Below are 55,659 nucleotides of genomic sequence, written 5' to 3'. Positions count from 1 at the left end.
GAACAGGTGGTCGAAGAAGTCGTTGCTCCAGCGCGCCGGCGTGGTGGTCCAGGTGACTTCCAGACCGCTGGAGACGGTGTCCTTGCCGTGGCCGCTGCCGAAGCTGCTGTGCCAGCCCAGACCTTGCGCCTCGAGCGGCGCGCCTTCGGGCTCGGGGCCCTTGTGCGATTCGGGCGCGGCGCCGTGCGCCTTGCCAAAGGTGTGGCCGCCGGCGATCAGCGCCACGATCTCCTCGTCGTCCATCGCCATGCGGCCGAAGGTCGCGCGGATGTCCTTGGCGGCGGCGACCGGATCGCCACTGGCGTTGGGCCCTTCGGGGTTGACGTAGATCAGGCCCATGTGGGTGGCGGCCAGCGGCTGGTCCAGGTCGCGGTCGCCGGTGAAGCGCTGGTCGGTGGCCAGCCAGGTGGTCTCGCTGCCCCAGTTCACGTCGTTGTCGGGTTCCCACACGTCCTCGCGGCCGCCGGCGAAACCGAAGGTGCGAAAGCCCATCGATTCCAGCGCCACGTTGCCGGTCAGGATCAGCAGGTCGGCCCAGCTGATGCGCAGTCCGTACTTCTGCTTGATCGGCCACAGCAGGCGGCGCGACTTGTCGATGTTCACGTTGTCGGGCCAGCTGTTGAGCGGCGCGAAGCGCTGCTGTCCGCGGCCGCCGCCGCCGCGGCCATCGGCCGTGCGGTAGGTGCCGGCGGCATGCCAGGCCATGCGGATGAACTGCGGGCCGTAGTGGCCGAAGTCGGCCGGCCACCAGTCCTGCGAATCGGTCATCAGCGCCAGCAGGTCCTTCTTGAGCGCGAAGTAGTCGAGCTTCTTGAACTCCTCGGCGTAGTCGAAGCCGGCGCCCAGCGGATCGGATTTGCTCGAGTGCTGGCTCAGCAGCTCCAGCCGCAGCTGGCTGGGCCACCAGTCCTTGTTCGTCGCGCCGCCGGCGGCGGCGTGGTTGAACGGGCACTGGGATTCGGTCGCCATGTCGGTCTCCTGAGGTTGTCCACGATGAGTCGAGGGCAGTTTAGGAGCCGGGTTCCGCCCGATCAATGACGGTGCGGCAATGGCGTCGATAGCCGCGGGGGTGGTTCGGCGCGGCCGGGCCCGGTGCGGTTCAGGCGGTCAGGCGGGTGACGCCCGGCAGCTCGCAGGCATAGACCGCATTGCGCAAGGCGGCGATCGCCTCGTAGCGCGTGAAGGTGCGGCGCCACGCCAGCACCACGCGCCGGGTCGGGAGCGGCGCAGTGAAAGGGACGTAGCGCAGGTGCGTTTGCATTTCCTTCGGCACGCTGAGCTGGGGTACGACGGTCACGCCCATGCCCGAGGCCACCATGTGCTTGATGGTTTCGAGCGAGGAGCCCTCGAAGCTCTTGCGGATGCCTTCCGCGTCGCTGGAGAAGCGCGCGAATTCGGGGCAGACCTCGAGCACGTGGTCGCGGAAGCAGTGGCCGGTGCCGAGCAGCAGCATCGTCTCCTTCTTCAGCTCTTCCGACGAGATGCTCTCGCGCTTCGCGAGCGGGTGGGTCGCGGGCGTGGCCACGACGAAGGGCTCGTCGTAGAGCGGTGCGATCGCCAGGCCGGTGTCGGGAAAGGGCTCGGCCATGATCGCGCAATCCAGCTCGCCGGTGCGCAGCATCTCGAGCAGCTTGACGGTGAAGTTCTCCTGCAGCATCAGCGGCATCTGCGGGAACATCTCGATCGCGTGCTTCACCAGGTCGGGCAGCAGGTAAGGCCCGATGGTGTAGATGATGCCCAGCCGCAGCGCACCGGCCAGCGGGTCCTGGCCGCGTTTGGCGATCTCCTTGATCGCTTGCGCCTGCTCGATCACGGCCTGGGCCTGGCGCACGATCTCCTCGCCCAGTGGTGTCATCGAGATCTCGCTGCTGCCGCGCTCGAAGATCTTCACGTCGAGTTCGTCCTCGAGCTTCTTGATCGCGACGCTGAGCGTCGGCTGAGAGACGAAGCAGGCCTCGGCCGCGCGCCCGAAGTGCCGTTCGCGCGCCACGGCGACGATGTAGCGAAGTTCGGTCAGCGTCATGGCGGGGCGTTGGGTCCGGCGGGTCCGTCGATCAAGGAAGGGGCAGGGTTCGGGGTGATGAACCCGTGCCTTGATTCTGGGGGCATTTCGCCGCGGCGACACGCGCGCGCAAGCGCGGGCGCTGCGCTCGGGTCAGCCGCGGCCGGCCGGGTTGCCCCGCGGCGCCGCCGATGCGGTCGCCAGGGCCTGCGCCTTCCACCGCAGCGCGCAGGCCAGCGCGACGGTGGCCAGCAGCGCCAAGACCACTGCCACCAGGTAGGCGCTACCCGATTCGCCCAGGTGCACATACAGCAAGGCGCCCGAATAGGTCAGGCCCACGCCTGCGGCGAACACCGGCAGCGGGTGCTCGCCGACGGTCTGCAGCAGTCGGCCCGGTCGGCTTCGAGCGAGCGAGGGGAAGGCCCACATCGCCGTGAAGAACGTGGAGATGACGACCAGCGTGTGCAGGATCCGGGTCGGGCCCAGCGTCGGTTGGTCAATGCCCGGCATGGTCGTGAAGAATGGGTCGAGCCACCGGGTGCGCGTGTCGACAAGGAACAGCAGCGTGACCGCGCCCATCGTGCCGGCGGCGACGGCGAAGGCGCGCACGCTGCCGGCGAGCCGCGTCTTCAGCGTGCGCAGCAGCGTGGCATTGCCCGCCGTCAGGCCGCCGAAGAACAGCACCGACCAGGCGAGTTTGTTCCAGCGCCCGGCCAAGGCGTCGTCGCCATAGCCCATGCCCAGGTAGCCGAACTCGGGGGCGACCTGAGACATCACGTACGCGATGACCGGCAGCAGGATTGCCGATCGCGGGGCCGCTTTCAGCACGGCGATGAAGGCCGGTGCGGCCATCAGATAGAGGACATAAGTGAAAAGAATGTCGAGCAGAGGCGGCCAGCGCAGCATCCACACGAAGTCCCAGGCGGCCTGGGTCGGCGCGCGAACCAGTGCGGCGATGCGCAAGCGGTCCAGTTGCTCGGGAGTCAGCACCCCGGCTGCGGCAACGGCGAAAACGAAGGCGTACAGCAGCAGCGACACCAGGTAGAGCTGGGCCGCTCGCCGCAGCAGGTGGCCCGTCGTGCGCCACCAGCGGTAGTCGGGCTTGTGGGGCCCGTAGATGTACCCGACCAGATAGCCCGACAACAGGAAGAACAGCTCGGCCGACGACGAGTAGCCGAAGCGCGACAAGGTCGGCACGCTGTGCCCGACGTAGCCGAGGTTCATGCAGAACCACGTCAGGTGATTGATGAGAATCGAGACCAGCGCAACGCCGCGCAGGATGTCGATCGACACGTCGCGTGCCGTGGGCGGGGCCGCTGTCGGTTGGTGAGCGGAGTGGGAGGTCGCCATCGAGAAGGTGTGAACAAGCGGCATCGTGGCTCGGCCGTATGGACTGTGTGCCCCATTGTCGTGCCATCGCCGTCCCGCGGATCTTCAGGCCAGCGTCAAACGTGGGTCAAGCCTTCAGGTACTCGGCCTTGCTGCCGAGCCAGCGATCCACGTGCGCCTGCGCCGCGCGCGGGTCGCGGTCGAGCAACTGCGGCGCGAGCTGGCGTGCGCGTTCGAGCAGCGCGCCGTCCTCGGTCAGGTCGGCGAAGCGCAGCAGCGCCGCGCCGCTCTGGCGCGCGCCCATGAACTCGCCGGGGCCGCGGATCTCGAGGTCGCGGCGCGCGATCTCGAAGCCGTCGCCGGTCTCGGCCATCGCGCGCAGGCGCGCCTTGCCGGTGTCCGACAGCGGCGGCGTGTAGAGCAGCACGCACACGCTCGCGACGCTGCCGCGGCCGACGCGCCCGCGCAGCTGGTGCAGCTGCGACAGGCCGAAGCGCTCGGCATGCTCGATCACCATCAGGCCGGCGTTCGGCACGTCGACGCCGACCTCGATCACCGTGGTCGACACCAGCACCGCCATCTGGCCGCCGGTGAACAGCGACATCACCGCTGCCTTCTCGGCGGCCGGCAGGCGGCCATGCAGCAGGCCGACCCTCGCGCCGGGCAGCGCCTCGCTGAGCAGGGCGTGCGTTTCGGTCGCGTTCTGCAGGTCCAGCGTCTCCGATTCCTCGATCAGCGGGCACACCCAATAGACCTGCCGGCCTTTCGCGACCTCGCCCTGGATGCGTGCGATCACGCTGTCGCGCCGGCCATCGGCGAATACCTTGGTGACGATCGGCGTGCGCCCCGGCGGCAACTCGTCGATGGTGCTCACGTCGAGATCGGCGAAGTAGGTCATGGCCAGCGTGCGCGGGATCGGCGTCGCGCTCATCATGAGGAGGTGCGGCTCGAGCGGACTGTCTTCGAGCTTGCGGCGCAGGGCGAGCCGCTGCGCGACGCCGAAGCGGTGCTGCTCGTCGATGACCGCCAGTCCGAGGCGCTCGAACTCGACGCGGTCCTGGATCACCGCGTGCGTGCCGACGATCAGCCGCGCTTCGCCGCTGGCCACGCGCTCGAGCATGCGCGTGCGCGCCTTGCCCTTGCGGCTGCCGGTGAGCCAGGCGATCTGCAGGCCCAGCGGTGCCAGCCAGCCGACCAGCTTGCGGAAATGCTGCTCGGCGAGGATCTCGGTCGGTGCCATCAAAGCGCACTGCCAGCCGGCATCGATGGCGATCGCCGCGGCCAGCGCCGCGACCACCGTCTTGCCCGAACCCACATCGCCCTGCAGCAGCCGGTTCATGGGTTGCGGGCGCGCCAGGTCGCGCGCGATCTCCTCGGCCACGCGCCGCTGTGCGGCGGTCAGCTGGAAGGGCAGCACCGCGAGCAGCTGCTCGTGCAGTCCGCCGGCCTGCGCCCGCAGCGCCGGCGCGCGCAGCCTCGCCCGCTCGCGCTGCGCCAGCCGCTGCGACAGCTGCTGCGCCAGCAGCTCGTCGAACTTCAGTCGTTGCCAGGCCGGGTGGCTGTGGTCTTCGAGCGTCGCGAGCATCACCTCGGGCGCCGGGTGGTGCAGGAACTGCAGCGCCTGCTTCAGGCCCGGCAGGCCGGTCGGCACGCTGCCCGCGGGCAGCAGCTCGTCGAGCGGAGCACGGTTCAGCGCCGAGGCCACGACCTTGCGCAGGTAGGCCTGCGGCAGCTGGGCACTCGTCGGGTAGACCGGTGTCAGCGCGGTCGCCAGCGGCGTATCGTCGCTCACCGCCCTGAAGGTCGGGTGCACCATCTCGCGGCCGAGGAAGCCGCCGCGCAGCTCGCCGCGCACGCGCAGCCGCGTGCCGACGGCGAGCGTTTTCTGGTGCGAGGGGTAGAAGTGCAGGAAGCGCAGCACCAGCTCGCCGCTGCCGTCGTCGAGCCGCACGACGAGCTGGCGGCGCGGCCGCAGCTCGACACGGCTGTCGCGCACCGTGCCTTCGATCTGCACGGTCTCGCCTTCGCGGGTGTCGGCGAGGCGTGCCACGCGGGTTTCGTCCTCGTAGCGCAGTGGCAGGTGCAGCGCGAGATCGATGTCGCGCACCAGTCCGAGCTTTTCCATGGCGCGCGCCGGGCCCGATTTCGTCGCCGGTGCCGCGGCCGCCGAGCCGGCGACGGACGGTGCGGAGCGCGAGGCGGGGCGCGGGGCCTGGGGCATGGAACAATTCTGCCTGCTGCCTCTCGTTTCGCATCAGGCCGGTCCAGCCTGTCCGCCATGTCCACCGCACCCGCTCGCTTCACCGCCGCCGATTTCGACTTCGCCCTGCCGCCGGAGCTGATCGCCCAGCATCCGGCGCCCGAGCGCAGCGGCTCGCGCCTGCTCGACGGCCGCGGCGATGCACCGCTCGACCGGCGCTTTCGCGAACTGCCCGCACTGCTGGCGCCGGGCGACCTGCTGGTGTTCAACGACACGCGCGTCATCAAGGCGCGGCTGTACGGCCACAAGGCCAGCGGCGGCAGCGTCGAGGCGCTGGTCGAGCGCGTGCTGCCCGGCACGCACGAGGTCTGGGCGCACCTGCGCGCGAGCAAGTCGCCCAAGCCCGGCAGCCGCGTGCGCTTCGCCGGCCGCGACGCGCACGCGGCCTTCGACGCCGAGGTGCTGGGCCGCTGCGGCCCGGACGGTTCGCTGTTCCACCTGCGCCTGCCGGGCGAGCCGTTCGCGCTGCTCGAACGACACGGGCACGTGCCGCTGCCGCCCTACATCACGCACACCGACGACGCCGACGACGAGCGCCGCTACCAGACCGTGTTCGCGCGCAGGCCCGGTGCCGTGGCTGCACCGACGGCCGCGCTGCATTTCGACGCGGACGTGCTGGCGGCGCTGCAGGCGCGCGGCGTCGGCAGCGCGAGCGTGACGCTGCACGTCGGTGCCGGCACCTTCCAGCCGGTGCGCGTCGAGAACCTGGCCGAGCACCGCATGCACAGCGAGTGGTTCGAGCTGCCGCAGGCCACGGTCGATGCGGTCGCGCGCACGCACCGCGAGGGCGGGCGCATCGTCGCGGTCGGCACGACCACGCTGCGAGCGCTCGAGTCGGCCGCACGGGGCGGCGCGCTGCGCGCCGGGGCGCGCGACACCGACATCTTCATCACGCCCGGCTTCGAATTCCGCGTGGTCGACCGGCTGCTCACCAACTTCCACCTGCCGCGCAGCACGCTGATGATGCTGGTCTGCGCCTTCGCCGGTTTCGATCGCATCCGGGCGCTGTATGCGCATGCGATCCGCGAGCGCTATCGCTTCTTCAGCTACGGCGACGCGATGCTGCTGGACCGGCGCTGAGCGACCGCGGCGCGTGCATTGCTTCAGGCGGGAGCAGGGCGTCGCGCCCGTGCCGCGTCACCGCTGCTCCCGCCTGCTCCATCGGGGCAAAACGCGGGTCTGCCTTGATATGGCTCAAGCGGTCCGGTGCGCAACTCCCTATCGTGACGGTCAAGGCCCCTCGTTTCAAGGAGAACACACCATGACCGTCCCCACCATTCGCAGCCTCTTGCTGGCCCTGGGCCTCGTCGCCGTCGCCGCGCCAGCCCTGGCCGCTGCAAAGGACGATGCGATGCTCAAGCTGGCCACCGGCAGCGGCTGCATGACCTGCCACCACGTCGAGCCCGGCGCCAAGGGTCCCGACGGGCTCGCGCCGATCGGCCCGGCCTGGCGTGACGTGTCGGCCAAGTACAAGGGTCAGGCGGGCGCCGAGAACCAGCTCACCGCCACCGTGCTGTCCGGCTCCAATCCCTACGACAGCCACTGGAAGGGCAAGGCCAGCGGCCTGGCGATGCCGCCCAACCGGGTCGCGATCACCGAGCCGGATGCGCGCAAGCTGGTGCAGTGGATCCTGAGCCTGGACGCGAAGAAGTAGGCATCGCGCCGGGCGCGTCCGGCGGCCCGGCGTCCGGCTCTGGTGCACCAACGGTGACCCCCGCAGTGCCGACGTGATCGCGGAGTGGCCGCTGCGACAATTCGGCATGCTCCGCTTCGAACTGCTGCACACCGAGGGCCACGCGCGCCGTGGCCGCCTCACGCTCAACCACGGCGTCGTCGAGACGCCGATCTTCATGCCGGTGGGCACCTACGGCACCGTCAAGGGCGTGATGCCGAGTTCGCTCGACGCCATGGGCGCGCAGATCATCCTCGGCAACACCTTCCACCTGTGGCTGCGTCCAGGGCTGGACGTGCTGCGCCGGTTCGGCGGCCTGCACCGCTTCGAGCACTGGCCCAAGCCCATCCTCACCGACAGCGGCGGCTTCCAGGTCTGGTCGCTCGGCGCAATGCGCAAGATCAGCGAGGAGGGCGTGAAGTTCGCGTCACCGGTCAACGGCGACAAGCTCTTCCTGACGCCCGAGACCAGCATGCAGATCCAGACGGTGCTGAACTCCGACATCGTGATGCAGTTCGACGAGTGCACGCCCTACGAGACCGCGGGCCATCTGACGACCGAGCAGGAAGCGCGGGCGTCGATGGCGCTGAGCCTGCGCTGGGCGGCGCGCTGCCAGGCCGAGTTCGCGCGGCTGGAGAACCCGAACGCGTTGTTCGGCATCGTGCAGGGGGGCATGTTCGAGAACCTGCGCGAGGCTTCGCTCGACGCGCTGGTGGCGATGGACCTGCCGGGCTACGCGGTGGGCGGTGTCAGCGTCGGCGAACCGAAGGACGAGATGCTGCGCATCATGGCGCACACGCCGCAGCGCCTGCCGGCGCACAAGCCGCGCTACCTGATGGGCGTGGGCACGCCGGAGGACCTGGTCGAGGGCGTGGCCTGCGGCGTCGACATGTTCGACTGTGTGATGCCCACGCGCAACGCCCGCAACGGCCACCTGTTCACCCGCCACGGCGACTTGCGGCTGCGCAACGCGCGCTACAAGACCGACGAGCGGCCGATCGACGAGAGCTGCAGCTGCACCGCCTGTGCCGGCTTCAGCCGCGCCTACCTGCACCACCTCGACCGCTGCGGCGAGATGCTCGGGCCGATGCTCGCCAGCATCCACAACCTGCACTACTTCCTGAACCTGATGCGCGAGGTGCGCGAGGCGCTCGACGCGGAGCGCTTCGAGGCCTGGCGCGCGCAGTTCGCGGCCGACCGCGCGCGCGGCGTCTGATGCCCCGCGCGTTCACGCCGCCAGCATCGCCGCCACGCGCTCGCGCAGTCGGTCCGGCGTGACCTCGGCCGCCGCCAGCGGCGCGCCGGCGCTCAGGCCGACGCGGCTCCACAGCCCACGCCGGAACGGCTGCGTCATCGCGGCACCGCTGGCGCGCGAGAAGAACGAACCCCACAGGTCGTGCAGCGCCAGCGGCACCACCGGCACCGGGTGCGTTGCCAGGATATTCATCACGCCGCCCTTGAAGGGCTGCAGCGTGCCGTCCCGGGTGATGCCCCCTTCGGGGAAGATGCACAGCAGCTCGCCCTCGCCCAGCACCTTGCGGGCTTCGGCGAAGGCGCGCTCGTAGGTCGCCGGGTCGTCCTTCTGCGGCGCGATGGGGATCGCCTTGGCCAGGCGGAACAGCCAGCCGAGCACCGGCGCCGCGAAGATGCGGTGGTCCATGACGAAGCGGATCGGCCGCGGGCTCGCCGCCATCAGCAGGATCGGGTCGACGAAGCTGACGTGGTTGCACACCAGCACCGCCGCGCCCTCGGTCGGGATGTGCTCGTCACCGCGAATGCGGAAGCGGTACATCAGGCGCGTCGCGATCAGCGCGATGAAGCGCAGCAGGTACTCCGGCACCAGCAGGAAGATGTAGGCCGCGACCACGGCGTTCAGCAGCCCGGTGACGAGGAAGATCTGCGGGATCGTGCAGCCTGCCTTCAGCAGCGCCCCGGCCATCACGCTGCTGGCGATGATGAACAGCGCGTTGAGGATGTTGTTGGCGGCGATGATGCGCGCGCGGTGCGTGGGCGGCGAGCGCAGCTGGATCAGCGCATACATCGGCACGCTGTACAGGCCGGCGAACAGCGCGAGCAGCGCCAGGTCGGCCATCACGTGCCAGTGCCAGGGCTCGCGCACGAAAGCGCTCACCGTGGCGATGCTGCCGGTCGGCGCATGGCCTCTTGTCGCGAAGTAGAGGTCGATCGCGAACACGCTCATGCCGATCGCGCCGAACGGCACGAGGCCGATCTCCACGTGCCGGCGGCTCAGCATTTCGCACAGCAGCGAGCCGATGCCGATGCCGACCGAGAACACCACCAGCAGCAGCGAGGCGACGCGTTCGTCGCCGCCCATCACGTCCTTTGCGAACGACGGGAACTGGCTCAGGAACACCGCCCCGAAGAACCACATCCACGAGATGCCGAGCAGCGAGCGGAACACCACCGGGCTGCGGCGCGCGAGCATCAGGTTGCGCCAGGTCTCGGTGACCGGGTTCCAGTTGATCACCAGGCCCGGGTCGGTGGGCTTCGATGCCGGCACGAACTGCGCCGCCAGGCGTCCGAGCAGTGCGACGCCGATGCAGCCGAACGCCACCTGGTGCCGTCCGACCTCGGGCACCGCGATCAGCAAGCCGCCCACCACGTTGCCGAGCAGGATCGCGACGAAGGTGCCCATCTCCACCATGCCGTTGCCGCCGGTCAGCTCGCGCTCGCCCAGGTGCTGTGGCAGGTAGGCGAACTTGACCGGCCCGAACAGCGTGGAGTGCAGGCCCATCAGCACCACGCAGGCCAGCAGCACCGGCACGTTCGCGACCCAGAAGCCCCAGGCCGCCAGCGCCATGATCGCGATCTCCAGCGTCTTGACGAAGCGGATCACGCGCGTCTTGTCGAACTTGTCGGCCAACTGGCCCGAGGTGGCCGAGAACAGCAGGAAGGGCAGGATGAAGAGCGCGCCGATCACCAGCCCGGCCAGCGCCGGCGGCAGCCACTCGACCTGCAACTGGTAGGTCACCAGCACGGTGAAGGCGAACTTGAACAGGTTGTCGTTGCCGGCGCCGAGGAACTGGGTCCAGAAGAACGGCGCGAAGCGTCGCTGCGTTAGCAGCGCGAACTGGTTCGGCGGGTGCAGGGTGTCGCTCAAGCGGGCTCCGGGTCGGGCGGTGGCGACGCGCAGCTTAACGGTTGCCAATCGGCGGCACCGGCGCAACGCCCAGGAAACGGCGCCTGCAGGAAGATGCCGCCAGCACGGCCCTCGCCGGGGGGGCGCCGCACCGGAACGAGCAGACTTTACGTCTCGTGATTGATAGTGATTCGCATTTAATGGCTTACACTGAGCTGCAACTTTCGCGGAGGTCATGCTGCGGTCCGAAGACCGGCCGCAGTGCATGGCCCCCGGTGCGACGAGACCCGGATGCATGCGCAAGACCGACACCCCCCAGCGCGCCTACTGGCTGAAGACGCTGCACCAATGGCACTGGATCAGCTCGGCGATCTGCCTGCTGGGCATGCTGCTGTTCAGCGTCACCGGCATCACGCTCAACCATGCCGCGCAGATCGGCGCTCAGCCGCAGGTCATGACGCGCGCGGTGCAGCTCCCGGCCGGTCTGCGGGCCCTGCTGGCCGAGGGCGCGCCGGCAGGCGACCACCAGCAAGTGCCGCTGTCGGCCGCCCTGGTGCGCTGGCTGTCCGAGCAGCTGGCCGTCGACGTGGACGGGAGTGACGCCGAGTGGTCGTCCGAGGAGGTCTACGTGTCGCTGCCGCGCCCCGGCGGCGACGCCTGGCTGCGCATCGACCGCGAGAGCGGCGCGGTCGAGTACGAGCGCACCGACCGCGGCTGGATCTCCTACCTCAACGACCTGCACAAGGGGCGCCACACCGGCCTCGCGTGGTCGTGGTTCATCGACCTGTTCGCCGTGGCCTGCCTGATGTTCTCGGTCACCGGCCTGTTCATCCTGAAGCTGCATGCGGCCAACCGGCCGACCACCTGGCCGCTCGTCGGCCTGGGGCTGGTGATCCCGCTGCTGCTCGCCCTGCTGTTCATCCACTGAAGAAGGCCCTGCCATGCACTTGCGTTACTCCATCGCGCTGAGCGCCGCGGCGCTCGGTGCCCCCCCGCTGTTCGCGGCCGATCTGGCGGTCGGCGTCGAAGTGCCGCGCCTGAGCGTTGCCGAGTACCACCGTCCCTACGTGTCCGTCTGGATCGCGCGGCCGGACCAGAGCACCGCCGCCAACCTGGCCGTGTGGTTCGAGCAGAAGAAGCCCAATGCCGAGGGCCGCAAGTGGCTGAAGGACCTGCGCCAGTGGTGGCGCCGCAGCGGCCGCGAGCTGCAGCTGCCGGTGGACGGCGTGACCAGCGCGACGCGCCCCGTGGGCAAGCACAAGCTCGCCTTCAGCGACGGCGCCGCGCCGCTGGGCACGCTGGCGGCCGGCGACTACCAGCTGATGGTCGAGGCTGCGCGCGAAGACGGTGGCCGCGAGCTGCTGGCCATCCCGTTCCAGTGGCCCCCCGCCAAGCTGCAGCAGCTCACGGTCCAGGGCAAGAGCGAGCTCGGCGAGATCAGTCTCGAGCTCAAGCCCTGAGCGCCGGGCACCCCAGCGCCGCCCACCCTTTCCAGGAGAGATGTCCATGCTTCGTTCCCCGTTCCCACGCGCCGTGGCCGCGGCCCTCGCGTTTGGCCTGAGCGTGTCGCTCGTGCACGCCCACAGCGCCTTCCTGCTGCCGTCCAGTACCGTGCTGTCCAAGCCGCAATGGATCACGGTCGACGGCGGTGTCGGCACCGACATGTTCTTCTTCAACCACGCGCCGCTGCGGCTCGACGGCCTCGCCGTCACCGCGCCCGATGGCAGTGCGGTGACGCCGGAGAACCTGCTGGTCGGCAAGCTGCGCAGCGTGTTCGACCTGAACCTGACCCAGGCTGGCACCTACCGCATCGCCAACGGCTTCAGCGGCGTGACCGCGCGCTACAAGGACAAGGCCACCGGCCAGAACAAGGGCTTCCGTGGCAGCGCAGCGAGCTTCGCGACGGACGTGCCGGCCGATGCCGAGGAGCTGCAGGCCAGCGAGTCGGTCAGCCGCGTGGAGACCTTCGTCACCGTCGGCAAGCCCAGCGCGATCAAACCGACGGGCGCGGGCCTCGAACTCGTCGCGCTCACGCACCCGAACGACCTGTACAGCGGCGAGCAGGCCACCTTCGCATTCCACATCGACGGCAAGCCGGCGGCCGATGTGGACATCGAACTCGTCCCCGGCGGCAAGCGCTATCGCGACAAGCTCGGCGAAACCACGCTGAAGACCGACGCCCAGGGCCGGGTCACGGTCCAGTGGCCGCAGCCCGGTCTGTACCGCCTCGAGGCCAGCGCGCGGGACAACCGGACCACGCTCAAGCAGGCCAAGGAGCGCCGGCTGCTGTACGCCGTCGTGCTGGAAGTGCTGCCGCAGTAAGGCACGCCTCGATCGCCGCATGACCCGCATGTCCTTCGCCGAGCCCCTGCCGCTGGCCTACCGCTACGGTGCGCCCGCGCGCCCGATGCCGGCCGTGCAGGAACTGGGCGGCCCGACGATGGGCACGATCTGGAGCGTGAAGTACTGGCGCCCGCTGTCCGCGCTGGCCCCGGCGCGCCGCGAGGTCCGCGAGGCGGCCGAGGCCGCGCTGGCAACCGTGGTCCGCCAGATGAGCACCTGGGAGACGGACTCGGACTTGAGCCGCTTCAACCGCGCCGCGCCCGGCCGCTGGCAGAAGCTGCCGCAGGCGTTCTTCACCGTGCTGCACTGCGCGCTCGAACTGGCGCGCGACACCGGCGGTGCCTACGACCCGACGGTGGGCCCGGCCGTCAACCTGTGGGGCTTCGGTCCCGACCCGGTGCGGCGCACCGCGCCGTCGGACGCCGACCTGCAGGCCGCGCGCGCGCGCATCGGCTGGCAGCGCGTGCTGCTCGACCCGGTCCAGCGGCGGGCGCGGCAGGCAGGCGGCAGCTACCTCGACCTCTCGTCGATTGCGAAGGGCCATGCGGTCGACGCGGTCGGGCAGGCGCTGCGGGGCCTGGGCTGCGTCAACGCGCTCATCGAGGTCGGCGGCGAGTTGCTCGGTCTGGGCCGACGGCCCGACGGCCAGCCATGGCGGGTGGCGGTCAAGCTGCCCGGGTTGGCGCGGGGCGAGGGCCCGGTGCTGGCGCTGCCCGGTCTCGCGGTCGCGACCTCGGGCGACGACTTCCGCCGCTTCATGGCCGACGATGGCCAGCACCATTCGCACACCATCGATCCGCGCACCGGCCGGCCGGTGCGGCATGCGCTGGCGTCGGTGACGGTCGTCCATCCGCAGTGCATGCAGGCCGATGCGCTGGCCACTGCGCTGACCGTGCTCGGCCCCGACGCGGGCTGGACCTACGCCGAACGGCGCGGGCTGGCGGCGCTCTTCATCCGCCGCGCCGCGGACGGCCACGAGCTGCGCCCGACCGCCGGCTTCGAAGCGCTGCTGGCATGACGCTGCCCGACGATGCGCTGCGCTCGCTCGCGGCAGGCGGCGTGGCGCTGTCCTACCTCGGCCTGTGCGCCGGCACCTGGCGGGCCCACCGGGCGCGGCGCTCGCAGGCCGAACGCGCAGCGGTGGCGCTGACACCCGCGGCGGCCGGCGTGCGACCGGTGCTGGTCGTGCACGCGAGCCAGACCGGTACCGCCGAGCAGATCGCCTGGCAGACGGCGCGCGCGCTGCACACGGCCGGCGTGCCGGCACGCATCGCCAGCCTGTCGCAGCTGCAGGCCGACGAGTTGCGTGCGGCCGAACGCGCGCTGTTCATCGTCAGCACCTACGGCGAAGGCGACCCGCCCGATGCCGCGGCCGCGTTCGCCCGCCGCGTGATGACCAGCGACATCGCGCTCGACGGTCTGCATTGCGGCGTGCTCGCGCTCGGCGACTGCGGCTACCAGCACTTCTGCGGCTTCGGCCGCGCGCTCGATGCCTGGCTGCGGCAACGCGCCGCGCAAGCGATGTTCGAGCGCATCGACGTCGACAAGAGCGACGCCGCCGCGCTGCTGCAGTGGCAGCGCCACGTCGCGCGCCTGGCCGGCACCAGCGACCTGCCGGACTGGCAGCTCGCGGCCGCGTTCGAGCCGTGGCGGCTCGCGGTGCGGCGGCGGCTCAACCCGGGCAGTGCCGGCGGCCCCTGTTTCCACCTCGAACTCGAACCGCCGGCCGGCGCCGCGCCGCCGGACTGGCAGTCGGGCGATCTCGTGCAGGTGCTGCCGCCCGGCGATGCGCAGCGCCCGCGCGAGTACTCGGTCGCCTCACTGCCGACCGACGGCCGCGTGCACCTGCTGGTGCGCCAGGAGCGGCACGCCGACGGCGGGCTGGGTGTGGCCTCGGGCTGGCTCACCGAACAGGCAGCGCCGGGCGACGAGATTGCGCTCAGGCTGCGCGCGCACGGCAACTTCCGCCTCGGCGACAACGCCCGGCGGCCGCTGATCCTGGTCGGCAACGGCACCGGCCTGGCCGGGCTGCGCGCTCACCTCAAGGCACGGGCCGCGGCCGGGATCGGTGCGAACTGGCTGGTGTTCGGCGAACGCCAGGCCGCGCACGATGCCTACTACCGCGACGAGATCGCGGTCTGGCAGGCCGGCGGCGTGCTGGAGCGCGCGGACCTCGTGTTCTCGCGCGACCAGCCCGGCAAGCGCTATGTGCAGGACTGCCTGCGCGAGCAGGCCGGCCTGCTGCGCGACTGGCTCGCGCGTGGCGCGGCGCTGTACGTCTGCGGCAGTCTGGTCGGCATGGCGTCCGGCGTGGAGGCAGCGTTGGCCGACACGATCGGCCGCGAGGGCGTCGACCGCCTCATCGAAGACGGCAGGCTGCGGCGAGACGTGTACTGATGCGGCAACCCCCACCCATCGAACACGAACGACCGCAACGAGTCGAAGGAAGCCGGGCCTGCCGCCGTCACACCTCGGCCCACTGCCGCAGCAGGTTGTGATAGTGCCCGGTCAGGCTCACCACCTCGTCGCAATCGCCCAGTTTCTCGCGCAGCTTCTGCACGTCCTGGTCGAGTTCGAACAGCAGCTGGCGCTGCCAGTCGTCGCGCACCATGCTCTGCGTCCAGAAGAACGAGCACACGCGCGCACCGCGCGTGACCGGTTCCACGCGGTGCAGGCTGGTCGACGGGTAGAGGATCAGGTCGCCCGCCGGCAGCTTCACTTCGTGGGTGCCGTAGGTGTCCACGACCACCAACTCGCCGCCGTCGTAGTCGTCGGGGTCGCTGAGGAACAGCGTGCTCGACAGGTCGGTGCGCAGCCGCAGGTTCGTGCCCGGTACCGAGCGCACCGAGCCGTCGATGTGCAGCCCGTAGTGCTCGCCGCCTTCGTAGCGGTTGAACAGCGGCGGCACGCTGCGCAGCGGCAGCGCGGCCGAGACGAACAGCGGGTGGTCGAGCAGTGCCTTCAGGATGAGCTCGCCGAGCTCGCGGCCCACCGGCGACAGCTCGGGCAGCTGGCGGTTCTGCTTGACCTGGGCGCCCTGCGGGCCCACGGTGGCGCGGCCGTCGACCCAGTCCGCGGTGTCGAGCCGGGCGCGGATCTCGGCGACCTGCGCGCGTGTCAGGACCTCGGGCACGTGCAGCATCATGATCGCTGGCCTTTCAATGAAGCGAGCCTCTCCGGGGAGAGGCTCGCGAGTGTCGCATCCCGCCGGGATACGTCGGTGGCTGCAGCCGCTCAGAAGCTGAAGTTCGCGGTCAGCAGCGCGTTGCGTTCAGCGCCCGGCACGTAGCGCGAGCCGCCGTTGTTGAGCGCGGCGATGTACTCCTTGTCGAACAGGTTGTAGACATTGAGCTGCAGCGAGAAGTTCTTCGTCACGTCGTAGGCCAGCATCGCATCGGCCACCCAGTAGTCGGGCGTGGTGACCAGATTGCTGGTGACGACGAGGTTGCTGCTGCGCGCCACGGTGTCGACATAGCGCGCACCGCCGCCGACGGTCAGGCCGAAGGGCAGCTTGTAGGTCACCCAGGAGGTGAACGTGAGCTTGGGCGAGAAGACGATCACGCCGCCCTGGTTGGCACCCGTGCCGGCCGGCACGCCCTGGATGATCTGCGGGTCCATGTAGGCCAGACCGGCGCTGAGGCTGAGGGCCGGCGTGATCTGACCGATCAGTCCCAGCTCGGCGCCGTCGACGCGGCGCTTGCCGACCTGCGAGAAGCTCGCGGGCGTGGCGCCGTCGGACACCAGTTCGTTCTTGTTCTCGCTGCGGTAGACCGCGGCGACCGCCGACAGCCGGCCGTCGAGCAGGTCCCACTTGCTGCCGACCTCGATGTTGCTGCCTTCCTGCGGGTCGAGGTCCGGCCGGTTCGCGCTGTTGGCCGTGCTGGCCAGCGAGAAGTTGCTGCCGCCCGGCGGCTGGTAGGAATTGGACACCGTGACATAGACGCTGCCGTTCGGCGCCGGCTTGAAGACCGCGCCCACCTTCCAGCTCAGCAGGGTGTCGGTCAGGCCCAGCTGCGGGTTCTGCACCAGCGATTCAGGCGAGGTGTTCGTCTGGGCCGTGAAGGTGGAGCTGTTGGTCTCGGTGTGGAACTTCTCCCAGCGCACACCGCCGTTGAGCAGCCACTGCTCCGACAGCTTGAGCGTGTCGAAGGCGTAGACCGCCGCGCTCAGCGTGCTGCCGTTGGCGTAGGCGCCCTTGTAGGGTGGCGTCAGGAACACGTCGCCGACGCTCGGCGCGTACAGATTGGCCTGCGGCTGCCGCAGCGAGGCCGGCAGGGTGGTGTTGGTCAAGGTCTGCGGTGTCGCGGTGCGCTGGCGTTCGTAGATCAGTTCGAAGCCGGTCGACAGCGAATGCTGCACCGCGCCGGTCGCGAACTCGGCGTTCAGGTTGGTCTGGTTCGTCAGGATCTCGTTGTTCTGGTGCTTGCCCTGGCGCGTGCGGGCGACCGTGTAGGTCGCCGGGTTGCCGCTGGTGGTGGTCACCGCGTTGACGCCGGTCACGAGCAAGTCTTGCTCGGAGCGGCCGAGCCGGGTCGTGTTGCGCAGCGTGTAACCCGGCGCGATGTCGTGCTCGATGCGCGCGGTGAACTGGTCCACACTCACCTCGTCGAAGTCGTTCAGCGAGCCGTAGTAATTCTTGGAGTTCACGGCCGGGCCGGTGGCGGCGGAGATGTAGCCAGGCAGGCCGAAGGTCGACACGCCGCCATCGGGCCGGTTGTCGTGCTCGACGTGCAGGTAGCTCAGCACGGTGCGCGTCGGCGTGCCCAGCCCGAAAGCCAGCGAGGGTGCGAAGCCCCAGCGCTTGCTCTTCACCTCGTCGCGGCCGGGGGTGCCGTAGTCCTGTGCCATGACGTTCAGGCGCAGCGCCGAGCCCGGGACCGCCAGGTCGAGTGCACGGTTCAGGTCGACAGTTGCGCGCTTGCGGTCATCGGTGCCGAGCGAGACGCTGGCGTTGCCGAAGTTCTGGAGCTGCGGCGACTTGGAGATCAGGTTGACGTAGCCGGACGACGCGCCGCGGCCGTTGTCGGAGCCGGACGGGCCCTTGATCACTTCCACCTGTTCGATGTTGAATGTATCGCGCGAGATGCTGCCCAGGTCGCGGATGCCGTCGACGAAGATGCTGGCCGAGGTGTCGAAGCCGCGCAGGAAGATCGCGTCGCCGGTCTGCGTGTTGCCGTTCTCGCCCATCTGCAGCGTGATGCCGGGGGTGTTGCGCAGCGCCTCGGTCAGCGAGGTGGCGCCCTGCTGCTGCAGCACTTCCTTCTTGATGACGGTGATGGTCTGCGGCGTGTCCACCAGCGGCTGGGTGAACTTCGGCGAAGCCGACACGTCGGCCTTGATGCCGTTGTCGGCAGCCGACTTCGCCTTGATCTCGGGCAGCACCTGGGTGCTGGCGGGCGCCGCGGCCGCCTCGGCGGGTGCCGCGGCCTGTTGAGCGTGCACCGCAGCCGGAATGGCCAGCGCGGCGAAGGCGGCGGCGGCCGACTGGGTCCGGCGCAGGGGGTGGGCGTGTTTGCGGGCCTGGATGTAAGCCATGGGTTCTCCTCGGTGGGTATCGAAAGGGCGCAGGAGGCTGGCTCTCTGCAGCGATCTCGACCGCGGTTCGACGCGAGGAGAAGCAGATGGCTGACCGGCATGCAGTCAGCGTTCGACTGCAATCAGATAGTTATGATAATTATTCTCATTAAGATTTGTCAAATTGTTGTCAAGTCATGTGACCGGCATCCGACAGTCGGGACCGACCGGCATCTGGAACAGCCACGCCAAGATGTCAACTTGAAAGTTGGCGGTCACTCATTGACCAGCCGCCGCCCAGCGCCTTGAAGAGGTCCAGCGCCGCAGTCAGCCGTGACAGCCGCAGCTGCGCCAGCTGGTCCAGCGAAGAGAACAGCGTGCGTTGCGCGTCGAGCACGCTGGTCAGGTCGTCGGCGCCTTCGCGGTAGCGCAACTCGGCCAGCCGCAGCGAGCGCTGTGCCTCGTCGCGGATCGCCAGCTGGGCCTGCTCCTGCCCGCGGTTGCGCACGGCGTTGCCGAGGGCGTCCTCCACTTCCTTGAGCGCGGTGTAGATCGCGCTGCGGTAACCCTCGACCAGCTGCCGGCGCGCCGACTCGCCGAGGGCGACCTGGTTGCGCAGCTGCCCGCCATCGAACAGCGTCTGCACGATCGACGCGGTCAGGCCGATGCTGGACGACGGGTTGGCCAACGACAGCAGGGCGGTGCTCGCCAGTCCGGCCGAGCCGGACAGCGACACGCTGGGCAGCAGGGCGGCGCGGGCTGCCGCCACGTCGGCAGCGGCCGTGGCCAGCTGGGCCTCGGCGCTGGCCAGGTCGGGGCGGCGCACCAGCAACGCGGAGGGCAGGCCGACACCCACCGCGGGGATCGCGAAACGGTCGAAGCTGCGGGTCTCGACCTGCAGCGTTTGTGGCGGTCGGCCGAGCAGGATGGCGAGCGCGGTGACCGTCTGGCGCTCCTGGACTTCCAGCGGCTCCAGCGTGGCGCGCTGCGACAGCACCGTGATGCGCTGGCGGCTCACGTCCAGCGCCGAGGCCGCGCCGTTGCGATAGCGGGATTCGACGATGCCGAACACGCGCTCGGCAATGGCGAGGTTGTCGTGCGCGATCTCGAGGCGCATGCGCAGCGCGAGCACCTGGAAATAGGCGCTGGCGACGCCGGTGGTGAGCGACAGCCGGGCGGTCTCGAGGTCGTAGCGGCTCGCCGCCAGCGAGGCCTCGGCGCCCTTTACGCCGGCGGCGAGCCGGCCCCACAGGTCGATCTCGTAGCTGACGCCGAGCGACACGCTCGACGACTTGGCTGTGCTCGCGTCGAACCCCGGTCCCGGATCGGCGCGCCGGGCGCCGGTGCTGCCGGCCACGCTGACCGACGGGAACAGCGTCGCGCCCGCACTGCGCACCGCGATCTCGGCCTGCTGCACGCGCTCGGCGGCGATCGCCAGCGTCGGGCTGCCGGCCTGGGCGGCGTCGATCAACTGCGCCAGCTCGTCGGACTGGAAGCCGCGCCACCAGTCGTGCTGCAGGGTGCTGTCGCCGCTGGCGACTTCGTTCCAGCGCGACGGCATGTCGAGCGTGGGCCGGGTGTTGTCGATGGCCGTCGCGCAGCCGGCCAGGGCCAGCGCCATCAGCAAGGCGGCGGCGCGCGCACCGGGTACGGGGAAGGAAGAATGGGAGGGCATGGGTCGGGGCGGGATCATTCGGCGGCCAGCGCGACCACCGGGTCGAGCTGCGCGGCCTTGCGCGCCGGCAGCCAGCCGAACACCAGGCCGGTGCCGAAGGCGCAGCCGAAGGCCAGCAGCACCGGTGCGAGCGAGTACTGGACCGGCGTGCCGAAGGCGCCGATCACGGCGGCCGTGGCCAGCCCACCGACCACGCCGACGCCGCCCCCGATCGCCGACACGACCACGGCCTCAATCAGGAACTGCTGCATGATGTTGCGCTCGCGCGCGCCGGTGGCCATGCGGATGCCGATCTCGCGGGTGCGCTCGGTCACCGACACCAGCATGATGTTCATCACGCCGATGCCGCCCACCAGCAGCGAGATCGCCGCGATCGAGCCGAGCAGGATGGTCAGCGTGTTCTGGGTCTGCTCGGTTGCCTCGATGATCGAGGCCATGTTGCGGATCTGGAAGTCGACCACGCCGTGGCGGTCGAGCAGCAGCGATTCGACCGCTGCCTGCGTCTCGTCGATGCGTGATACGTCGTCGACCGCCACCGTCACGTTGCGCAGGTAGCGCTGGCCCGACAGCCGCAGGCTGCTGGTCGCATAGGGCACGAACACGATGTCGTCCTGGTCCGAACCCATCGGCGAGGCACCGCGCGCCGTCATCACGCCGACCACCTGGAACAGCAGGTTGTTGACCAGCACGTACTGGCCCACCGGGTCGCCGCCGTCGGGAAACAGCGCTTTCGCGACCGTCTGGCCGAGCACGGCCACCGTGGCGTAGCTCGCCTCGTCCTCGGCGCCGAAGAACGTGCCCTGCGCGACCGGCCACTGGCGTGCCAGCGGGAACTTCGACGAGGTGCCGTTGATGCTGGTGCTGTAGTCGGCGCCGCCGTAGCGCACCGTCGCGCTGCTGTTCTGTTCGGGTACCGCCGCGAGCACGTTGGAAACCTGGTCGATCGCCGCGACGTCCGCGATGACCAGTGTGGCCGTGCTGTTGAAGCCGCGCTGGTTCGGCGCGCCGGGTCGCACCAGCATCAGGTTGGAGCCCATCGCGCTGATGCGGTCGATGACCTCCTGCTTCGCGCCGTCGCCGATCGCGAGCATCGCGATCACCGAGCCGACGCCGATCACGATGCCGAGCAGCGTGAGCACCGAGCGGAACAGGTTCGCGCGCAGCGAGCGCAGTGCCATCTTGGCCGCCTCCACCACGTCGGCCAGATGCGAGCCTTCGTGGCTGATGGCCGGCGGCACGTAGTCGGCCTGGTCCGGCGCCGGTGGGGCCGAGCCGGGGTCGCAGACGATGCGGCCGTCCTTGATCTCGATCAGCCGGTCGGCGTGGTCCGCCACTTCCTTCGCGTGCGTGATCAGCAGCACCGTGTGGCCGCGTGCCGACAGATCGGCCAGCAGCCGCATCACGTCGGCGCCGCTCTTGCTGTCGAGCGCACCGGTCGGCTCGTCGGCCAGGATGATGCGGCCGCCGTTCATCAGCGCCCGCGAGATCGACACGCGCTGCTGCTGGCCACCCGACAGCTGGTTCGGGCGGTGCTCGAGGCGGTCCGCGAGACCCAGCTCGGTCAGCAGGGCTGCAGCGCGAGCGTGCCGCTGCACCGGCGGCAGCCCCGAGTAGATGGCGGGCACCTCGACGTTCTCGGCCGCGCTGGCGGTGGCGATCAGGTGGTAACTCTGGAACACGAAGCCGAAGTCGTCGCGTCGCAGCAGCGCGAGCTCGTCGCGGGCGAGCGAGGACACGTCGCGGCCGCGGAAGTGGTAGCTGCCGCTGGTGGGTTTGTCGAGGCAGCCGAGGAGGTTCATCAGCGTCGACTTGCCCGAGCCCGAAGCGCCCATGATGGCCACGAACTCGCCCTCGTAGATCGTCAGGTCGATGCCGTGCAGCACCTGTACCGCGAGGTCGCCGTTGCGGTAGGTCTTGGTGACGCCGCGCAGCTCGATCAGCGGCGTCTCGCCCGGGCGCAGTCCGGCGGCGACGGCAGGTGCGGGGTCGCGTTGCATCAACGCCCTCGCGGCGCCTGTCCGATGCCCGGCGGCAGGCCGGCCGGCCCCTGCTGCAGGCCGCCCTGCTGGCTGGTGGCGCGTTGCGTCGGCGCCGCCTGCTTGATGCCGGCGACGACCTGCTCGCCTTCGCTCAGGCCGGACAGGACCTGCACCTGCACGCGGTTGCTCACGCCGAGTTCGACGGCGCGCTCTTCGAGCGTGCCGGCCGCGGTCAGCAGCTTGACGCTCGCGCGGCGCGGGCCGCGGGCCCGCTCGGCCGTCGCGAAGCCGCCGGTGGCCGGAATGGTCGGTCCGCTGGCGGCCGAAGCCGGCGCTGAAGCGAGGCCAGCTGCCGCGCGTGCGGCCTCACCGCCCGCGGCGTTCAGGCGCTGCTCGCGCAGGGCCCGGCGCTCCTCGGGCGACATGGCTTCGAGGGCGGCGCGGCGCTCTTCGCGGCTCATCGCGGCGAAGCGCTCCGGCAGCGGCCCGCCGCGAGGGGTCGACGTGCCGGTGCCGCGAGCCGGCGACGCGGCGGCGCTCGCCGACATGGCGGCTGTGGCACGGCCCGTTCCGCTTCCACTGGTGCTCTCGGCGGGCGCCGACGCGGCGCGTTCGCCTTCGGCCCGTTGCTCGCGGCGTGCACCGGTCCGCCCGGCCCCGCCGCTGCCGATCGCCGCGACCGGCACGAGCAGCGTGTCCTTGGCGGCGGCCGCGATGAAGAACACCTGCGCGGTCATGTTGGTCATCAACGCCTGGTTCGCGTTGGGCACGTCGAACAGTGCGTTGTAGAGCACCACGTTGTTGGTCACCGTCGGTGTCGGCTCGACCTTGCGCAGCGTGCCGTACCAGCGCCGGCCCTGGCTGCCCAGCGTCGTGAAGTAGACCTCCATGTCCTGGCTCAGCTTGCTGACGTCGGCCTCGGAGACCTGGGTCTGCACCGTCATCGTCGACAGGTCGGCGATGCGCAGGATGGTCGGCGCCGACTGGTTCGCGTTGAGGGTCTGGCCCTGGCGCGCGGTGACGCTCACCACCGTGCCGGCCAGCGGTGCGTAGATCTTCGCGTAGTTGAGGTTGGCCTCGTCGGCGCGCAGGGTCGATTCGGTCTGTTCGATCGAGGCCTTGACGGCGTCGATCTGGGCCTTCGCGGCGAGTGCCGTCGCTTCGGCCTGCTGGAACGATTCGGTGGTGGTCGCGTCGTCCTTCACCAGGTTGCGCTGGCGCGTCAGCAGCAGCTGCGCGAGGGCGTACTGCGACTCGCGTTCGGCCAGCGTCGCACGCTGGTTGCGCAGGCCGGCGCGGCGGGCGTCGACCGTGGCGGTCAGCACCGTCGGGTCGATCTCGGCCAGCAGGTCGCCGGCCTTCACCACCGAGCCCACGTCGACATGCAGCTTCTTCAGCTGCCCCGAAACCTGCGCGCCGACATCGACGTAGTCGCGCGGCTGCACGGTACCGGTCGCGGTCACGAGGTCCTGGATGTCGCCGCGCTGCACGGTGGCGAACTGGTACTGGTCGCGCAGGTTCGGCTTGCCGTAGACCATGCGCCAGGCAGCGTAGCCGCTGGCGGCGATCAGCAGCAGTCCGAGCAGCATCCAGGGGGTGCGGTGGGAGAGGAGGCGGCGCCAGCGCGGGCGCGTTGCGGTGTCTTGGGCGGTCATGTCGTGAGGATGCGATCGTCCTGTGGCTCGCGTGCGGCTTGCGGTTCAGCGCCGGCTGCGGACGAATTCCGAGTCTGCCCGTCCACCGGTTAAGCAATGGGGCGCGATTGTGGCGGCTTTGTAAAGCCCGGCGCGACGAAGGCCGCCCAGGGCGGCCTCGTGCAGGCGAACAGGGCCCGGCGGCCCCGATGTCACGTCAGTGCGCGTCCGGCTCGCTGACGAATCCGAGCTTGCTCAGCCCGGCCTTCGACGCATCGGCCAGCGTCTCGGCGACGTGGCGGTAGGCCACCGCCTGGTCGGCGCGCAGGTGCACCTCGGGCTGCGGCTGCTTCTTGCCGGCGTCGGCGAAGCGCTGCACCGCTTCCTCGCGCGTCACCGTCTCGCCGTTCCAGAAGCGCGTGCCGGCACCGTCGATCGCGAACTCGATCTTGTCGGGCTTGAGCTCGTTGACCTGGCTGCTCGCCTTCGGCAGATCGAGCTTGACGGCGTGGGTGAGCAGCGGCGCGGTGACGATGAAGATCACCAGCAGCACCAGCATCACGTCGATCAGCGGCACCATGTTGATCTCGGACACCGGGGCGGCCGAGGATTTGCGGTCGAAGCTGGCGAAGGCCATGGCTTGCTCCTGCGTGGGAAGGGTGGGCTCAGGCGCCGTGCGCCGCCGGTGTCAGCTTGCCGGGCAGGGCGCGCACGTTGTCGGCGCCGTTCTTCGCGGCGTCGGCCAGTGGCGAGCCCATCGACAGGAAGGTCATCAGCTCGAACGCGAAGGCGTCGAGCCGGGCGCTGAGCACGCGGTTGCTGCGGGTGATGGCGTTGTAGGCCATCACGGCGGGGATCGCGACCGCGAGGCCGATGCCGGTCATGATCAGCGCCTCGCCCACCGGGCCGGCAACCTTGTCGAGCGTGCCCGAGCCGCTCATGCCGATCGCCACCAGCGCGTGGTACACCCCCCAGACCGTGCCGAACAGGCCGACGAAGGGCGCGGTGGCGCCGATCGTCGCGAGCCAGGTCAGGCCGTTCTCGAGCCGCGTGGTTTCCTCGTCGAGCACCTTCTTGATGGTGCGGGTGACGAAATCCTGCGCGCTGCCGGCTTCCTCGAGCTTGGCGGCGCCGTACTTCGCGTGGTGGGCCTGCGCGTTCATCGCATGGGCGGTCAGGTGCGCGAACGGTTCCTGCACGCCGTGCGTCGAGATCTCGGCGCTCACCTCCTGGAGCGAGCGCGCGTTCCAGAAGAAGTTCAGGAACTTCTCGCTGCGCCGCGTGCGCAGCAATTGGCCCAGGCCCTTGACGGCGATCAGCGTCCACGAGATCGCCGACATCACGATCAGGATGACGAGCAGCGATCTGCCCACGAAGTCGCTCTGGGCGATGAAATGGGCGAAGCCCATCGAAGCATTCACGTCGTTCACGGTCATCTCTCCATTTCAAAGACCAGGGGCATCACGACCCAGAAGGGCTGGGCCACGCCGTTCTCGGTGTAGGGCTTGAAGCGCGTCGCCTCCACGGTGGCGAGCGCGGCGTCGTCGAGGCGCGTGAAGCCGGACGAGCGTTGCAGGACCATCTGGCGCGGCAGGCCCTTGTCGTCGACCAGCACGCGCACCTGCACACGGCCCGATTCGCCCAGCCGCTTCGAGGCGGTCGGGTAGGCCAGGCTCGGCGGCGTCAGGTACTCGACCTGGGTGATCGCCACGGTGCGCGGCTGCGGCGGCGGCGCGGGAGGTGCGGGCGGCGCCGGTGGCGGCTCCACCGCCACGATGAGCGGCGGCTCGGGCGGCGGCGGGGGCGCGACGAACAGCGGGGGCTCGGGCGTCGGCGCCGGCTCGCTGACGATGATCGGCGCGGGCGGCGGTGGTGTCTTGGGCACCGACCGTGGCGGTGGGGGGGGCGGAGGTGGCGGGATCGGCACCGGCGGCGCCGGTGGCGCGATCAGGTCGACCATGATCGGCGCGGCCGCCTGCACCGCCTGGCGCACCGAGTCGATCTGCAGCAGACCCCAGCCGCCCGCCAGATGGGCGGCCAGCACGCCGAGCACGAGCCCGCGCCGCGCACCCGGTGTCAGACCCTCCGACGAGGCGGTGGGCAGCGGCGGTGGCGTGACACCGTTCGGCAGTGAGGGAGAGCCGGCACTCATGAAGTGTTTGCGGTGGCGAGGGGCCGCACGGGAGAAAGGGGACGGGCATCGAGGCCCACGGTGCGTCATTTTAATGCGAATCATTCGCATTATTCAAGAGACCGAGGAAGGTGCTTGGCGATACTTCGCCGATGCGACTCCCGGCTCGGGCCGGTTGACCGGTGCGTGCGGCCCGTCTGCGCCAGTCAGCCGACCGGCGACACACTCACACCACGCGCTGTTCGAGCAGGTGGCTCGGCGTGTCGACCTGGGCCAGCGTCTGGGCCAGGAAGGGCAGCGCCTCGCGCAACTGGGCGTGCAGCGTCCAGGGGGGGTTGATCACGACCATGCCGCTGCCGGCCAGACCGAAGCCCTGCACGTCGAGCGGCTGCACCGTGAGCCGGGCATGCAGCCAGCCCTTGGGCGCGAGGTTCTGCAGGCGCTTGGGCAGTTGCGCGGCCTCCAGCCGGCTGACCTGCGGGTACCAGACCAGGATCACCGCTTCGGCGAAGCGCTGCAAGGCCTCGCGCACCGTCGCGACCAGCTTGCCGTAGTCGGTCTTCAGCTCATAGGACGGATCGATCAGCACCACCGCGCGGCGCGACGGCGGCGGCAGCTGGCTTCGCAGGCCGGTGAAGCCGTCTTCATGATGCACTTCGGTGTGCGGCCGGTCGGCGTGGTGGGCCGCGAGCGTGTGCAGGTCCGCGGGATGCAGCTCGAACAGGCGCAGCTCGTCCTGCGGGCGCAGCAGCCGGCGCTCGAACTCGGGCGAGCCGGGGTAGCGGCCCAGGCCGCCGTCGGGGTTGAAGTCGCGCACCAGCTGCACGTAGTCGGCGACCAGCGCAGGCAGGTCGTTGCGCTCCATCAGCCGCGCGATGCCGTGCTCGAACTCGCCCTTCTTGAGCGCCTCGGGCGTGCCCAGCGAATAGCCGCCCGCGCCGGCGTGGGTGTCGATCAGGCGGTAGGGCTTGTCCTTCTGTGCCATGTGGCGCAGCACCTGCACGAGCACGCTGTGTTTCAGGACGTCGGCATGGTTGCCCGCGTGGAAGGCGTGTCGGTAGGCGAGCATGCCGCGATTGTCGCGCCCCGCGCGGCCGCGGCCGGGGGCCGTCAATCAGCGATGCTTGCCCATCACCGAACGGAACAGCTCCGGGATACCGACTTCGCGCGGTCCGAGCAGCAGCTCGCCGGCCTCGCCGGCGGCGATCGTGCCGGGCACGCGCACCGCGAGGTAGTAGCCGCAATAGCCCGACTGCACCATCAGCTTCGCAGCCTGGTTGAAGCCCATCACCGCGTTGAACTTGAAGCAAGGCTGGCGCGGTGCGGCGACCGCGAGTTCGCAGTGCGGGAAGCGCAGCAGGTCGCCGACCCAGACCTGGCCCTCCAGTAGGCCGGCGAGCGTGAGGTTCTCCCCCATGAAACCGTGCGGCAGCGTTTCGCCCCAGGGCGCAACGCGGGCCTGCGCGCGCACGGTCTGCCAGAACGCGTAGTGCTCGCCCGGGTAGGCGTAGACGGCCTTGTCGAGGCCGCCATGCACGCTGGGATCGGCCTGCTCGTCGCCGGCGAGGCCGAGCGGGCGCACGGCCACCTTGCCGCTCACGCCGCGCTTGCCGATCGCACTCAGCACGCTGCGCCCGCCGATATCCAGCGCGCGGGCGGTTGCCACATTGACGCTGAGCACCTGCGCGATGGCGCTCATGGCTGCGCCCTGCGCACTTCGTGCGGTCTCGCCGAGCGGGAGCCTTCGCAGCGGGCCGCGAAGGGGGCCCTCCGTGGCCCTTGAAGGCCCGGCGAGTTCATGCCGCACGCACCGGCGACGTGATGTGCCAGTGGTAGCCATAGGGGTCGCGCACGCTGCCGCTGCGGCCGTAGTCGCGGTCGGCCACCGCATAGACGAGTCGCGCGCCCTGCACCAACGCACGCTCGACGGTGGCATCGGCATCGTCGACCTCGAGGAACAGGCTCATCGGCGAGTGCTCGCAGTCCTCGACCGCCGGCATCTCCGGGAAGGCCGGGTTGGCCTGCGAGACCATCAACAGCGAGTCGCCGATCTGCAGCTGCGCATGGGCGATGCGGCCGTCGGGCTCGACATGGCGCATCCGCTCGGTCGCGCCGAAAGCGGCGATGCAGAAGGCGATGCCGCCGGCCGCGTCGCGGTACATTAGGTAAGGCGTGACGTTGTGCAAGGCGCCGGAGGCGCGGGTGCTGCTCATCGGGGAGGCTCCGTTTCGGTGGGGACGGCAGCGCGCCCTTCGACCGCCACCGTCTCGAAGCTTGCCACCACCGCCTGACTCGGTCCTACCGCAAGGGCATCCACCGAGCGCTGCGTTGCCAGCGCCCGCCCGTTTGCCGGCGGCCTCCCTGCTGCCGGGCGGCGCCCCAGGCGGGCGTCAGTCGATCAGGGCGCGGTGCCGCGCGATGGCCGCCCCGACCACCTCATGCAGGCTCGCACTGCCCTGCTGGTCGACATGCGCGAGCAAGGCCCGCCGCATGCGCGGCTCCCAGTAGCGTTTGATGTGCTGGGCCACGCCCTCCAGCGCCTCGCCGCGGTCGGGCATGGCCTCGAAGAACTGGCCGATGCGGTTGGCCATGCGCACCAGGTTGTCAACGTCCATCGATCGTCTCCGGGAAGCTCAGCCGCTCCGCGCCGGCGTAGACCACCACGCCCTGCGGCCGCACGAAGCCGGCCAGCCCGAGCTGCAGGCGCTGCGCCAGGTCGACCGCCAGCGTGGTCGCGGCCGATACCGCGGCCAGCAATGGCACGCGCGCGGCCACGGTCTTCTGCACCATCTCGAAACTGGCGCGGCTGGTCACGGCGATGAAGCCCTGCGTGGCCGGCACGCCGGTGCGGCTCATGGCCCCGATCAGCTTGTCGAGCGCGTTGTGGCGGCCGACATCCTCGCGCAGCAGCTGCACCTCGCCGGCGGCGGAGCACCAGCCGGCTGCGTGCACCGAGCCGGTGGCGTGCTGCAGGGCCTGCAGCGCCTGCAGCTCGCGCATCGCGCGCAGCAGCGCGTCGTGCGGCACGGCCGGCCCCGGCGGCAGCGGCGTCAACGGCCGTTCGACCTGCGTCAGGCTCTCGGCACCGCACAGGCCGCAGCCGGTGCGGCCGGCCAGGTTGCGCCGGCGGGCCTTCAGGCCGGCCATGCAGCGCGCGGCGATCTGGAGGCGCAGCGTGCTGCCGTCGGCGGCGGACTCGACGTCGATGCCATGCAAATCGCGGGCGGAGTCGACGATGCCCTCGCTCAGCGAGAAGCCGAGCGCGAAGTCTTCCAGATCCAGCGGCGTCGCCAGCATCACCGCGTGCGACACGCCGTTGTATTCCAGCGCGATCGGACGTTCCTCGGCCACCCAGTCGTCCGCCGCGAAGGCACGGCCGTCCCGCACGCCGCTGACCGCGAGGCGTTGCGCGCCGCCGGCGTGGAGTGCCGCGTCCGCCACCTTCACTTCGGGCTCACCGTGGCCGGGGTCTCGGGCTTGTGCCGCTCGGCCAGCAGCCGCGCCTGCACCTCGCTGAAGCGGGTGTGCTCGCGCTGCCATTCCGACGGCTGCATCACCGGCAGCACCTGCACCGCGGTCACCTTGTACTCGGGGCAGTTGGTGGCCCAGTCGGAACTGTCGGTGGTGATGACGTTGGCGCCCGATTCGGGGAAGTGGAAGGTGGTGTAGACCACGCCCGGCTGCATGCGCTCGCTGACCACGGCGCGCAGCACCGTCTGGCCGGCGCGGCTCTCGATGCCGACCCAGTCGCCGTCCTTGATGCCGCGCTCCTCGGCGTCGTGCGGGTGCAGCTCCAGCCGGTCCTCGCTGTGCCAGCGGTTGTTCTCGGTGCGTCGCGTCTGCGCGCCGACGTTGTACTGCGACAGGATGCGCCCGGTGGTCAGCAGCAGCGGGAACCTGCGCGTCACCTTCTCGTCGGTCGCGACGTACTGCGTGATGAAGAACTTGCCCTTGCCGCGCACGAAGCCGCCGATGTGCATCGTCGGCGTGCCTTCGGGGGCCGCGTCGTTGCACGGCCACTGCACGCTGCCGAGGCGGTCGATCTTCTCGTAGCTGACACCGGAGAAGGTGGGCGTCAGCGCCGCGATCTCGGCCATGATCTGCTCCGGATGGGTGTAGTCCATCGGATAGCCGAGCGCGTTCGACAGCTTCACCGTCACCTCCCAGTCGCCCAGGCCGGCCTTCGGCGGCATGACCTTGCGCACGCGCGAGATGCGGCGCTCGGCATTCGTGAAGGTGCCGTCCTTCTCGAGGAACGACGAACCGGGCAGGAAGACGTGCGCGTACTTCGCGGTCTCGTTCAGGAACAGGTCCTGCACGACGATGCACTCCATGGAAGACAGCGCATGCGCGACATGCTGCGTGTCCGGGTCGGACTGCACGATGTCCTCGCCCTCGCAGTACAGGCCCATGAAGCTGCCCGACAGCGCGGCGTCGAACATATTGGGGATGCGCAGCCCCGGCTCGGCCTGCAGCTCGACGTTCCAGGCCTGTTCGAACAGCGCCCGCGTGCTGCTGTCCGACACGTGGCGGTAGCCCGGCAGCTCGTGCGGGAAGGAGCCGATGTCGCACGAACCCTGCACGTTGTTCTGGCCGCGCAGCGGGTTCACGCCCACGCCCTCGCGGCCGACGTTGCCGGTGGCCATCGCGAGGTTGGCGATGCCCATCACCATCGTCGAGCCCTGGCTGTGCTCGGTCACGCCCAGGCCGTAGTAGATGGCCGCGTTGGGCCGCGCCCCGCGGGCCTGGAGCGTGGCAGCCGTGCCGTCCGAGTGGCCGGTGGCGAACAGCCGGGCGGCGGCGCGCAACTCGGTGGCCGGCACGCCGGTGACGGCGGCGGTCGCCTCGGGGGAGTTGGCGTCGCGTGACACGAACTCGCGCCATTCGCGGAAGGCCTTGTCCTCGCAGCGCGCGGCGATGTAGGCCTCGTCGAGCAGGCCCTCGGTGACGACCACGTGCGCCAGCGCGGTGATCACCGCAACGTTGGTGCCGGGGCGCAGCTGCAGGTGGTGGTCGGCCTTCACGTGCGGCGACTTCACCAGGTCGATCCTGCGCGGGTCGACGACGATCAGCTTCGCGCCTTCGCGCAGCCGCTTCTTCATGCGCGAGGCGAACACCGGGTGGCCGTCGGTCGGGTTGGCGCCGATGACCATGATGACGTCGGACTTCTCCACCGACTTGAAGGTCTGCGTGCCGGCCGACTCGCCCAGCGTCTGCTTCAGGCCATAGCCGGTCGGTGAGTGGCACACGCGCGCGCAGGTGTCGACGTTGTTGTTGCCGAAAGCCGCGCGCACCAGTTTCTGGACCAGGTAGCCTTCCTCGTTGGTGCAGCGCGAGGAGACGATGCCGCCGACCGAGTCGCGGCCATAGGTGGCCTGGATGCGCTTGAACTCGCTGGCCGCGTAGCCGATGGCCTCGTCCCAGCTCACTTCCTGCCACGGGTCGGCGATGCTCTTGCGGATCATCGGCGTCGTGATGCGGTCCTTGTGCGTCGCATAGCCCCAGGCGAAGCGCCCCTTGACGCAGGAATGGCCCTCGTTGGCCTTGCCGTCCTTCCACGGCACCATGCGCACGACCTCGTTGCCCTTCATCTCGGCCTTGAAGCCGCAGCCCACGCCGCAGTAGGCGCAGGTGGTGGTGACGCTGTGCTCGCCCTGGCCCAGCCAGATCACCGACTTCTCCTGCAGCGTGGCGGTCGGGCAGGCCTCGACGCAGGCGCCGCAGCTCACGCACTCGCTGTCCATGAAGGGCTGGTCCTGGCCGGCAGCGACGCGCGACTCGAAGCCTCTTCCTTGAATGGTCAAGGCGAACGTGCCCTGCGTCTCTTCGCAGGCGCGCACGCAGCGGTTGCAGACGATGCATTTGCTCGGGTCGTAGGTGAAGTACGGGTTCGATTCGTCCTTCCGGCTCTTGAGGTGGTTGGCGCCCTCGAAGCCGTAGCGCACCTCGCGCAGGCCGGTGACGCCCGCCATGTCCTGCAACTCGCAGTTGCCGTTGGCGCTGCAGGTCAGGCAGTCGAGCGGGTGGTCGGAGATGTAGAGCTCCATCACGCCCTTGCGCAGCTCCTGCAGCTTCGGGGTCTGCGTGCGCACCTTCATGCCGGGCTCGGCGGGCGTGGTGCACGAGGCGGGAAAGCCGCGGCGTCCCTCGATCTCGACCAGGCACAGGCGGCACGAGCCGAAGGGCTCCAGGCTGTCGGTCGCGCACAGCTTGGGGACCTGGATGCCGGCGTCGACGGCAGCACGCATCAGCGACGTGCCCTTGGGCACGGTGACCTGCTCGCCGTCGATCTCCAGCGTGACGGCCTCGGTCGACTCGCGCAGCGGGGTGCCGTGGTCGGTTTCTCTCAGGTGATCGAGCATCGTGGGCTCCTCAGGCGGCTCGGCGGTCGGGTGCCGCCAGGCCGAAGTCTTCCGGGTAATGGTCCAGTGCCGACAGCACTGGGTAGGGCGTCATGCCACCCATCGCGCACAGGCTGCCGGCGAGCATCGTGTCGCACAGGTCCCGCAGCAGGGCCACCTGCTGCAGTCGATCGTTCGGCAGCTTCACCTGCGCCGGACGGTTCACGTTGGCGGTGATGCGGTCGATGACCTCCACGCCGCGTGTCGAGCCGATGCGGCAGGGCGTGCATTTGCCGCAGGACTCGATCGCGCAGAACTCCATCGCGTAGCGCGCCAGCTTCGCCATGTCGGCGGTGTCGTCGTGCACCACGATGCCGCCGTGGCCGACCACGCCGCCGAAGGCGGCATAGGCTTCGTAGTCGAGCGGCACGTCCCACTTCGACTCGGGCACGTAGGTGCCGAGCGGCCCGCCGACCTGCACCGCCTTGACCGGGCGGCCCGATGCGGTGCCGCCGCCGAAGTCGAACAGCAGTTCACGCAGCGTCACGCCGAAGGCCTTCTCGACCAGGCCGCCGTGCTTCACGTTGCCGGCCAGCTGGATCGGCAGCGTGCCCATCGAGCGGCCGACGCCGTACTCACGGTAGTGCGCCGCGCCGCGCGCCAGGATCAGCGGCACCGACGCGAAGGTGATCACGTTGTTGATGACGGTCGGCCGGCCGAACAGGCCTTCGATGGCCGGCAGCGGCGGCTTCGCACGCACGATGCCGCGCTTGCCTTCCAGGCTTTCCAGCAGCGCCGTCTCTTCGCCGCACACGTAGGCGCCGGCAGCCTTGCGCACCTGCAGGTGGAAGGCGCGGCCCGAGCCCAGCACGTCGTTGCCCAGGAAGCCGGCGGCCTCGGCGCGGGCGATCGCGTCGTTCAGCGTGGCGATCGCGTGCGGGTACTCGGAGCGCACGTAAAGGTAGCCCAGGGTCGCGCCGACGGCCAGTGCGGCGATCGTCATGCCCTCGATCAGCATGTACGGGTCGCCCTCCATCGTCATGCGGTCGGAGTAGGTGCCCGAGTCGCCCTCGTCGGCGTTGCAGACGACGTACTTCTGCGCCAACGGCGTGTTCAGCACCGTCTTCCACTTGATGCCGGTCGGGAAGGCCGCGCCGCCGCGGCCGCGCAGGCCGGACTGCAGCACCTCGTCAATGACGGTCGCGTCGGCCATCGCCAGCGCACGGCGCAGGCCGGCCCAGCCCTCGTGCGCCTCGTAGTCGGCGAGCGACAGCGGATCGGTGAGGCCCATGCGGGCGAAGCACAGGCGCTCCTGCTTCGCGAGGTAGGGGATCTGCTCGGTCGGCCCGTGGCCCAGTGCGTGCGGTGCGCCCTGCAGCAGGCCGGCGTCGAGCAACCCCGGCACGTCCTCGGGCGTCACCGGGCCGTAGGCCACGCGGCCGGTGGCGGTGCTCACCTCGACCAGTGGCTCCAGCCAGAACAAGCCGCGCGAGCCGTTGCGCACCAGGTTCAGCGCCAGGCCGCGCCGCGCGCACTCGGCCTGCAGCGTGGTGGCCACCGCGTCGGCGCCGACCGCGAGCGCGGCCGAGTCGCGCGGAACGTGGACGGTGATGGCGGCGCTCATCGCGTGGCCTCCTCTGCGTCTTCTTCCAGCGCGCCGATCAGGCGATCGAACGCCGCCGGGCTGACGCGCGCGTGCAGGCGCTCGTCGATCACGATCGCCGGCGACGATGCGCACAGCCCCAGGCAGAACACCGGCTCCAGCGTGTAGCGGCCGTCGGCGCTGCTCGTGTGGCTGCGGCAGCCGAGGCGGCGCTCGGCATGCGCCAGCAGCGCATCGGCGCCCAGCGCCTGGCAGGCTTCGGCCCGGCACACCTGCACCATGTGCCGGCCGGCCGGCTCGCTGCGGAAGTGGTGGTAGTAGGTGATGACGCCATGCACCTCCGCGCGCGACAGGTTCAGCGCGCTGGCGATCTCCGGCACCACGTCGGCGGGAATGCAGCCCAGCAGATCCTGCACGTCATGCAGGATCGGCAGCAGCGCGCCCGGTTCACCGGCTCGGCGCGCAAGCACCGCCTGCACGGCGGCCAGCGGCGCGCTCATCGCGCTGCCGGCCGAGGGGCCGGGTGAGCGTTGCACGGAAGTCTGGGGCAAGCGGTCATATGTTGTATCCAGCATATGGATTCAAGGGCGTGCTTCACTGTATGGTGAGTGTTCCCAAGGTTCAATATGAGCCGCTAGGCCGAGCGCATATGCTCTGGAGCGCCGAAAGATCGCCATGCTCGAAGTCTCGATCCAGCCGCAATGGAGCATCCGTCGCACGGGCCAGCCCGAGCTGCCGCCGCGGCTGATCCAGTTGCTCGGCCAGGTGCATGAGCACGGCAGCCTGCTGCGCGCCTGCGAGGTCAACGGCGGCTCCTACCGACATGCCTGGCAGCTGCTGCGCGAAGCCGAAGCGGCGCTCGGCCAGGCGCTGATCCACACCGAACGCGGCCAGGGCTCGAAGCTCACCGTGTTGGCCGAGAAGCTGCTGTGGGCCGACCGCCGCATCGCCGCACGCCTGTCGCCGCTGCTGCACACGCTGGCCTCCGAACTGGAGGTCGAGCTGGGGCGGGTGCTCAGCCCGCAGGGCGCGATGCTGCGCATCCACGCCAGCCACGGCTTCGCGATCGAGAAGCTCGACGAGTTCCTGCGCGCCGAGCAGGTGCCGGTCGAGCTGAAGTACTGCGGCAGCCAGGAGGCCGTGGCGTCGCTGGCGGCCGGCAGTTGCGACGTGGCGGGCTTTCACATGCCGCTCGGCGCCTTCGAGCCGCTGGCGCTGGCGCACTACGCGCGCTGGTTCAAGCCGCGCGAGCAGGCCGTGGTGCACGTGGCTACGCGCAAGCAGGGCCTGATGGTCGCGCCGGGGAACCCCAAGAAGCTCTACATGCCGGCCGACCTGACGCGGCCCAGTGTGCGTTTCATCAACCGGCAGCCGGCCTCCGGCACGCGCTTCCTGCTCGACCTGATGCTGCAGCGAGACGGCGTCGACGCCCGCTGCATCGACGGCTACGAGCGCGTCGAGTACACGCACGCGGCCGTGGCTGCCTATGTGGCCAGTGGCATGGCCGACGTCGGCTTCGGCGTTGAGCCGCCCGCGCGGCGCTTCGGCCTGGAGTTCATCCCGCTCGAAACCGAGCGCTACCTGCTGCTCTGCGACGCGCAGGCGCTACAGGGGCCCCGGCTGCAGCACATGCTCGGCATCCTGCGCGGCGAGCGCTTTCGTGCGGCGGTGGACCAGTTGCCCGGCTACGACGGCGAGGGCATCGGCACCGTGGTCGGCATCGAAGCGGTGTTCAAGGCGTCGAAAAGCCGGCCACCGTCTGCGCCGCGTGCACGTCGGCGCTGAACAGCTGCCGATGGCAAGAGCACTTCGCAGCCGCACAGCAGACCGGTGGACGGGGAGGGCTGCGCACGCCCTTCCGTAGCGTCAACCGGCCCTAAGCCGGTGGGCGGTAGCCACGTCCGAAGCCGGCCACGACACGGCGGCCATTGGGGCCGGCGAGCCAGTTCACCAGGAGCTTGCCACCCGGGTGGTTGACGCGGAACGAGCGCATCACGTGGTAGCTCACCTGCAGCCGTGGGTCGCCTTCGACCAGCACCACCAGGCCCGAGCCGGCGCCGAGCGCAGCCCACAGGCCATGCTCGACGAAAGCGTAGCTGCGGGTCTCGCGCGCCAGCGCCAGCACCGCGGTGGGTCCGGCACCGGCGGTGCGCAACCAGGGTCCGACCGGCTGCGGGCCGGCGGCCTTCCAGATCGTCTGCTCCAGCGCGCGGGCGCCGCTCGGCTCACCGGCGGTCACGAACCCAGCCTCGCCGCGCTCGCCGGCGGCAACGATGCGGGCCAGGGCCGTGGCGGCGTCACGCCCGCCCGCGATGCCGGCCGGATCGCCGCCCGCGGCGGCCTTTTTCGATGTCTTCTGCGGCGCGGGGCCGACCAGCACGAAGTCGGTCAGCGCGACCGGCCGCCGGTCGTGCACCAGATTCTGTTTCTCCAGCGCGAGCTCGAGCTCGGGTGCCTGGGTCAGCGCGGCGTCGAGCTCGCCGCGCTCGAGCTGCGGCAGCAGCAGACCGCCCGGGCCGGCTCGCCAGTCGATCGCCAGCCCGGTGTCGCGTGCCACGGCGGCGCGCAAACGTGCGGCGAGGCCCGAAGCCTGCAGATCGGCCTCGATGCCAACGGTGATGCGATGGTCCGGCGAGCGCTGCGCGAAGCCGGGCAGGGCCAGCGCGGCCAACGCACCCAAGGCGCTCCGGCGCCCCAGTCGACCGGTGGCGAATGCGTGCATGGACCCCATGTTAAGGGGGGAACTGCCGCGGACGGGGGGTGCGGCCCGGGCCTGTCGGGGTCAGTATCTGCACTCAGCCTTCGGCTGCATCGGCCTGTTCAAAACGCGCTGAAAGACGGACAACGAAGCCACGCATGCAGTCATGCACAAAGCGCATACCCCCTTCCTGTCACGTCGAAGTCACACCCCTACACTTTCTCCAGCATCACGAAAGCATCCCCCATGAGGTCGCGATCGATGCCGCCAGCGCCCAATGATTCGATCGTCGGTGCGGGTGCTGGCGAGATCCCTTTCAATCTCGGAGAGCTGATGAACCACCCCTCGATGCAAGGGCTGCGCCTGGAGGCGCCGTCCTATGTGAAGAACGCCCGCCTGCTCGCCTGGGTGGCCGAAATGGCCGCGCTTGCGCAGCCCAAGGCCATCCACTGGTGCGATGGCTCGCAGGCCGAATACGACCGCCTGTGCGACCAACTCGTCGCGGCCGGCACCTTCCGTAAACTGAACGAGGCCAAGCGCCCGGGCAGCTACCTGGCGTGGAGCGACCCGAGCGACGTGGCGCGTGTGGAAGACCGCACCTTCATCTGCTCCGAAAGGAAGGAAGACGCCGGGCCGACCAACAACTGGACCGCGCCGGCCGAGATGCGCGCGCTGTTGCAGACCGGCCGATCCGACGGGACCCCGGCGTTGTTTGCAGGCTGCATGCGCGGCCGCACGATGTACGTGGTGCCGTACTCGATGGGGCCGCTGGGTTCACCGATCGCTCACATCGGCGTCGAACTCTCCGACTCGCCCTATGTCGCCGTCAACATGAAGATGATGACGCGCATGGGCAAGCCGGTGCTGGAGGTGCTGGGCAGCGATGGCGAGTTCGTGCCCTGCATGCATTCCGTGGGAAGCCCGCTCGTGGCCGGACAGAAGGACGTCGCCTGGCCCTGCAACAAGACCAAGTACATCGTTCACTACCCGGAGACGCGCGAGATCTGGAGCTACGGCTCGGGCTATGGCGGCAACGCGCTGCTGGGCAAGAAATGCTTCGCGCTGCGCATCGCCTCGACGATGGGGCGCGACCAGGGCTGGCTGGCCGAGCACATGCTGGTGCTCGGCGTGAAGAATCCACAAGGCAAGAAGTTCCACATCGCGGCGGCCTTCCCCAGCGCCTGCGGCAAGACCAACTTCGCGATGCTCATTCCGCCGGCCGGTTTCGACGGCTGGGAGGTCACGACCATCGGTGACGACATCGCGTGGATCAAGCCCGGTGCCGACGGGCGGCTGTACGCGATCAACCCCGAGGCCGGCTACTTCGGTGTCGCACCCGGCACCAACGACAAGACCAACGCGAACTGCATGGCGTCGCTGCAGCGCGACGTGATCTTCACGAATGTGGCACTGACCGACGACGGCGACGTCTGGTGGGAAGGCATGACCGACGCACCGCCGGCCCACCTGCTCGACTGGCAGGGCAAGGATTGGACGCCGGCGCTCGCGAAAGAGACGGGCGTGGACGGGAAACCCAGGGCCGCAGCCCACCCGAACGCGCGCTTCACCGTGAGCGCCACCAACAACCCGGTGCTCGACGAGGCCTGGGACGACCCGGCAGGCGTGGCGATCGATGCCTTCATCTTCGGCGGGCGCCGTTCGACGACGGTGCCGCTCGTCACCGAGGCGCGCGACTGGGTGGAAGGCGTCTACATGGCCGCGACCATGGGTTCGGAAACCACCGCTGCGGCCGCCGGCCAGCAGGGCGTGGTGCGCCGCGACCCGTTCGCGATGCTGCCCTTCACGGGCTACAACATGAGCGACTACTTCCAGCATTGGCTGGCGCTCGGTCGCAAGCTGCAGGCTTCGGGGGCGCAGTTGCCGAAGATCTACTGCGTCAACTGGTTCCGCAAGGGCGCCGACGGCAAGTTCGTCTGGCCGGGCTACGGCGAGAACATGCGCGTGCTGAAATGGATGCTCGAGCGCGTGCAGGGTACGGCACAGGGCGCCGAGAACGTGTTCGGCGTCAGCCCGCGCTACGAGGACCTGGCCTGGAGCGGCCTGTCGTTCACGCCGGAGCAGTTCGGCAGCGTGATCGGTGTCGACAAGACCGCCTGGCAGCAGGAGCTGCGACTGCACGAGGAACTGTTCACCCTGCTCGCCCACCACCTGCCGCCCGAACTGAAGGCCGCCAAGGCGAAGATCGAGCAGCGCCTCGCTGCCTGACAGCGGTTCTCGCCAGCCAGCAAAAAGGCCGCCCTTGGGCGGCCTTCGTTCATTCCGTCGCGAAGGACGGGTCAGAGTCGCACGGTGGCGCCGCGGTACAGCGCATCCACGGTACGGCGCGCGGCGCGCTGATCCAGCGACGCGTCGCTGAACTGGTCCAGCCAGCCGGCCAGTTGGCGGGCGCTGGGCTGCCGCGGCTCGTTGGCGGCAAAAAGCTGGAAGGCCGTGCCGACCGACCCGACCGACTCGGCGATCGCGGTGCCGAGCACTTGATAGATGTTCACGAGAAACCTCTGGAATGATGACGGACTGAGCCGCCGATGCCTCGATTATCAGGGTTAACCCTGAATTTCCCAATGCTGTTGGTGCATGCCTGCATTTGACCGCCGCATGGCGAGCCTCAGGCTTGCGGGTTGTCGCGCTCCCAGCGCAGCGCGGCGCCGCGCAGATCGGCGGCCAGGCTCGGATCGACGCTCTGGTACTGGTTAGCGAGTGCCCACAACTCCGTCAAGTCTCGACGGGGATCATGCGGCAGGCGTCGCCGCGCCAGGCCGCGCTCGGCCCATTGCCACAAGGCCACCGCCAGACGGGCCAGTGGTTCGGCGCCGCGCGGGGGCGCAGTGCGGGTGGCGGGCACTTGAATGCTGACCGTGCTCATGACTTTGACCTTTCTCGGTTCGGCTGTGAGCCTCAGACTGCATTCTAGGGAAAACCCTTATGCCCCATGGTCTGCAGGGGCGCGGTCGACAGGTGCTTGCGCGACGACATCCCGGTCATCGGGCATAGGACAATGGCCGATATGCCCTTGCCTGCCTCATCCGCACCCTTGACCGACCCCGAGATCACCGAACTCGACGATCTGCTCGCGGCCGTGCCCGAACCGCTCGAGCCGCTCGACGCGGTGATGCTCGACGGCTACCTGTGCGGCGTGATCGCCCAGCCCGAGCTGATCGATCCGTCGCGCTGGCTGCCGCCGGTGTTCGACTGGAACTTCGGCGATCCCGAGAACCCGGACAGCGGCACTGAACTGACGCCCGATACCCCCGGTTGGCACGCCGCCAAGCATGAGCGTCTGCTCGCCCTGGTGATGCGCCACCACGCCGTGCTCGAGTGTCAGTTGCGCGAGGACGCCTGGTTCGACCCGCTGGTGATGCAGCCCGACGACGAGCAAGGGCAGCCGATCGAAGGCGCTGCGGCCATCGGTCCGGCCTTCGCGCCCTGGGCGATCGGTTTCGAGCATGCGCTGAACCAGTTCGATGCCCTCGAGTCCTTGAACCACCCCGAATTGCCGGACCTGCTCGCCTGCGTGCGCCGGCACCTGCCCGAGCAGACCGGCGACGATGCGGCCTTCAAGAAGGCGCTCGACGACGAACACCCGCTGCGCGGCATGGACGAGGCGATCGAGGATCTGGTGTCCAACGTGGTCGCGCTCGCCGATATCGCGCGCGGCGAGCGGCTCAAGGTCGAGACCGTGCGCCGTGCCGGTCCCAAGGTCGGTCGCAACGATCCCTGCCCCTGCGGCAGCGGCAAGAAGTTCAAGCAGTGCCACGGCCGCGACGCCTGAGCGGCGCCCCCGCTGCGGTGCGCTGAAAGGCCGGCGAGATGCGCCTGCAACTGCTGTCGGACCTGCACCTCGAGACCGAGGCCTACACCCCCGAGCCGGCACCCGAGGCCGAACTGCTGGTGCTGGCCGGCGATGTCGACAGCAGCTGGGCCGGGCTCGAACGCTTTGCGCGCTGGCCGGTGCCGGTGCTGTTCGTCGCCGGCAACCACGAGTTCGACCAGCGCGAGCTGCGCACGGCCTGGCCGGCATTGCGGGCGCGTTGCGAGTCACTGGGCATCACGCTGCTGGAGCGCGAAGCGTGTGTCCGCGTCGACCGCGACGGGCGCCGCATCCGCTTCGTGGCGACCACGCGCTGGTGCGATTTCGACCTCTTCGGTGCGGCGGAGCGCGACCGCGCGACGCGTGCCGCGGGCTACTTCATGCGCGTGATGCGGGCGACCTGCGATGGCCGGCCGTTCGATGCCGCGGCGGTGCGTGAAGAGGCGCTGGCCTGTCGCGCCTGGCTGCAGCAGGCGCTGGCAGAGGACTGTGATGCCGACGCCACGGTCGTCATCACGCACTACGGCCCGAGCCTGCGCAGCGTCGACCCCCGCTACGGCCTGCAGCCGGGCTCGGCGAGCTTCTGCAACGACGACGAAGACCTGCTCCCGCTCGCCGACCTCTGGCTGCACGGCCATCTGCATTGCCGGCACGATTACACCGTCGAGCATTCGGGCACCGCGCGGCGGGGGTCGACCCGCGTGGTCAGCAATGCGCGCGGCCACGTTCGCAAGGGTGAGGCCGCGGGGCATGACGGCTTGCTGTGCGTCAAGGTGTGAAGCCGGCCTCTTGCGTCACACTGGCAGCCCATCCGGCAAGAGGAGCGAGAACCATGAAGATCCTGGCAGCCGTCGACGGCAGCAGCTACACGAAGCGCATGCTCGGCTACCTCACGGCGCAGGCCGAGTGGCTGGTGGCAGGGCACGACATCACCGTGCTGACCGTCAACGCAGCGGTGCCGCCGCGGGCCGCGGCCGCACTCGATCGCGAGATGCTGCAATCGTATTACGAGGACGAGGCCGAGAAAGTGTTCAAGCCGATCCGCAGCTTCTTCGCGAAGCAGGGCGTGACGGCCACGTTCGTGCGCAAGACCGGGCATGCCGCCGAGCTGATTGCCAAGACCGCCGAGTCGGGCAAGTTCGATCTGCTGCTGCTCGGTTCGCACGGCCACGGCGCGTTGTCCGGCCTCGTGATGGGTTCGGTCACTGCCAAGGTCCTGGCCAGTTGCCGAACGCCGGCACTGCTGATCCGCTGAACCCTGCCGGCAGCGACCGCCCTCAGGCCCGGGCGCCGACGAGGCCGTGGAAGCAGGAACGCAACAGCCACTCGATGATCTGCTCGTCGCTGTGCTGGCCGCCGGCCTTCAAGAGACCGGGCACCGGATCGCAGGCGCGCGCGAACAGCGTGTAGAGCACCACCTCGGCCGGTAGCTGCCGGTCGATTTCGCCGTCGGTCTGCGCTGCAGCGATCCATGCGCCCAGCCGGTCGCTGACCTCGAACAGGCGATCGAGATAGATCCGGTTGGACACCAGCGCGTTGCGCAGCGTCGAGTTCTGCGCCGGCAGCGAAGGCATCTCACCGGCGAGCTGCACTTGCAGTGTCCAACGCGCCGCCGCCTGCAGTCGAGCGATCGGGCGCAACCCATCGTCGAGGGCCAGCTTCTCTAGGAAAACCAGCGCCCGCTCCAGAACGCGAATCATCGCCGCGGCGGCCAGTTCTTCCTTGGAGGTGAAGTGCTTGTACAGGCTCGCCTTGGCGATGCCGACGTCGGCAGCGACCTCGTCCACCGTCATGGCCTCGAAGCCCTTTTCGGCCAGCAGCCGGTTGACCGACGACACGATCGCGTCCTCGCGTGCACGCAGCATCTGTTCCCGGAACGCGCTTCTCGCCATCCCTAAATTGTAGGAGGCCCGCACAGCGGCCGTACGGGCGGGTCGCACGGCAACCGGCGGGTCGTCGCGCGTCCGAACGACAGGCTGTCCCGTTGCCGCCGAGCGGTGTTCGCGCGGCAGCCTCCGGCGCCGACGATGGGCCTGACGGCGCCGGGCCGACGCGGCTCTGAGACACTCGAAGCTTGCCAGCTTGGATCGCCTCGAACATGCGTCTGTCCCCGTCTTCAGCGACTTGGTTCTGCGGTCTGGCCGCGGTGCTGATGGCGGCGGCTTGCTCCAAGACGCCGGACGCCGGGCCCGAGAGCTCGACCACGCGCGACGCCCTCCAGGCGGCAGTGACCCCGGCGGTGGTCGCCGCGGTCAGTGCCGGCAGCGCTCTGGAGCCTGGCGTGCGCTGGCGCAGGCCGCGTACCGAGGCCGATGTCGAGAGCGCCTTCGCCGAGGCCCGTGCGCAGGGACTGCCGGTGTTCGCGTATTGGGGTGCGGTGTGGTGTCCGCCGTGCAATCAGGTCAAGGCGACGCTGTTCGGCCGCCCCGATTTCATCGAGTCGAGCCGCCGTTTCGTGCCCCTCTACCTCGATGGCGATCTGCCCGGCGCGCAGAAGCTGGGCGCGCACTTCAAGGTGCGCGGCTACCCGACGATGATCCTGTTCCGCCCGGACGGCACCGAACTGACGCGCCTGCCCGGCGAGGTCGATGCGCAGAAGTACCTGCAGATGCTCGACCTGGGCCTGGGCGCCGCGCGGCCGGTGAAGCAGTTGCTGGCCCAGGCGCGGTCGGCCCCGGCACAGCTGAGCGCCGACGAGTGGCGGCTGCTCGCCTACTACGCCTGGGACACCGACGAGCAGCAGGTGCTGCCCGCGGCGCGGCGGGTCGCGACGCTGACTTGGCTCGCACGGACCTGTCCTGTCGCGCAGGCGGAGGCGCGCACCCGCTTGCTGCTGAAGTCGCTTGCCGCGCAAGCCGACGCCGGGCCTGCGACCGACCGGCGCAAGCCCGACGCGGCCGCGCGCGGGCAGGTGCTCGACGTGCTGGCCGACGAGCGGCTCGTGCGCGAGAACCTCGACCTCATCGGCAACTTCGCGCGTGAGATCACCGCGCTGCTCACCACTGGCGGCACGCCGCAGCGCGAGCAGATGGTCGGCGTGTGGGCGTCCACGCTGGACCGGCTCACCGCGGACCCGGGGCTGTCGCAGGGCGATCGCATGTCGGCGCTGATCTCGCGTGTGGCGCTCGCCCGGCTCGGCCCGGCGCGCGAGCCCGTGGACCCGGCGGGCCTGAGCACCGTCCTGATCGAACACGTGAAGCACGAGGCCGCACGGGCGGACCGCGAGGTGGCCGACGACGTCGAGCGCCAGTCGGTGATCCCGAGCGCGGCCCATGCGCTGGCGCAGGCCGGCCTGCTCGATGACGCGGACCGCTTGCTCGAAGCCGAACTGAAGCGTTCGCACAGTCCCTACTACGCAATGCTGGCCCTGGCCGCGAACGCCAGGCAGCGCGGCGACAAGCCGGCCGCGCTCGGCTGGTACGAGCGCGCCTACGCGGCCGCGCAAGGGCCGGCCACGCGGGTGCAGTGGGGGGTCGGCTATGTCAATGCGCTGGTCGATCTGACGCCCGAGGATGCGCAGCGCATCGCGCAGGGGGCCGGCAGCGTGCTGAACGAGCTGCGGGGACAGCCCGACGCGTTCTATGAGCGCACCGCGCGCTCGCTCGAGCGCATGAGCGGCAAACTGCTGGCCTGGAGCCAGCGCGCGGACGGTGCGGCCGTGCTCGGCCGGCTGCGCGCGCAACGCGACGACCTGTGCGCCGCGCTGCCTGCGGCCGATCCGCAACGACCCACTTGCCAGGCGCTGTTCGCAGTGCCCGCCGCAGCCCCCAAAGCGAATCCTCGCCCGGCCTGATCCGTTCCAGCTAATCTGACGCGATGTCCCGCCCCATCCTCGAAGCAACCCAGCTCCACCCCGCGATCCGCGATCGCATTGCGACCTATCACGCCGACATCGTGCACAACGTGCGCGCGGCGACGGTCTCGAATGCGATCCTGGTGGTCGGCATGGCCGGCAACCCCTGGTGCCGCCGAGCCCGCAAGTCCTTGGCGGCGGCCGGGCAAGGCCACCACTACCTGGAGTACGGCAGCTACCTTCGCGGCTGGAAGCCGCGCCTTGCACTGAAGATGTGGACCGGCTGGTCGACCTTCCCGATGGTCTTCGTGCGCGGCCAGTTCATCGGCGGGGCCCAGGACCTCGATCGGCTCATTGCCAGCGGCGAACTGCAACGCCTGCTGGCGACGTGATCTCGATCATGAGTACTCAGCCGCACTATTTCTGGGAAGACTTCGCCGTCGGCAGCACGCGCGAGTTCGGTGGCCACACGCTGACCCGCGACGAGATCGTGCGCTTCGCCAGCGAGTTCGATCCGCAACCCTTCCATCTCGATGAAGAGGCCGGCAAGCGGTCGCTGTTCGGCGGGCTCGCCGCCAGCGGCTGGCACAGCTGCGCACTGGTGATGCGCATGATGTGCGACGCCTACCTGCTCGATTCGTCCAGCCTCGGCTCACCCGGCCTCGAACAGCTCAAGTGGCTCAAGCCGGTGCTCGTGGGCGACACGCTGCGCGTGCGCATGACGGTGCTGGAGGCGCGCCCGATGGCGAGCAAACCACACATCGGCCTCGTCCGCACCCGGTGGGAAGCGCTGAACCAGCGCGACGACGCGGTGCTGGTGATGGAAGGCTGGAACATGTTCCGCCGCCGCGAAGGGGCGGCGCCGTGACGGCGCCACGAGCGCAGGCGCCCAGCTTCACCGCGGCGCACTTCCGGTCCGCCCTGGGCATGTTCGCGACCGGGGTGACCATCGTGACCGCGCGCACGGCCGAGGGTCAACGCGTGGGCCTGACGGCCAATTCCTTCAACTCCGTGTCGCTCGCGCCGCCGCTGGTGCTGTGGAGCCTGTCGCGCAGCGCCGGCACGATGCCGGCTTTCGCGCGCGGTTCGCACTACGCGATCAACATCCTCGCGGCCGATCAGCGCGAACTCGCGGAGCGTTTTGCCAGCAAGACCGCCGATCGCTTTGCCGGCGTCGCATGGCGCGAGGGCGGCAGCGGGGCGCCGCTGATCGAGGGCGCCGCGGCCGTGTTCGAGTGCTTCAACCGGAGCCAGTACGAAGAGGGCGACCACATCATCTTCGTCGGCGAGGTCGAGCGCTGCAGTGTGAGCACCGGCGCGACGCCGCTGATCTTCCATGGCGGCCGCTATTTCAGCGAACTGCCGCTCTGAGCGGCCAGCTGCGCAGCGGCCGCACACAAAGACAAAGCCCGCCAGAGCGGGCTTTGCGAGCCGGAGGAATGGGTTCTCCGCCAGCTTGGAGCGTCCGAGCTTACCCCTCTCAGTTCCGGCGGCTGCGGCGACTGACCACGAGACCCATGACCAGGAAGGCGGCCAGCAACTGCACATAGGTACCGGGCTCCGGCAGCGCGGCGAAGTCGAGTGACTCTTCCGTCGTTCCTGCCGTGCGGGCCTGAGCCTGTTCGACGGTTGCGGCCTGCGCGGCGACGCCGGCGGTGACCGCCGTGGTGCCCGCGCTGGCGGCGCCTGCCACCAGCAGCGCGGCGCTGACGATCAGGGTCTGGATGGTTTTGTTCATTGGGGGTGCTCTCGCTGTTCGGTTGACCGGCGCTGTTGCGCTGTCATTGAGCGAGAGTCTGTCTGCCGGGCCGGCCGCGCGCAGCCCCCCTTTCGCGGGTGCCGACCCCCATGGCTCAGGGGGGCCGATCGATGCTTTGTGAGACTTGAGGCGGGCGCGCGTGAAGATGTCACGCCGAGCGTTGGCGCCGCAGCTTTCCGATGCGTGATCGAGGCGGGCCGATCACCGGGCACACCGACGCGGCGATGGCTCAGCGCACGGCCGGACGCTGGCTCGGATCGATGTCGACGTACTGCCACCAGTCGAGCCAGAACGGCGCGCGCCGGTAGCCGACGACCCAGGGGTAGGCCAGGTCGGTCAGGATGCGGTGCACGTGCACGCGGTAGGGTGCATAGGCCACGAGCAACTTGGTGGCCTGGTCGAACAGCGCCTGGCGCTCGGGTCCGTCGGGCAAGGCGTTGAGCTGCTCGTAGACCTTGTCGAAAGCGGGCAAGGTGAAGCGCGCCAGGTTGCCCTTGCCGACCGAGGGGCCGTAGCCGCGCTCCAGCGAGCCCTGGCCGTCGGGCGACCCCGCGCTGGAGCCGACGCGCCACAGCATGAAGCGGCCCACGCGCGCTGCCTTCAGGTTCTCGGGCCACTGCGCCGTCTGCAGCACCGCGCGCAGGCCCAGCGCGTCCATGTTCTTCTTCCACAGTTCGTCGAGCTGGCGCGAGGCCTGGTCGGACTGGGTCTTCATCTCCAGCACCAGCGGCTTGCCGTCGGGTTGTTCGCGCCAGCCGTCACCATCGCGGTCGACGTAGCCGTACAGGTCGAGCAAGGCCTTCGCGCGCGGCAGGTCGAACTCGCCCATCTCGGTGCGCAACTCGCTGCGGTAGCCGCTCGTCAGCGGCGGCATCATCGACTGCGCCGCGATCGCCTGGCCGCGCCGCACCAGCTGGATCTCGCGAGCGATGTCGGTGCCCAGCACCATCGCGCGGCGCAGCGCCACCTTCTCCGGCGTGTAGCCGCCGACCAGCGGGTCTTCCATGTTGAACACGGTCAGGGTCACGTCGGCGCCCGGCACCCGGAACATCTGCATGCCACGCTTGGCCAGATTGGGTGCCAGCGTGCCGCCCGGCACGGCCTGGTCGACGAACTCGTTCGGCAGGCGTTCCAGCAGGTCCTGCTCGCCGCTCAGGAAGGCCAGCCAGCGCGGCTGCGATTCCTCGATGACCGCGAGCTCCACGCGGTCCACCATCGGCAGCCGCCGGCCCTTGAAGCGCTGCAGCAGCGCCTGACCGTCGGCGTCGTCGGCGTTCGGCTGCGCGTCGTAGAACACCTCGCGAAAGCGTGGGTTGCGCTCCAGCACCATGCGCGAGCTGCGCCGCCATTCGGTGAGCCGGAACGGCCCGGTGCCCACCGGGTGTTCCATGATCTTGTCGCCGTAGGCCTCGACCACCTCGCGCGCGACGGCGCCCATCACGTCGGATGCCCAACCGTAGAGGTGACGCGGGCGCGATTCGCGCAGCTTGACACGCAGCGTGTAGCGGTCGAGCGCCTTCAGGCCCTCGACCTCGCGGTCGTAGTCGAAGGCTTGCCCCTTCAGCGCGGCGTCGCGCAGTTCGCGCAGGCCGACGATGCCCTCGTCCTCCAGGCTGGGCTGGGCCGGGCTCTTGAGTTTGGGGTCGTAGATGCGCTTGACCGAGTAGACATAGTCCTGCGCAGTCAGCTCGCGCGGCTTGCCCTTGAAGGCGGGGTCGTCGGCGAAATGGATGCCCGGCTTGATGTGGAAGGTGAAGCTGCGGAAGTCGTCCGACACCTCGGGCATCGCCGCCGCTGTCGAAGGCCTGAGCTTGTAGGGGCGTGCCAGGTGGTCGTAGGCCAGCGGCGCTTCGAAGATGTGGGCGGTGACGATGCGCGAATAGAGGTCGCTCAGCTGCGCCGGGTCGAAGCCGGTTTCTGCGGCCGGGAGGGCGTAGCGCAGGACCTTGGGTTCGGCCGCGATGGCCGCAGCGGCCGTGTTGAAGGCGACAGCGGCGACCAGCAGTGCTCGGAGGGTTCGCGTGAAGCTCATGTTCGGCAGGCGGCGGCAGATCGGCGTGTGCGGCATGCTATCTTGGTCATTCCGCACCGACCCGGCGCCGCTGGCACGGGCGTCCCAGGCCCTAGACTCGCGCCTGCACACACCCGTCGGCGGGACCGCGCTGCGCGGCCGCTGCGACCCGTTTCCTGGAGTGCTTCGGCGATGGCGGCCTACCTGATCCGGCGCCTGTGGCAAATGATCCCGACGCTGGTCGGGGTCGTGCTGCTGGTGTTCTTCCTGTTCAAGACCTTCGGGGGCGACCCGGCCGAGATCCTCGGCGGCCTCAATGCCAGTGCCGAGCAGGTCGACGCGATCCGCGAGCAGCTCGGCCTGAACAGGCCGGTGTGGCAGCAGCTGTGGATCTTCGTGCAGCAGATCGTCACCTTCGACTGGGGCAGGAGCTGGGCCACCAACGAGGCGGTCAGCTCGCTGTTCGCGAGCCGCCTGCCGGCCACGCTGACGGTGATGACGCCGATCCTGCTGCTCGACGTGCTGCTGGCGATCCCGTTCGCGCTGGCCGTCGCCCACGTGCGCGGTTCGCTGACCGACCGCGCGATCATGGTCGTCACCACCATCGCGCTGTCGATCAGCTTCCTGGTCTACGTGATCGTCGGCCAGTACCTGTTCGCGTTCCGGCTCGGCTGGTTCCCGGTGCAGGGCTGGAGCGACAGCGTGTGGACCAATCTCGCGGTCTACGCGCCGCTGCCGGTGCTGCTGGCGGTGATGGTGGGCCTCTCGCCGCAGATGCGGCTGTACCGCAGCTTCTTTCTCGACGAGATCGGTCAGGACTACGTGCGCACCGCGCGCGCGAAAGGTCTGACGGAGACCCGCATCCTGCTCAAGCACGTGCTGCGCAACGCAATGATCCCGATCCTGACCAATGTCGCGGTCGCGCTGCCGGGCATCTTCGTCGGCTCCTTCCTGATCGAGACCTTCTTCTCCATCCCCGGCCTGGGCCGCGAGGTGCTGCTCGCCGTCAACCGCAGCGACTACCCGGTCATCCAGGCGGTCACGATCTATATCGCCGTCATCACGATGCTCGTCAACCTGCTGACCGACGTGCTCTACAAGCTGGCCGATCCGCGGGTGGTGCTGAAATGAGCGCGCTGCCGATCGATGCAGTGCCCGTCGTCGCCGCCGGCGTGGCGCGCTCCGAGGGCGTGTGGGTCGCCGCTTGGCGGCGTCTGCGCGGCGACCGTGTCGGCATGGTGTCGCTGGCGGTGGTCGCGGCCTTCCTGGTGCTGGTGTTGCTCTCGGGGCTGGGTGTCGTCGCGAGCGGCTGGCAAGCCGAGATCGGGGCGCCGAACGCGCCGCCGGGCTTCCTGGGGCCGGCGCCGAAGGCCGCCGCCGCGGCGGTCGCGGTGCCGCAGGGGCCGGTCCTCGACCTGTCCGATGTCGATCCGCTCGCGCCGCGCTACGCCGAATGGGCCGAGCGCGCCAGGCAGTTCAGCCGCGCCGAGACGCCGCGTGCCGAGACGCTGCCGTTCGGCGCCGACCGGCTCGGCCGCGACGTGCTGGCCAAGGTGATCAAGGGGGCCGAGATATCGATCCTGGTCGGCGTCTCGGCGGCGCTGCTGGCCACGCTGATCGGCACCGTGCTCGGTGCGCTGGGCGGCTTCTTCGGCGGCAAGGTCGGCGACCTGCTGGAGTGGGTCTACAACGTCTTCACGTCCATCCCCGGCATCCTGCTGATCTTCGCGTTCGCGGCGGTCACCGGCCGTGGCGTCGGCTCGGTGGTGCTGGTTCTCGGGCTCACCGGCTGGACCGGCATCTACCGCCTGGTGCGCGCCGAGTTCCTGAAGCACGCGGTGCGCGAATACGTGCGCGCGGCCGAGGCGATCGGTGCCTCCACCGCATCGCGCATGTTCCGCCACATCCTGCCGAACGTCAGCCACGTGGTGCTGGTGCAGTTGTCGATCCACGTCGTCGGCTTCATCAAGGCCGAGGTCATCCTCAGCTACCTCGGCCTGGGCGTCAGCGTCGACCAGGTCAGCTGGGGCACGATGCTGGCCGAAGCGCAGGGCGAGCTGCTGCTCGGCCACTGGTGGCAGCTGGCGGCGGCGACCGGCTTCATGGCGGTCTTCGTCACGGCCTTCTCGCTGCTGACCGACGCGCTGCGCGATGCGCTCGACCCGAAGCTGCGAGGCGCCGAATGAGTGTCCTGCTGAGCATCGACCAGCTGCGCGTGAGCTTCCGTCTCGGCCGCGGCGCGGCGGCCAGCCGCATCGAGGCGGTCGGTCGCGGTGAGCAGGGCGTGAGCTTCCAGATCCCCGAGAACACCACGGTCGCGCTGGTCGGCGAATCGGGCTCAGGCAAGAGCGTGACGGCGATGGCGGTGCTGAACCTGCTGCCCGAGAACGCCGAACGCCGCGGCTCCATCCGCTTTCGCGGCCGTGAGCTGCTCGCGGCCGGGCCGGCCGAGCTGCGCGCGCTGCGCGGCCGCGAGATCGCCTGCGTGTTCCAGGACCCGATGAGCTCGTTGAACCCGGTGTTCACGGTCGGCCAGCAGCTCGTCGAGCCGCTGCGGCTGCATCTCGGACTCGGCCGCCGCGCCGTGCACCAGCGTGCCGAGGCGCTGTTGAACGAGGTCGGTCTGCCCGATCCGAAGCGCCGGCTCGGGGCCTATCCGCACGAGCTGTCGGGCGGCCAGCAGCAGCGCGTGATGATCGCGATGGCGATCGCCTGCGAACCCAGGCTGCTGATCGCCGACGAGCCGACCACCGCGCTCGACGTGACGATCCAGCGGCAGATCCTCGAGCTGCTGGCCGGGCTGAAGGAGCGGCACCGCATGAGCATGCTGTTCATCAGCCACGACCTCGGCGTGGTCGGCGAGATTGCCGACCAGGTGGTCGTGATGCGGCAGGGCACGGTGCGCGAGCAGGGTCCGGTGGCCGCCCTCTTCACCGCACCGCAGGACGCGTACACCAAGGCCCTGCTGGCCTGCCGCCCGACGCTGGCGCCGCCGCCAGCGCGGCTCGCGGTGATCGACGATCACCTCGCAGCACCTGCCGGCGGCGAGACCGCGCGGGCGGCCAAGCCGAAGGACCCGGACGCCCCCGTGGTGCTCCAGGTCGAATCCTTGAGCAAGAGCTTCTGGCTGCGCTCGGGCGTGTTCGGCCGCAAGGCGTTCCAGGCTGTCAAGGACGTGAGCTTCGAGCTGCGGCGCGGCCACACGCTGGGCCTCGTCGGCGAATCGGGTTCGGGCAAGACGACCGCCGGCCTGGCGCTGCTGCGCCTGCACGAGGCGAGTGGCGGACCGACGGGCGGCCGTGCGGTGTTCCGCAGTGCCCGGGGCGGCGCGCCGCAGGAACTGCTCCAGCTCGACAAGTCCGGATGGCTGCCGATGCGCCGTCGGCTGCAGGTGGTGTTCCAGAACCCCTATGCCTCGTTGAACCCGCGCTTCACGATCGGACAGACGCTGGTCGAGCCGATGAGCATCCACCGGCTCGAGCGGGACGACGCGGCGCGCGAGGCCAAGGCACGCGCGCTGCTGGTCAAGGTCGGCCTCGACGCCGACGCCTGGAGCAAGTACCCGCACGAGTTCTCCGGCGGCCAGCGCCAGCGCATCGCGATCGCGCGCTGCCTGACGCTCGAGCCCGAGGTGCTGGTGCTCGACGAGGCGGTGTCGGCGCTGGACGTGTCGGTGCAGGCCCAAGTGCTGAACCTGTTGCGCGACCTGCAGGACGAGCTCGGCCTCGCCTACCTGTTCATCAGCCACGACCTCGCGGTGGTGCGTTTCATGGCCGATGAGGTGCTGGTGATGAAGGATGGCGAGGTCGTCGAGCGCAATGGCGTCGAGGCGCTGCTGAGCGCGCCGCGCGAGGCCTACACGCAGCGGTTGCTGGGGGCCATTCCGCGCGGTTACCGCCCGGCTCCCTGATTCGCGCGCGGTTACCGCGCGGCCACCGGGTCTGCGCGCGGCTGTCGCGTCGCTTCGGGCCGCTGGCGCTTTGGCCACCGCCGGTGCAGCATCGCGCCATGAAGGCGGGCGGCACGCGATGGAGGCGCCGGGCGGGCATGGCCCTGCTGGCTGTCGGTTTGTTGCTCGTTGCCTGTGGCGACGCGCCGCGGCCCGACTTGAAGCGGCTCTACCAGTTCGGCATGGGCAGCGCCGACACGGCGCCGGTGATCCTGATCCCCGGCGCCTTCGGTTCGCGGCTGCGCGACCGCGTCACCGGCGAGGAAATCTGGCCCGGCCCGTGGTGGCGCATCCTGTTCTCGGCCTATCCCGGGATCGCGCTGGAGATCGACCCACAGACCAACACGCCGCGCCCCTCCAGGCTGGAGGCCTACGACATTGCCGAGCGGGCCTTCGGACGCGACTTCTACCGCCCGATCATGGAGACGCTGTCGCGCCATGGCGGCTACAAGCGCACGACGGTCGGCACACCGGTCAAGAAGGGTGAGCGCCGCTTCTACGTCTTCAGCTACGACTGGCGCCAGGACAACGTGACGAGCGCCCGCGCGCTGCACGAGCTTATCGAGGCGGTACGGCGCGACCACGGCGATCCGTCGCTGCGCGTCGACCTGGTCGCCCACAGCATGGGTGGCCTGATCGCCCGCTACTACCTGCGCTTCGGTACCCGCGACGTGCTCGACGGCCAGGCGCAGCAGGTCACGATGGAAGGTGCGTCGCGGGTGCGCAAACTGGTGCTGCTGGGCACGCCCAACCTCGGTTCGGTCAGCTCGCTGCATGCCTTCCTGAGCGGCGAGCCGGTCGGACTGCGCCGCATCGCGCCGCGCACGCTGGCCACGCTGCCCAGCGGCTACCAGCTGTTCCCCCACCCGCTGGCGAGCTGGCTGATCGGGATCGACGGCCGGCCGCTGGCCGACGAGCTGTTCGACGCCGAGACCTGGCAGCGCCACGGCTGGTCGGTGTACGGGCCGGGGGCGCTCGCCGATCCGGCCGAGGAGGCCGCGCTGCGGCGCTACTTCGTGCACCAGCTCGAACGCGCACGGCGCTTCGCCTGGATGCTGTCGGTTGCCGAGCCGGTGTCGCCGATCCGCTATGTGCTGTTCGGCGGCGACTGCCACCTGACGCCGGCACGGCTGCTGGTCGAGCCCGAGGGCGGGCGCGATGCGACGCGGCTGGCGCCGTCGCAGATCCGGGCACCGCGCGCCGGCGTGCCCTACGACGAGCTGATGCTCGAACCCGGCGACGGCCGCGTCACCAAGCCCTCGCTGCTGGCGCGCGAGACGCTGGACCCGAGCGCACCGCAGCACGAGGACAGCTTCCTGCCGGTGGCCTACCCCTTCTTCCTGTGCGAGCACCACAACGCGCTGACCGGCAACATCAACTTCCAGGACAACCTGCTGGGCGTGCTGCTGACGCGCCACCTGCCGTGGGAGAGCGGCCACGGCGAGACGCCGTGAGCGTTTTCCGGCATGCCGCTCCAATGAGCGCTCCCGCAGTGACGCTGCGCGGCCGCGGCTGACCGAAAGCGTCGGCCGTGTAACGGCATTGCATCGCCGCACGAAGCCCTTTCGGGGGCGGCCTGTGATGCATTGCACGGCCGCCACCGCCGGGCGCAGAGTGTTGCGGCTGGCACACAAGATGCACCTGCGAGCTCCACACAGCAGGAGGAGTCCCGCATGGCACTGAGCATCAAATCACCGCTTCGTTCCAGCCCCGCACGTGGCGGTTCGCTCGGTGCGGTGTCTTCGTTGCTGCGCCTGGCCGCGCGCGAGCGCCAGGTCAGCAGCGCCGGCCCGACCTGGCTGTCCGGGCTGACGCGGGCGCTGCGCGCCGGTGGCTGCGGCTCGGGCCGTGGCGCGCGCCCACTGCATGCGGTCTTGGCCGGCGGCGATTTCGCGCCGAGCGAGTGGTTCAACGCGCGCTGAAGCGCTTCGCGCTTCGCACAGATCCTTCACATCCTCCTCGCCATGATCGCCCCGCGCTTCAAGCTCGCTTCGACGGCCGCCTTCAGCGGCTCGCGCGAGGCCAGCACGAGCGCTGCGCAATCGGGCCGGGGACCGGTGCTGCCTTCCCGCAGCGCACCGCGGCAGCTCACGCTGCCCTGGGGTGTCTCGCCAGCAGTGCCGGCACGTCAAAAGTTGCGGACCGGTTGACGTCCAAGAGGGGGCGGGCGGGTCGGGGTGGATGAGAGCGAGCCCCTGACCACCACGTCCCGCCCCCTTTCTTTTTTCATTTCCCCTGCTGATCCGCGCCGGCCTGCGCCCGCGCCGCCACGGCCTTCAGCGACCGGGCCGTTTCACGGCCAAGTGGCGGTCGAGGCAGCGCAGCAGCTCGGCCACATCGACCGGTTTGGTGAGGTATTCGTCGAAGCCGCTTTCGCGCGCGGCACGCACGTTCTGCGGCAAGGCATCGGCCGACAGCGCAATGCGCGGCACGTGGGCCAGTGCGGCGTCGTTGCGCAGCGCGGCCAGCACGTCGAGCCCGGTCATGTCGCCCAGGTGCATGTCGATCAGCAACAGGTCGGGCGGATGGCTGCGCGCGCTGGCGATCGCCTCGCGGCCGTTGTGCGCCACGCGCAGTTCGCAGCCGCTGCGCAGCAGCAACAGCTGCTGCACCAGTTCGATGTTGAGCCGGTTGTCCTCGGCGTACAGCACGCTGTGCGACGTGCTGTCTGCTGCTGCGGGCACGAGATTCACCGCAGTCACCTCGGTCGGCGCGGACGGGGACTGCGCGCGCGGCAGCTCGATGCCGAAGGTCGAGCCACTGCCTGGTTGGCTGTGCACGCTGATGCGGCCGTTCATCAGCTCCACCAGCCGCAGCGTGATCGCCAGGCCCAGCCCTGTTCCTTCGATGCTGCTGCGCTCGGCGCCCAGCCGGTTGAAGGGTTCGAACAAGTGCATCTGTTGCGACGGCGTCAGGCCCGTGCCGGTGTCCGTCACGGCGAGGCGTACCGTGTGCTCATCGACGGCCTCGGTCTCGACCACGACCTGCCCGCCCGGGCGGTTGTACTTGACCGCATTGCTCAGCAGGTTGACCAGCACCTGACGCAGCCGCGTCGGGTCGGCCTGCACCTGCAAGTTGCCGCTGGCGCGCTGCAACAGCGTGACGCCGCCGGCACGCGCCGTCGGCAGGACCAGCGCAAAGGATTCGTCGACCAGGGCGCGCACGCTGATCGCTTGCAGCGTCAGCAGCAGACTGCCGGTTTCGATGCGCGACAGGTCGAGCACGTCGCCGATCATCGCCAGCAGGTGCTGTCCGGCCCGTTCGATATGGCCCAGGCGCGCACGCTGGCCGTCCTGCAGCGGCGCCTGCGGGTCGCCGAGCAGCAGCTGGGTGAAGCCGAGCACGGCGTTGAGCGGCGTGCGCAGCTCGTGGCTCATGCGCGACAGGAACTCGGTCTTGGCCTCGTTCGCGCGTGCCGCCGCCTGCGCGCTCACCAGCGCCGCGTCGGCACACTTGCGTTCGGTGATGTCGCTGATATAGCCGTGCCAGGTGGTGCTGCCGTCGGGCAGCCGCTCCGGCGAGCCATGGGCCTCGACCCAGCGTCGACCCCGCACGGGCAGATCGACCTCGAACTCGATCGACCAGGCAGTGAGCTCCTGCCCGGCCCGCTCCAGCGTTTCCCAGACCCGCTTGCGCTGGCCCTTGGCGACGCGCTCGATCATCAGCCGCGCATCGTTGCGCACCGCGCCGTCCGGCTCCAGCTCGAACAGCTCGCGCAGGCCGCGGCTGGCGTACGGCACCCGGGCGATGCCCTGGGTGTCGACGTTGAACTGCAGCAGCACGCCCGGTACGCGGTCGGCCAGCTTGGTGAACAGCGCCTCGCGCTCCTGCAGCGCGACCTGGGCATGGCGGCGCTGGTCGATGTCGAGCACCACCGTGACGGCGTGCAGGAAGCGCCCCTGGGCGTCGAACGCCGCCGACGCGATGATCTGCACCCACAGAATGCTGCCGTCGGGACGCAGGTAGCGCTTCTCGTGGCTTGCGCCGCCCTCGTGCGGCAGCGCTCCGGCCACCAGGCGCCGCAACAGGTCTTCGTC

General features: G+C 70.0%; 50 protein-coding genes (2 of these 50 only partly in view). 22 read left to right on the top strand and 28 right to left on the bottom strand.

The genetic code is table 11. The annotated features are described in order from the left end of the window. The 4 genes from katG to recG all read right to left on the bottom strand — a co-directional run. A protein-coding gene (gene katG / locus ACQY9S_RS16060) for a catalase/peroxidase HPI (protein WP_428420969.1) crosses the window boundary here: on the bottom strand, window positions 1-969 show its beginning. It extends 1,191 nt beyond the left edge of the window; only the first 969 of its 2,160 coding nucleotides appear in the window; the start codon lies at window positions 967-969; the stop codon falls past the left edge of the window. A 130-nt stretch (window positions 970-1,099) separates the two neighbouring features. Then, entirely contained in the window at window positions 1,100-2,023 is a 924-nt protein-coding gene (locus tag ACQY9S_RS16055; protein ID WP_428420967.1) for a LysR substrate-binding domain-containing protein, read from the bottom strand. A gap of 132 nt (window positions 2,024-2,155) precedes the next feature. Further along, window positions 2,156-3,352, bottom strand: a complete 1,197-nt coding sequence (opgC, locus tag ACQY9S_RS16050; protein ID WP_428420965.1) for an OpgC domain-containing protein — start codon at window positions 3,350-3,352, stop codon at window positions 2,156-2,158. 106 nt (window positions 3,353-3,458) lie between these two features. Beyond that, the gene (gene recG / locus ACQY9S_RS16045; protein ID WP_428420963.1) at window positions 3,459-5,552 is read right to left on the bottom strand and encodes an ATP-dependent DNA helicase RecG; all 2,094 of its coding nucleotides are present in this window, start codon (window positions 5,550-5,552) and stop codon (window positions 3,459-3,461) included. Between the two features lie 57 nt (window positions 5,553-5,609). Here recG and queA point away from each other — a divergent pair, with 57 nt between their 5' ends. The 3 genes from queA (at window position 5,610) to tgt (ending at window position 8,479) form a co-directional block, all read left to right on the top strand. Beyond that, window positions 5,610-6,671 carry a tRNA preQ1(34) S-adenosylmethionine ribosyltransferase-isomerase QueA gene (queA, locus tag ACQY9S_RS16040; protein ID WP_428420962.1) on the top strand — a complete coding sequence of 354 codons (1,062 nt, stop codon included), beginning with the start codon at window positions 5,610-5,612 and terminating at the stop codon, window positions 6,669-6,671. 181 nt (window positions 6,672-6,852) lie between these two features. Next, a complete protein-coding gene (locus tag ACQY9S_RS16035; RefSeq protein WP_428420960.1) occupies window positions 6,853-7,245 on the top strand; it encodes a c-type cytochrome in 393 nt (130 codons plus the stop codon). A gap of 106 nt (window positions 7,246-7,351) precedes the next feature. Then, window positions 7,352-8,479: a tRNA guanosine(34) transglycosylase Tgt gene (tgt, locus tag ACQY9S_RS16030; protein WP_428420958.1), complete on the top strand. Its 1,128-nt coding sequence runs from the start codon at window positions 7,352-7,354 to the stop codon at window positions 8,477-8,479. 12 nt (window positions 8,480-8,491) lie between these two features. On the opposite strand, the gene ACQY9S_RS16025 is transcribed toward tgt, so the two are convergent. Beyond that, on the bottom strand, window positions 8,492-10,600 hold the full coding sequence (locus ACQY9S_RS16025) for an MFS transporter (protein ID WP_428420956.1): 2,109 nt from the start codon (window positions 10,598-10,600) through the stop codon (window positions 8,492-8,494). Between the two features lie 58 nt (window positions 10,601-10,658). On the opposite strand from ACQY9S_RS16025, the gene ACQY9S_RS16020 reads away from it, so the two are divergent. Genes ACQY9S_RS16020 through ACQY9S_RS16000 form a run of 5 tightly spaced genes read left to right on the top strand, consistent with a single transcriptional unit; the run spans window position 10,659 to window position 15,103 of the window. Further along, window positions 10,659-11,291, top strand: a complete 633-nt coding sequence (locus ACQY9S_RS16020; protein ID WP_428420955.1) for a PepSY-associated TM helix domain-containing protein — start codon at window positions 10,659-10,661, stop codon at window positions 11,289-11,291. A gap of 13 nt (window positions 11,292-11,304) precedes the next feature. Next, window positions 11,305-11,823: a DUF2271 domain-containing protein gene (locus tag ACQY9S_RS16015; RefSeq protein WP_428420953.1), complete on the top strand. Its 519-nt coding sequence runs from the start codon at window positions 11,305-11,307 to the stop codon at window positions 11,821-11,823. 46 nt (window positions 11,824-11,869) lie between these two features. Further along, on the top strand, window positions 11,870-12,685 hold the full coding sequence (locus ACQY9S_RS16010; protein ID WP_428420952.1) for a DUF4198 domain-containing protein: 816 nt from the start codon (window positions 11,870-11,872) through the stop codon (window positions 12,683-12,685). A gap of 28 nt (window positions 12,686-12,713) precedes the next feature. Then, on the top strand, window positions 12,714-13,724 hold the full coding sequence (locus tag ACQY9S_RS16005) for an FAD:protein FMN transferase (RefSeq protein ID WP_428425780.1): 1,011 nt from the start codon (window positions 12,714-12,716) through the stop codon (window positions 13,722-13,724). Beyond that, complete coding sequence (locus ACQY9S_RS16000; protein WP_428420951.1) at window positions 13,721-15,103, top strand: sulfite reductase subunit alpha; 1,383 nt, start codon at window positions 13,721-13,723, stop codon at window positions 15,101-15,103. The genes ACQY9S_RS16005 and ACQY9S_RS16000 overlap by 4 nt, the downstream gene beginning before the upstream one ends. Window positions 15,104-15,170: 67 nt before the next feature. On the opposite strand, the gene ACQY9S_RS15995 is transcribed toward ACQY9S_RS16000, so the two are convergent. The 16 genes from ACQY9S_RS15995 to ACQY9S_RS15920 all read right to left on the bottom strand — a co-directional run bounded on the left by ACQY9S_RS15995 (window position 15,171) and on the right by ACQY9S_RS15920 (window position 34,083). Continuing rightward, entirely contained in the window at window positions 15,171-15,851 is a 681-nt protein-coding gene (locus ACQY9S_RS15995) for a Fe2+-dependent dioxygenase (protein ID WP_428420950.1), read from the bottom strand. Between the two features lie 89 nt (window positions 15,852-15,940). Further along, window positions 15,941-18,241, bottom strand: coding sequence for a catecholate siderophore receptor Fiu (locus ACQY9S_RS15990; RefSeq protein WP_428420948.1), 2,301 nt, complete (start codon window positions 18,239-18,241; stop codon window positions 15,941-15,943). Between the two features lie 235 nt (window positions 18,242-18,476). Next, entirely contained in the window at window positions 18,477-19,895 is a 1,419-nt protein-coding gene (locus ACQY9S_RS15985) for an efflux transporter outer membrane subunit (protein WP_428420946.1), read from the bottom strand. A gap of 14 nt (window positions 19,896-19,909) precedes the next feature. After that, the gene (locus ACQY9S_RS15980) at window positions 19,910-21,892 is read right to left on the bottom strand and encodes a MacB family efflux pump subunit (protein ID WP_428420945.1); all 1,983 of its coding nucleotides are present in this window, start codon (window positions 21,890-21,892) and stop codon (window positions 19,910-19,912) included. After that, on the bottom strand, window positions 21,892-23,529 hold the full coding sequence (locus tag ACQY9S_RS15975; protein WP_428420943.1) for an efflux RND transporter periplasmic adaptor subunit: 1,638 nt from the start codon (window positions 23,527-23,529) through the stop codon (window positions 21,892-21,894). Before ACQY9S_RS15975 ends, ACQY9S_RS15980 begins: the two co-directional genes overlap by 1 nt. 196 nt (window positions 23,530-23,725) lie before the next feature. Next, on the bottom strand, window positions 23,726-24,145 hold the full coding sequence (locus tag ACQY9S_RS15970) for an ExbD/TolR family protein (protein WP_428420941.1): 420 nt from the start codon (window positions 24,143-24,145) through the stop codon (window positions 23,726-23,728). 28 nt (window positions 24,146-24,173) lie between these two features. After that, the gene (locus ACQY9S_RS15965) at window positions 24,174-24,944 is read right to left on the bottom strand and encodes a MotA/TolQ/ExbB proton channel family protein (protein ID WP_428420939.1); all 771 of its coding nucleotides are present in this window, start codon (window positions 24,942-24,944) and stop codon (window positions 24,174-24,176) included. Next, entirely contained in the window at window positions 24,941-25,660 is a 720-nt protein-coding gene (locus ACQY9S_RS15960; protein WP_428420938.1) for an energy transducer TonB, read from the bottom strand. The genes ACQY9S_RS15965 and ACQY9S_RS15960 overlap by 4 nt, the downstream gene beginning before the upstream one ends. A gap of 205 nt (window positions 25,661-25,865) precedes the next feature. Then, entirely contained in the window at window positions 25,866-26,708 is an 843-nt protein-coding gene (locus ACQY9S_RS15955) for a 23S rRNA (adenine(2030)-N(6))-methyltransferase RlmJ (protein WP_428420937.1), read from the bottom strand. A gap of 45 nt (window positions 26,709-26,753) precedes the next feature. Further along, window positions 26,754-27,338, bottom strand: a complete 585-nt coding sequence (locus tag ACQY9S_RS15950; protein WP_428420935.1) for an MOSC domain-containing protein — start codon at window positions 27,336-27,338, stop codon at window positions 26,754-26,756. A 97-nt stretch (window positions 27,339-27,435) separates the two neighbouring features. Beyond that, on the bottom strand, window positions 27,436-27,852 hold the full coding sequence (locus ACQY9S_RS15945) for a VOC family protein (protein WP_428420933.1): 417 nt from the start codon (window positions 27,850-27,852) through the stop codon (window positions 27,436-27,438). A gap of 177 nt (window positions 27,853-28,029) precedes the next feature. Continuing rightward, window positions 28,030-28,254 (bottom strand): formate dehydrogenase subunit delta, encoded by a 225-nt coding sequence (locus ACQY9S_RS15940; protein ID WP_428420932.1) that lies wholly within the window; start codon window positions 28,252-28,254, stop codon window positions 28,030-28,032. Continuing rightward, window positions 28,244-29,086: a formate dehydrogenase accessory sulfurtransferase FdhD gene (gene fdhD / locus ACQY9S_RS15935; protein WP_428420930.1), complete on the bottom strand. Its 843-nt coding sequence runs from the start codon at window positions 29,084-29,086 to the stop codon at window positions 28,244-28,246. Before fdhD ends, ACQY9S_RS15940 begins: the two co-directional genes overlap by 11 nt. Next, the gene (fdhF, locus tag ACQY9S_RS15930; protein ID WP_428420929.1) at window positions 29,083-32,001 is read right to left on the bottom strand and encodes a formate dehydrogenase subunit alpha; all 2,919 of its coding nucleotides are present in this window, start codon (window positions 31,999-32,001) and stop codon (window positions 29,083-29,085) included. The genes fdhD and fdhF overlap by 4 nt, the downstream gene beginning before the upstream one ends. 10 nt (window positions 32,002-32,011) lie before the next feature. Continuing rightward, complete coding sequence (locus ACQY9S_RS15925; protein WP_428420927.1) at window positions 32,012-33,604, bottom strand: formate dehydrogenase beta subunit; 1,593 nt, start codon at window positions 33,602-33,604, stop codon at window positions 32,012-32,014. Then, window positions 33,601-34,083: a formate dehydrogenase subunit gamma gene (locus ACQY9S_RS15920; protein ID WP_428425778.1), complete on the bottom strand. Its 483-nt coding sequence runs from the start codon at window positions 34,081-34,083 to the stop codon at window positions 33,601-33,603. Before ACQY9S_RS15920 ends, ACQY9S_RS15925 begins: the two co-directional genes overlap by 4 nt. Before the next feature lie 175 nt (window positions 34,084-34,258). On the opposite strand from ACQY9S_RS15920, the gene ACQY9S_RS15915 reads away from it, so the two are divergent. Next, the gene (locus ACQY9S_RS15915; RefSeq protein ID WP_428420925.1) at window positions 34,259-35,368 is read left to right on the top strand and encodes a substrate-binding domain-containing protein; all 1,110 of its coding nucleotides are present in this window, start codon (window positions 34,259-34,261) and stop codon (window positions 35,366-35,368) included. 91 nt (window positions 35,369-35,459) lie between these two features. Here ACQY9S_RS15915 and ACQY9S_RS15910 read toward each other — a convergent pair whose 3' ends face one another. Continuing rightward, window positions 35,460-36,305, bottom strand: coding sequence for a substrate-binding domain-containing protein (locus ACQY9S_RS15910; protein WP_428420923.1), 846 nt, complete (start codon window positions 36,303-36,305; stop codon window positions 35,460-35,462). 309 nt (window positions 36,306-36,614) lie between these two features. Between ACQY9S_RS15910 and ACQY9S_RS15905 the strand changes: the two genes are divergently transcribed. Next, entirely contained in the window at window positions 36,615-38,507 is a 1,893-nt protein-coding gene (locus ACQY9S_RS15905) for a phosphoenolpyruvate carboxykinase (GTP) (protein WP_428420922.1), read from the top strand. A 71-nt stretch (window positions 38,508-38,578) separates the two neighbouring features. Here ACQY9S_RS15905 and ACQY9S_RS15900 read toward each other — a convergent pair whose 3' ends face one another. Together ACQY9S_RS15900 and ACQY9S_RS15895 are read right to left on the bottom strand one after the other, a co-directional pair. Then, complete coding sequence (locus tag ACQY9S_RS15900; RefSeq protein ID WP_428420920.1) at window positions 38,579-38,791, bottom strand: hypothetical protein; 213 nt, start codon at window positions 38,789-38,791, stop codon at window positions 38,579-38,581. 116 nt (window positions 38,792-38,907) lie between these two features. Further along, on the bottom strand, window positions 38,908-39,165 hold the full coding sequence (locus ACQY9S_RS15895) for a hypothetical protein (RefSeq protein WP_428420918.1): 258 nt from the start codon (window positions 39,163-39,165) through the stop codon (window positions 38,908-38,910). Between the two features lie 96 nt (window positions 39,166-39,261). Here ACQY9S_RS15895 and ACQY9S_RS15890 point away from each other — a divergent pair, with 96 nt between their 5' ends. From ACQY9S_RS15890 to ACQY9S_RS15880, 3 genes are read left to right on the top strand one after another with little or no spacing between them, the layout of a single operon-like run. Then, on the top strand, window positions 39,262-40,071 hold the full coding sequence (locus ACQY9S_RS15890) for a UPF0149 family protein (RefSeq protein ID WP_428420916.1): 810 nt from the start codon (window positions 39,262-39,264) through the stop codon (window positions 40,069-40,071). A gap of 38 nt (window positions 40,072-40,109) precedes the next feature. Further along, entirely contained in the window at window positions 40,110-40,889 is a 780-nt protein-coding gene (locus tag ACQY9S_RS15885; protein ID WP_428420914.1) for a metallophosphoesterase, read from the top strand. Between the two features lie 53 nt (window positions 40,890-40,942). Then, on the top strand, window positions 40,943-41,365 hold the full coding sequence (locus ACQY9S_RS15880) for a universal stress protein (protein ID WP_428420912.1): 423 nt from the start codon (window positions 40,943-40,945) through the stop codon (window positions 41,363-41,365). A 22-nt stretch (window positions 41,366-41,387) separates the two neighbouring features. On the opposite strand, the gene ACQY9S_RS15875 is transcribed toward ACQY9S_RS15880, so the two are convergent. Next, window positions 41,388-42,002: a TetR/AcrR family transcriptional regulator gene (locus ACQY9S_RS15875; protein ID WP_428420911.1), complete on the bottom strand. Its 615-nt coding sequence runs from the start codon at window positions 42,000-42,002 to the stop codon at window positions 41,388-41,390. 206 nt (window positions 42,003-42,208) lie between these two features. Between ACQY9S_RS15875 and ACQY9S_RS15870 the strand changes: the two genes are divergently transcribed. Genes ACQY9S_RS15870 through ACQY9S_RS15855 form a run of 4 tightly spaced genes read left to right on the top strand, consistent with a single transcriptional unit; the run spans window position 42,209 to window position 45,274 of the window. Then, window positions 42,209-43,903, top strand: coding sequence for a thioredoxin fold domain-containing protein (locus ACQY9S_RS15870; protein WP_428420909.1), 1,695 nt, complete (start codon window positions 42,209-42,211; stop codon window positions 43,901-43,903). A 23-nt stretch (window positions 43,904-43,926) separates the two neighbouring features. After that, a complete protein-coding gene (locus tag ACQY9S_RS15865; protein ID WP_428420907.1) occupies window positions 43,927-44,295 on the top strand; it encodes a glutaredoxin in 369 nt (122 codons plus the stop codon). An 8-nt stretch (window positions 44,296-44,303) separates the two neighbouring features. Beyond that, window positions 44,304-44,771 (top strand): MaoC family dehydratase, encoded by a 468-nt coding sequence (locus ACQY9S_RS15860; RefSeq protein WP_428420906.1) that lies wholly within the window; start codon window positions 44,304-44,306, stop codon window positions 44,769-44,771. Continuing rightward, window positions 44,768-45,274 carry a flavin reductase family protein gene (locus ACQY9S_RS15855; RefSeq protein ID WP_428420904.1) on the top strand — a complete coding sequence of 169 codons (507 nt, stop codon included), beginning with the start codon at window positions 44,768-44,770 and terminating at the stop codon, window positions 45,272-45,274. The genes ACQY9S_RS15860 and ACQY9S_RS15855 overlap by 4 nt, the downstream gene beginning before the upstream one ends. Window positions 45,275-45,383: 109 nt before the next feature. On the opposite strand, the gene ACQY9S_RS15850 is transcribed toward ACQY9S_RS15855, so the two are convergent. After that, on the bottom strand, window positions 45,384-45,641 hold the full coding sequence (locus ACQY9S_RS15850; RefSeq protein WP_428420902.1) for a hypothetical protein: 258 nt from the start codon (window positions 45,639-45,641) through the stop codon (window positions 45,384-45,386). Window positions 45,642-45,891: 250 nt separating this feature from the next. Continuing rightward, entirely contained in the window at window positions 45,892-47,694 is a 1,803-nt protein-coding gene (locus ACQY9S_RS15845; protein ID WP_428420901.1) for an ABC transporter substrate-binding protein, read from the bottom strand. A gap of 171 nt (window positions 47,695-47,865) precedes the next feature. On the opposite strand from ACQY9S_RS15845, the gene ACQY9S_RS15840 reads away from it, so the two are divergent. The 5 genes from ACQY9S_RS15840 (at window position 47,866) to ACQY9S_RS15820 (ending at window position 53,544) form a co-directional block, all read left to right on the top strand. After that, on the top strand, window positions 47,866-48,804 hold the full coding sequence (locus tag ACQY9S_RS15840) for an ABC transporter permease (protein ID WP_428420899.1): 939 nt from the start codon (window positions 47,866-47,868) through the stop codon (window positions 48,802-48,804). Further along, window positions 48,801-49,859 carry an ABC transporter permease gene (locus ACQY9S_RS15835; protein WP_428420898.1) on the top strand — a complete coding sequence of 353 codons (1,059 nt, stop codon included), beginning with the start codon at window positions 48,801-48,803 and terminating at the stop codon, window positions 49,857-49,859. Before ACQY9S_RS15840 ends, ACQY9S_RS15835 begins: the two co-directional genes overlap by 4 nt. Further along, window positions 49,856-51,583 (top strand): ABC transporter ATP-binding protein, encoded by a 1,728-nt coding sequence (locus ACQY9S_RS15830; RefSeq protein ID WP_428420896.1) that lies wholly within the window; start codon window positions 49,856-49,858, stop codon window positions 51,581-51,583. Before ACQY9S_RS15835 ends, ACQY9S_RS15830 begins: the two co-directional genes overlap by 4 nt. Window positions 51,584-51,720: 137 nt before the next feature. Continuing rightward, entirely contained in the window at window positions 51,721-53,076 is a 1,356-nt protein-coding gene (locus ACQY9S_RS15825) for an esterase/lipase family protein (RefSeq protein ID WP_428420894.1), read from the top strand. Between the two features lie 219 nt (window positions 53,077-53,295). Continuing rightward, entirely contained in the window at window positions 53,296-53,544 is a 249-nt protein-coding gene (locus ACQY9S_RS15820) for a hypothetical protein (RefSeq protein ID WP_428420892.1), read from the top strand. Window positions 53,545-53,898: 354 nt separating this feature from the next. Here the strand turns inward: ACQY9S_RS15820 and ACQY9S_RS15815 are convergent, their stop codons facing one another. Beyond that, a protein-coding gene (locus ACQY9S_RS15815; RefSeq protein WP_428420890.1) for an ATP-binding protein crosses the window boundary here: on the bottom strand, window positions 53,899-55,659 show its 3' portion. It continues 738 nt past the right edge of the window; 1,761 of the gene's 2,499 nt are visible here — the last part of the coding sequence; its start codon lies off the right edge, out of view; its stop codon occupies window positions 53,899-53,901.

It is taken from the genome of Methylibium sp., assembly GCF_965279545.1.
In the GTDB taxonomy this organism is placed as follows: domain Bacteria; phylum Pseudomonadota; class Gammaproteobacteria; order Burkholderiales; family Burkholderiaceae_C; genus Methylibium.
This window is presented reverse-complemented; position numbering and strand designations above follow the sequence as displayed.

What these genes read in the sequence shown, in the direction of transcription:
- ACQY9S_RS16055 (WP_428420967.1), bottom strand. Translation starts at nt 2,023, where the DNA reads ATGACGCTGACCGAACTTCGCTACATCGTCGCCGTGGCGCGCGAACGG.
- opgC (WP_428420965.1), bottom strand. Translation starts at nt 3,352, where the DNA reads ATGGCGACCTCCCACTCCGCTCACCAACCGACAGCGGCCCCGCCCACG.
- recG (WP_428420963.1), bottom strand. Translation starts at nt 5,552, where the DNA reads ATGCCCCAGGCCCCGCGCCCCGCCTCGCGCTCCGCACCGTCCGTCGCC.
- queA (WP_428420962.1), top strand. Translation starts at nt 5,610, where the DNA reads ATGTCCACCGCACCCGCTCGCTTCACCGCCGCCGATTTCGACTTCGCC.
- ACQY9S_RS16035 (WP_428420960.1), top strand. Translation starts at nt 6,853, where the DNA reads ATGACCGTCCCCACCATTCGCAGCCTCTTGCTGGCCCTGGGCCTCGTC.
- tgt (WP_428420958.1), top strand. Translation starts at nt 7,352, where the DNA reads ATGCTCCGCTTCGAACTGCTGCACACCGAGGGCCACGCGCGCCGTGGC.
- ACQY9S_RS16025 (WP_428420956.1), bottom strand. Translation starts at nt 10,600, where the DNA reads ATGACCTCCGCGAAAGTTGCAGCTCAGTGTAAGCCATTAAATGCGAAT.
- ACQY9S_RS16020 (WP_428420955.1), top strand. Translation starts at nt 10,659, where the DNA reads ATGCGCAAGACCGACACCCCCCAGCGCGCCTACTGGCTGAAGACGCTG.
- ACQY9S_RS16015 (WP_428420953.1), top strand. Translation starts at nt 11,305, where the DNA reads ATGCACTTGCGTTACTCCATCGCGCTGAGCGCCGCGGCGCTCGGTGCC.
- ACQY9S_RS16010 (WP_428420952.1), top strand. Translation starts at nt 11,870, where the DNA reads ATGCTTCGTTCCCCGTTCCCACGCGCCGTGGCCGCGGCCCTCGCGTTT.
- ACQY9S_RS16005 (WP_428425780.1), top strand. Translation starts at nt 12,714, where the DNA reads ATGTCCTTCGCCGAGCCCCTGCCGCTGGCCTACCGCTACGGTGCGCCC.
- ACQY9S_RS16000 (WP_428420951.1), top strand. Translation starts at nt 13,721, where the DNA reads ATGACGCTGCCCGACGATGCGCTGCGCTCGCTCGCGGCAGGCGGCGTG.
- ACQY9S_RS15995 (WP_428420950.1), bottom strand. Translation starts at nt 15,851, where the DNA reads ATGATGCTGCACGTGCCCGAGGTCCTGACACGCGCGCAGGTCGCCGAG.
- ACQY9S_RS15990 (WP_428420948.1), bottom strand. Translation starts at nt 18,241, where the DNA reads ATGGCTTACATCCAGGCCCGCAAACACGCCCACCCCCTGCGCCGGACC.
- ACQY9S_RS15985 (WP_428420946.1), bottom strand. Translation starts at nt 19,895, where the DNA reads ATGCCCTCCCATTCTTCCTTCCCCGTACCCGGTGCGCGCGCCGCCGCC.
- ACQY9S_RS15980 (WP_428420945.1), bottom strand. Translation starts at nt 21,892, where the DNA reads ATGCAACGCGACCCCGCACCTGCCGTCGCCGCCGGACTGCGCCCGGGC.
- ACQY9S_RS15975 (WP_428420943.1), bottom strand. Translation starts at nt 23,529, where the DNA reads ATGACCGCCCAAGACACCGCAACGCGCCCGCGCTGGCGCCGCCTCCTC.
- ACQY9S_RS15970 (WP_428420941.1), bottom strand. Translation starts at nt 24,145, where the DNA reads ATGGCCTTCGCCAGCTTCGACCGCAAATCCTCGGCCGCCCCGGTGTCC.
- ACQY9S_RS15965 (WP_428420939.1), bottom strand. Translation starts at nt 24,944, where the DNA reads ATGACCGTGAACGACGTGAATGCTTCGATGGGCTTCGCCCATTTCATC.
- ACQY9S_RS15960 (WP_428420938.1), bottom strand. Translation starts at nt 25,660, where the DNA reads ATGAGTGCCGGCTCTCCCTCACTGCCGAACGGTGTCACGCCACCGCCG.
- ACQY9S_RS15955 (WP_428420937.1), bottom strand. Translation starts at nt 26,708, where the DNA reads ATGCTCGCCTACCGACACGCCTTCCACGCGGGCAACCATGCCGACGTC.
- ACQY9S_RS15950 (WP_428420935.1), bottom strand. Translation starts at nt 27,338, where the DNA reads ATGAGCGCCATCGCGCAGGTGCTCAGCGTCAATGTGGCAACCGCCCGC.
- ACQY9S_RS15945 (WP_428420933.1), bottom strand. Translation starts at nt 27,852, where the DNA reads ATGAGCAGCACCCGCGCCTCCGGCGCCTTGCACAACGTCACGCCTTAC.
- ACQY9S_RS15940 (WP_428420932.1), bottom strand. Translation starts at nt 28,254, where the DNA reads ATGGACGTTGACAACCTGGTGCGCATGGCCAACCGCATCGGCCAGTTC.
- fdhF (WP_428420929.1), bottom strand. Translation starts at nt 32,001, where the DNA reads ATGCTCGATCACCTGAGAGAAACCGACCACGGCACCCCGCTGCGCGAG.
- ACQY9S_RS15925 (WP_428420927.1), bottom strand. Translation starts at nt 33,604, where the DNA reads ATGAGCGCCGCCATCACCGTCCACGTTCCGCGCGACTCGGCCGCGCTC.
- ACQY9S_RS15920 (WP_428425778.1), bottom strand. Translation starts at nt 34,083, where the DNA reads ATGAGCGCGCCGCTGGCCGCCGTGCAGGCGGTGCTTGCGCGCCGAGCC.
- ACQY9S_RS15915 (WP_428420925.1), top strand. Translation starts at nt 34,259, where the DNA reads ATGCTCGAAGTCTCGATCCAGCCGCAATGGAGCATCCGTCGCACGGGC.
- ACQY9S_RS15910 (WP_428420923.1), bottom strand. Translation starts at nt 36,305, where the DNA reads ATGCACGCATTCGCCACCGGTCGACTGGGGCGCCGGAGCGCCTTGGGT.
- ACQY9S_RS15905 (WP_428420922.1), top strand. Translation starts at nt 36,615, where the DNA reads ATGAACCACCCCTCGATGCAAGGGCTGCGCCTGGAGGCGCCGTCCTAT.
- ACQY9S_RS15895 (WP_428420918.1), bottom strand. Translation starts at nt 39,165, where the DNA reads ATGAGCACGGTCAGCATTCAAGTGCCCGCCACCCGCACTGCGCCCCCG.
- ACQY9S_RS15885 (WP_428420914.1), top strand. Translation starts at nt 40,110, where the DNA reads ATGCGCCTGCAACTGCTGTCGGACCTGCACCTCGAGACCGAGGCCTAC.
- ACQY9S_RS15880 (WP_428420912.1), top strand. Translation starts at nt 40,943, where the DNA reads ATGAAGATCCTGGCAGCCGTCGACGGCAGCAGCTACACGAAGCGCATG.
- ACQY9S_RS15875 (WP_428420911.1), bottom strand. Translation starts at nt 42,002, where the DNA reads ATGGCGAGAAGCGCGTTCCGGGAACAGATGCTGCGTGCACGCGAGGAC.
- ACQY9S_RS15870 (WP_428420909.1), top strand. Translation starts at nt 42,209, where the DNA reads ATGCGTCTGTCCCCGTCTTCAGCGACTTGGTTCTGCGGTCTGGCCGCG.
- ACQY9S_RS15865 (WP_428420907.1), top strand. Translation starts at nt 43,927, where the DNA reads ATGTCCCGCCCCATCCTCGAAGCAACCCAGCTCCACCCCGCGATCCGC.
- ACQY9S_RS15860 (WP_428420906.1), top strand. Translation starts at nt 44,304, where the DNA reads ATGAGTACTCAGCCGCACTATTTCTGGGAAGACTTCGCCGTCGGCAGC.
- ACQY9S_RS15850 (WP_428420902.1), bottom strand. Translation starts at nt 45,641, where the DNA reads ATGAACAAAACCATCCAGACCCTGATCGTCAGCGCCGCGCTGCTGGTG.
- ACQY9S_RS15845 (WP_428420901.1), bottom strand. Translation starts at nt 47,694, where the DNA reads ATGAGCTTCACGCGAACCCTCCGAGCACTGCTGGTCGCCGCTGTCGCC.
- ACQY9S_RS15840 (WP_428420899.1), top strand. Translation starts at nt 47,866, where the DNA reads ATGGCGGCCTACCTGATCCGGCGCCTGTGGCAAATGATCCCGACGCTG.
- ACQY9S_RS15835 (WP_428420898.1), top strand. Translation starts at nt 48,801, where the DNA reads ATGAGCGCGCTGCCGATCGATGCAGTGCCCGTCGTCGCCGCCGGCGTG.
- ACQY9S_RS15830 (WP_428420896.1), top strand. Translation starts at nt 49,856, where the DNA reads ATGAGTGTCCTGCTGAGCATCGACCAGCTGCGCGTGAGCTTCCGTCTC.
- ACQY9S_RS15825 (WP_428420894.1), top strand. Translation starts at nt 51,721, where the DNA reads ATGGCCCTGCTGGCTGTCGGTTTGTTGCTCGTTGCCTGTGGCGACGCG.
- ACQY9S_RS15820 (WP_428420892.1), top strand. Translation starts at nt 53,296, where the DNA reads ATGGCACTGAGCATCAAATCACCGCTTCGTTCCAGCCCCGCACGTGGC.